Below are 57,671 nucleotides of genomic sequence, written 5' to 3'. Positions count from 1 at the left end.
CATAATTTCACTTCATTACAGCGTCACGACATTACTTCATCACCTCTTCACAACTTTACTTCATTACAACTTCACTTCGTCACTTTTTACTCATTCACCCGCTATTTGCATTAATTGATGTTGCCAACTGGTTATTACCCGAATCTTTCTATTTTAGTTGGTTTTAGTCGCGTACCGAAAACATCTGCAATTTTAATAAATCCATTTTCTTCATCCACCGAATAGATGATTTTGTAATGTTTGAAAACTAAATATCTATATGTGATTTTTCTTTCGTTGAGGAGTTCTTCCTTTGGTCCAATAAATGGATCTTTTTCTAATCTAGTAGGTTCATTAATTAAACTTTGAACCATTTCTTTTGCAACTTTATTACTAGCATTTTTTTTATAATATTCGAAAATATCGTCAAGTTGTTTCTCAGCAAAATCTGACCAAATTATTTCTAAATTCATTATTTGTATTTAGATAATAATTCTGGAGTCTTTTTAAATCGATTTTTCTTAAAGTCAGATTCAGATTGGTCAATTCGTTTATTCAATTCTTTTTTTGTCATTGGTTTAAATTCTTCTCCAACAACATTTTTTTTCTCTTTTTTAAGTAACTTTTCAAGTCGAGAAATAGCTTCCTCACTTTGAAGTTTTAAAAAATCTTGGACAAACTCTATTTTTCTTGACTGTAAATCCATTTCGACTAGCTTTTTATCAAAAATACGAATTCTAATTCAATCCTTAAATTTTCTTATGGAGTTCCGATCAGCTTGTTGCCAACATGTAATGTAGTTACGGAGTGACCATGTGACGGAGTAACGTAGTTTTATTTTTACATGTTACGAGTTTACCATTTTACGGAAAAAAATAGTTTCTTTTTGACTTCATCACTTCGTCACAACATTACTATATCACAGCGTCACTACTTCACTCCGTTACAACATTACTTCGTTACTTCATCACTTCGTCACAACATTACTATTTCACAGCGTCACTTCGTTACAACGTTACAGCTTCACTTCATCACAATTTTTTATCACATTTATCTCCTAGAACTCCTTTTACATCATAAACTACAGCATTATCAGACTTAAGATCATTAAAATCTAACTTTAAAAACTCTTTATGAGCCACCGCAAGTACAATTGAATCAAACTTTTTATTCGGTAAGGTTTTAGATGTTATCAACCCATATTCATGCTTAACCTCATTTGGATTTGCCAACGGATCATATATGATAATATTTACTCCATATTCTTTTAAATTTTTAATAACATCCACAACTTTAGTATTCCTAACATCTGGACAATTTTCTTTAAAAGTAATTCCGAGCACTAATACTTCAGCCCCCTTTACTTTAATATCATGCTGCAGCATCAATTTAACAACCTCAGAAGCCACATATTGCCCCATAGAATCATTCATCCGTCTTCCTGCAAGAATAATTTCAGGATGATAACCTACCTCTTGTGCCTTCTGTGCCAAATAATATGGATCCACTCCGATACAATGTCCACCAACCAATCCTGGTTTAAAGGGCAAAAAGTTCCATTTAGTACCGGCAGCTTCCAAAACATCGTTGGTATCTATATCTAACATGTTAAAGATCTTTGCTAGCTCATTTACAAACGCAATGTTGATATCTCTTTGAGAATTCTCTATAACTTTTGCGGCTTCCGCCACTTTGATTGTTGGAGCTAAATGGGTTCCAGCTGTAATGACAGATTTATAAAGATCATTCACTTTTTGTCCAATTTCTGCAGTTGACCCAGCAGTGACTTTTAAGATTTTATCTACGGTATGCTCTTTATCTCCTGGATTTATTCGCTCTGGAGAATAGCCTGCAAAAAAGTCCACATTATATTTTAATCCACTAAATTTTTCAAGCACAGGGATACATTCATCTTCAGTTGCACCTGGGAAAACTGTAGATTCATAAATTACAATATCTCCTTTTTTAAGTACCTTTGCTACCGTTTCACTACTCTTATATAAGGGGGTAAGATCTGGTCTATTATTTTTATCTACCGGTGTTGGTACTGTAATAATATAATAATTACAATCTTTTATGTCATCTAAATTAGTAGAGCAATAAAGCCCTATTTTATCTGATGGCTTATCTACTAGAGATGCTTCTAATATATTCTGTTCTACTTCCAAAGTAGAGTCAACTCCAGTCATGAGTTCCTTTACTCTAGCTTGATTAATGTCGAAACCAATTACAGGAAACTTTGTTGCAAATAATCTGGCAAGTGGCAATCCAACATAGCCTAAACCAATTATAGCAATTTTAATATTGTTCATTTCTTAATTTGTTAAATTTATTAGTTAAGGAGTAACCATGTGATGGAGTAACGTAGTCTCTTTTTAACTTTATTAATTCATCACTTCGTCACTGTATTACATTTTTACTTCGTTTTTTATCATAGCATCACTTCTTCACAGCGTCACTTCTTCACAGCATCACAGCACCACTTCTTCACTTCAAATTCCTCCAGTACCAATCCACCGCCTCTTTCAAGCCGCCTTCAATTTTAAACTGAGGGTCATATCCCAGCAATGTTTTAGCTTTATCTACGGAAGCTAAGGAATGCGGAATATCACCTGCCCTATTTGGGCCGTGTTTGATTTCAATTTTCGCTATTTCAGGATCGTATTTGGATAAATATTCTTTTAGCAAACCTGTAAGTTCCAATAAATTTGTTCGGTCACCCACTGCGGTATTGTACACCTGATTTACGGCTTCTTTATTTTCAGAAGTAAGCGCCAGAAGATTCATTTGAATTACGTTATCTATATAAGTAAAATCGCGGGAATACGTTCCGTCTCCATTAATCAAAGGTGATTCGTGGTTCATCAACTGAATAACGAATTTAGGAATAACCGCAGCGTACGCTCCATTAGGGTCTTGTTTTCTACCAAAAACATTGAAATATCTCAGTCCGATAGTATCCAGATCATAGGCAGATTTAAAAATATCAGCGTATAGCTCATTTACATATTTTGTTATTGCATAAGGAGAAAGTGGTTTCCCTATCACATCTTCCACCTTTGGCAGATTTTCTGAATCTCCATAAGTAGATGAGCTGGCCGCATATACAAAGCGTTTTACCTTAGCATCTCGTGCTGCTACCAACATATTTAAAAATCCTGATACATTCACCTCATTGGTGGTAATTGGATCATTTAATGAACGGGGAACCGAACCTAGTGCGGCTTCATGAAAAATATAATCAACTCCTTGAGCTGCTTTATGGCAGGTTTCAAGATTTCGAATATCTCCTTCTATTAAGGTGAAATTGGGATGTTCTATAATTGCAGAAAGATTTTCTCTTTTTCCGGTGGCGAAGTTATCCAGGCAAACCACACTCGCATCGAGTTCTATAAGCCTCTCACAAAGATTAGAACCTATAAAGCCGGCGCCACCTGTAACCAATATTTTTTTAGAACTTAATCTCGAAAATTGTTCTTTATGCATAAATCTTTTTTGAATCAATCGGCAAAGTTAAGCTTTCTATTTTAAGTCTGAAATTAGTAATCTTAAAGAATTGTGAAAAAATCCAAATAAATTCAGCTATAACAAAATGTAGTTTACATGTACTTTTTAAATTATTTCAACCTTAAAATCAAACCCATTTCATTTTTATATACTAATTCATATAAATTATTGGAACTCATATTATTTGCCCTATAATAAAGGTCATCATTAAAATTTCCTTTTTTCTCTATTAAAATAAAAGATACATTTTCAGCTCGTAAACTATTATGAATACTTTTGCTATTTATATCAAAGTGTTTAACTAAATTAATTCTCTCTCCGAAATCTTCAAAATTTTCCACGCCCCCGAATCTATATCCTCCCAGGAAAAATATTCTTTTAGATATGGCTGCTGGATAAAAATTATCTGCAGTGTTTTCAGGAGAACCTATAACACTGGTTGTAAATATCACTTCATTTTTATCAGTATTATAATTTAACCACTCAAAAAGCTTCATCCGATTATAATTAATAGGATAATAATGATTTTCACTTTTTAACTTATTGCTTATGGTAAGTCCAAAGTGTGCTATTGGGTAAAAGGAAAGAATTATTAAGGATATTGCAAGAAAAATTAAATATTTTCTTTTGCTTGTATTCCATAGAAGGCTAAGGGATAAGTGACTAGATATAATTATTGATGGGAATAAAAAATAGAGCTGATCATGTTTAAATAAAAGACTTAAAATAAAGCCTGTTAAAAGAATCGCTCCACTAAACCAAGTATTAAAATTTTTCAATTCAAAGAATAACAGAAATCTATATGAAGCCGTAGTAATAAAAAAAATGATTAATAGAACCAAGGGTTCCGTCAAACGAAAATATGCGACAATAGGCACAATTTCGATAATATCAAGATTAAATTCAATCATGGATCCATCGGATTTATTACCGGAAAAAAACATATAATAAATTAATATTCCGAAAAATATATATAAAACTCCCAGAATGCTCCAATACTTCAAAAAGCTTTTATTAAAAAACAAAACATAAAAGATGCATAATGAAAGTATCCCGGCAATCATTAAAGGCAAGGAGGAAACTTTAGTAATACATGCAACAAAAAACAATAAAAGCAAAATCGCCATATTTCTTTTTGAGTAGTTTTCAAAATGAACCACCTCCATTACTACAAAATAAAAAATAAGCAATAAAAATAATTGCCACTGAAATGAAGAGCTAAAGAAAAAACCAAAAACAAAACTCGCATTTAAAGAGCCTCCAAAGAAAAAACTACAGAAAAATGCGATAAAACTTAAAGTAAAAACTGAGATAGGAAAGATTTTGTTTTCAATACGAGTATGCCGAAGCAAAAAATTAGACACTGCTATTGAAAGAATCGAATATAAAAGTATTCCAATAATATTTAGAAAAAAGAAATAACTTAAAAATGGATTAGCACCTGTTATGTAACTAATTTTTGCTGTTAAAAAATGGGTGAACAAATGATAATTGAGAACTTGATCATAAAATTGAGGATCCCGAACAGGATAACCAAAATTAATTATAGAATTTACAATTCCCCCATGGTAAATAATATCGTGATAAATTACACCCTCAAAATTTAAAACTGAAATAAATTGATTCCAAGACCCAGCTAAAAATGTGAATGTGATACAAATAAATAAGAAAAGACATGGCACAAGTAAATATTTGAAATTCCTGAAATTTACTTGGAGGGAATCTTTATAAAAGATTTTTCTGAAAAAAATTACGAAAATTAATAAAATGTTAGGAATAAATGAAAATAAAAAAAAAATTAAACCCAGAATTCCAAATAATACAAAACAGATGAAAGAAGCTGCTTCAATGATCAAAAACCCTAGTAAAATATTTATAATTTCACTTTCGAATTTTATTTTCAAAAACTTAATTAAGTATCTTCCGCAGTATAATGTAAGACATAAATAGGCAATCCCTATAAAGATTAATTTAAATAGCTCCATGTTTTATTGATAAAATTGCTAAAAAAAATTGATTTTATATGTTAATTTTTTTATGAAATCCATTGATGTTATTTATTTAAAGGTTTAAGTTATCGGATTTAATAAACGTCCTTTTTAGTGGAGTTTATTTATTGTTAGTTTTATTTAATAGAAAGGTTAGTTCGAAACTCTATTATTGAGATGTTTTGCTCATCTGATATTAAGTAAGGAGTCACTTTAATGTTATTGTTTTTTAGGATACTGGAGGAAATAAGATTTTTGGCGTCCTCCGCATTTCTCGTAGTCACTAATAAACCATAACCATCAATAAAATAACTAAAAGAATCTAATTTATCTTTATGAAATGGAATGTGAGTAAACCAACCAAGAAATAAAATACTTTGTGATGGAAAGGTTGTAGACAAGCAGAAAGGGTTACCTAATTCCACCCTATAAGCAGCTCCGAAGGGTATTAATTTATTATTGCTAATTAAGTATTCATTTATCAATGCAGATTGCTTAATAAATGTTTTGTTTAGAATTTCATTTGAACGCTCTTTTCTATAGGAATAATGCAGGATATATGAAGAAAACCCTAGGATTAGCGCAAGTAATGTCAAATTAATGATCTCAATTCCTCTCTTTTCGTTTAAATAGATTAAAAAGAGTATTACACTGAAAAATGCCGGAAAAAAAACTCTTGGTTTAACCGATGCGTTTAAAGAGATATAAATTAATGCCGTCCCGAATAATGAAAATATTAATAATATTTTAAGTCTCTGTTTTTTATTATGGTAAAATATTAAAAATGTTATGAAAATTAAAAGTATGATGAAGTAATTATAACGATAAAACGTTATTTTGCTATTACTGAGTTTTTGCCTAAATGACCTTTTATCAATGGATTGATAAATTTTTTCTAATTTACTATAAGTAATTGCAGAAGGGTTAGTAGATGCATCTACCAGGAGTTGGAAGTCTTCTAGCAAAACATCCTCTGGTAGATCGAAATTATAACTTTTTATATTTGGATTATCATTAATTTTTCCTCGAAGCTTATTGTACTCCATAAAATTTTTCCATTCGGGATCAGTGTAATAATAAGCATAATCAGCTGCTTTACAGATAAAAGAGATTACTATGGTAAGTATTATAACTCTAAAATTTTTGTCATAAAAATAATCTTTAAGTTTTCTTGTTGGTAACAAGAATAATGGAGAAGATATAAGAAATATAAGAATCGCAGCTTCAAACCTTATTAATGTTCCAATTGTAAAAATTAAAGTTCCAATATATTTGTGTTTTGTATTGTAGATTATACTTAATCCAGCAAGAGCAAGAATCGATGCTGTCCTAGTAAATTGAAGAAGTATGGAGAGGTTAATAAATATTGATAATAAAAAAAACAGTAAAAATATTTTGAAAATAATCGAATAAGATGATTTAAATATAAAATTTGCTATTAATGAAATTGATATTGTATTTAGAAAAACAAGTGATATTGTATACCACTCTATTTCGGAAGAAAAGTAATAAAACACGTTAAGTAAGCTTCCAAAAATAAAGTTGATAAAAACTAAGTGATTATCAGGGGTATTACTATATTTTCCTGATGAAATTAACAACATTGCAACATCGTCATTTTCTTCAAATCTTATTGAAAAGAGATTGTTCAGTATTGTAAATATTATTACTAAGAAGATAAAGATTAAAACAAAAGGTAGATTCTTTCTAAGATATAAATTCATTGATTTAATTTTTTAATTGAAGCTAACAGGTAAAATAAAGACATTAAACCAAAATACCGACATTATTATATATTTTTAAAAGTATCATGAAGTTCATTTTCTGTAAAAGCAATTTTATCATTCTCCCATTCATAATAAAGGTAGTCTTACCACACAATCTGTAAATCGGTCAGAATTTACTAAATTTCTTCTATCATGTTTATCTCTATAAAACGGCTTTTTATATAAAATCAAATAGTGAAATATTGCCAATAAATCTATAGATTTTAATTTATCTATTAAATTATTTCTTTGCTCCAAATCTTTACATACCAGTTTTATTCTAAAGTAGGATTATAATAGTTATTTAAAATATATAGATAACTAATCTCACCCGATAAATATACTTTAGAGCCAACGGATATTTCGTTTTATTTTTCTGCAATTTTCAACTATTCTGATTAAACCTCTTTATATCTGAATAATCTTAAAAACAGAAAATCACTAATGAGAACCAAAACAACATTTGATACCTGAAAATAGTTTCGAGTAATCAAAATAAAAATATACGGAAAGCTTAGAATGAAATAGTGCTCAAAATTTTGTATAAAAACAGGTATAAGATTTACCACAACACTCAAAATCAAAACCGCGTCAATTTTATTATTTAAAGGTTTGATTTTTAAAAAAAATAAAAGAATGAGCAATAATGTAAAGACTTTGGAGCCTGCTAAAATACTAAACAAAGATTTTGATGAGGCCATGCCGGTTTGCCCATAACTTTTCCCATTTATATAACTTTTTCCATTTAATTGCTCCAATAAACTTAAAAATGAAACATCCTGAATAAGGACAAAATATATTAAAAACAAAAGAAGAGGCACTAAGGCACCAGATAAAAAATTAATAAAATTTTTATATTGGTACTTATGATAAATTAAAACTAACAATAAGAAAGGCAAGAAATTTAACAGCCCATACTGTTTGCTAAAGAAACCTAAAGAAAGAAATAACCCAGTCCAAAAGAAATATTTATTCATTAACAACCAAAAAGAAATAAATACAAACATCATAATATAAACCTCTAGATTTATATAGCCGCCTTCTGAGCTTAACACTGTTATAAATAGAAATAATGATAAGAAAATTGAACGCCATAAATTCACATTCAATTTTCTACATATCTGGAATAAAAAAGTTGCTGAGACTAAAGTTATAAAATATTGAAATATTAGAAAGCAATAATATACCGGATTGTCAAAAATTTTGTAAATAATTGAATTCAGGTACATCATTAAGGGAGAAAAAATGCTTTTAATATCCTTAAAGGGAACTAATCCATTAAAAATATCTCTCCAAACGGACAGATAGTAGAGGGCGTACGCACTTATAAAAGAATAATAAAGACTTAAGAACATCAAGGCCAAAAGAATGAAGACCCAAACAATATTAGTCCTTTTTAACAGCCTCATTTATACTTTGGATTATTAGATTAACTGTTTCACTCTCTAATTCATAAAAGAAAGGCAACCTTAATAAACAATCTGTAAATCGGTCGGAATTTACTAAATTTCTTCCATCGTGTTTATCCCTATAAAACGGACTATTATGTAAACTCAAATAGTGAAATACTGCCAATATATCTTTAGATTTTAATTGATCTATCAATTTATTTCTTTGCTCCAGATCCTTACATACAAGGTAAAACATATGGGCGTTATTAGTTGCGTATTCTGGAATTGAAGGAAGCTGAATTCCGTGTTTAACGGATAATACATTTAATCCTTCAATATATTTATTCCAAAGCTTACGCCTTTTTTCTTGTATATTATCAAGGTGTTCTAATTGTGACCATAAAAATGCGGCAATAACTTCTGATGGTAAAAAAGAGCTACCCATATCTACCCAACCATATTTATTAACTTCTCCTCTAAAAAATGCAGATCTGTTAGTACCTTTTTCCCAGATAATTTCTGCCCTTGCCATAAATTGGTAGTCATTTATAGCAAGCATTCCTCCTTCTCCTGAAATAATATTCTTAGTCTCATGAAATGAAAAAGCCGCTAGATGTCCAATAGATCCTAAAGCCCTTTTAACTCCATCCTTTCCAGTATAAAAACTGTCAATTGCTTGTGCAGCATCTTCAACAACAAATAAATTATGTTTATCTGCTAATTCCATAATAGCATCCATGTCACAGGCAACGCCCGCATAATGTACAGGAACAATAGCTTTTGTGTTTTCCGTAATTAATGCTTCAATTTTGTCCTCATCCATTCCTGGATGATCCTGCCGGCTGTCAACAAAAATTATTTTAGCTCCCCTTAAAATAAAAGCATTTGCGGTACTTACAAATGTATAGGAAGGCATTATCACCTCATCCCCTGACTTTATGTTAATTAGAATAGCCGCCATTTCTAAAGCATCCGTACACGAAGTGGTCAAAAGACATTTTCCGAAGCCGTATCTCTGCTTTAAATAATCTTGACAAAGCTTAGTATATTTGCCGTTACCGGAAATTTTTCCAGTATTTACAGCATCATTAATATATTGTGTTTCTTTCCCAGTTAGATGGGGCTTATTGAATGGTATCATAAATTCCAGAAATGATAAATATTTGTAACATTTTTAAAGCTAAAATTATTTTTAAGGTATAATTTTTTTGCTGGTTGATTTTCATATTGAGTGGCAACTTCAATTTCTGAAAAATTTAGCTCAACAGATGCGGATTCACATTTTTCAATAAGCTCAGAACCTATATTTCTACCTTGAAAATTAGGGTCAACAGCGACTAAACCAATTTGGGTAACATCAGCATTATTTTTTTTAAAAGTTATAAAACCTGCTATTTTAGAATCTATAATTTTAATAAATAATTTAATCGCCAATTGTCCCTCTATACTTTTATCCAACCATTCCTTATACATTTTTAGAAATTCATTATTTGTGAAATTAGTATCAATTTTGAACCTGGAAGAAATTCCACTTAAATAAGCTAAATCTAACAAATTATCATAAGAATGTATTGATGAATCAAATTCTATTATGTCTTCCGAATTTTTAGGTTTTGATATTTTTTTTGAAAAAACAACTTTTTTATCAACTAAGTTCAAACCTTTAATATTGTTGATTTCTAAGTCGCAAAAAACATAAACCAATTTAAATCTTTTTGATTCAAGATAAAAATTTTGCACATCAAATTCTTCTACAGATTTAAGTTTTATAATTCCTACTGGGTAGCCAAAAAAGTTTGAATCCCACTTAGCTTCTTCAATCATTAATTTTTTTATTTATTATATAAATTGGTCTCTTTTTAACTCCTTCAAAAGTTTTACCTACATATAATCCAATAATTCCTAAAGTTGAAATAATTACGCCTGATAGTAGCCAAATTGAAATTATTAAACTGGTGTAGCCTATAATTAATACATCTCCACGCATCCATTTCAGGAAATATATAAATGCAATAATAACAGATACTAAAGAAATTATTAATCCTGATTTTATTAAAAGTCGGATAGGTTTATCTGAATATGCTAAAATTATATCTAGAGCTAAATTGATTAAACTTTTGATATTATAACTAGACGTGCCATCCATACGATCGTTATGCTCCACATTTATCTTAGTTGTTTTAAATCCAACCCATTTCACCATTGTTGGAAAATAGCGAATTGATTCCCGCATCGAAATCACAGCTGAAATGACACTTTTACTATATATCCCAAAATTAGCTATTGTTTCATCTTGCTCTGAACCGGTCAAATAACCCAAGGTTCTATAAAATATTTTTGAAAAAATTCGTTTGAAAAAATGATCTTGACGCTCAAATCTCCTGGCCAAAACTACATCATAGCCTTCCTTGGCTTTATTATAAAGCTTTTCAATTTCTTCTGGTCGATCCTGTAAATCACAATCCATAACTACAATCCAATCTCCGGAGGCATGATCCAATCCAGCTGTAATTGCGTAATGCTGTCCAAAGTTCCTGCTTAACTTTATTCCAACAACATTTGGATTACTTTTAGCAATATCTTCAATTACTCCCCAGGAATTATCCGGCCCACAATCCTCCACCAGTATAATTTCATATTTATCGGTGATCTCCCGAATACTGCTTTCAATCCTTTCAACCAATACAGGTACTATTTTTTCGGCATTATAAACAGGACTAATAATGGAAAGATGTGGCATATGTTTAAAATTTAACAGTTACTATGGTTCCTATAATAATTAAAAATAATCCTATTACTTTACCCCAAGTAAAAGTTTCTCCCAGTAAAAAAACACCAATAAAAAAAACCAAGGCAGGAGCCAAACTCATAAAAGGATAAGCTACTGTAATTTCAAATTTGGTCATCGCAGCCATCCAAAATATTGAAGCCACGAATGCACTTAAAAAACCCGAAATTATATATATATCCATTAGGGCATCAATTAAAAAAGATATTTTACCTGAAAAAGATTCCGGTAAACTTCCAAATTGATTGAGACGCCACTTTAGTATAATTTGACCATAAATAGTAAAAAATATGGTGCCAAAAATATAGATATAATTCATTATTTTAAGGATCTTAAATACTCACCATATTTACTTTTACCATACTTTGCTGTTGCAAGCTTAATTTCGTCTTTCCCGATGAATTTATGTATATAAGCTACTTCCTCAATACAACCAATCATCGCACTTTGCCTATTTTGAATTACCCTGATGAATTCAGTTGCATCGTCTAGAGATTCTACGGTTCCCGTATCGAACCAAGCCATTCCTCGAGTCATCACCCCAACTTCTAAATTTCCCGCATCCAAATACATTTGATTGATAGTGGAAATCTCCTTTTCGCCACGATCCGATGGTTTAACATTTTTTGCATATTCCACCACATTATTATCATAAAAATATAATCCAGGAACTGCAAATTTAGATTTTGGATTAGCAGGCTTCTCTTCAATGCTTAGAGCCTTATTATCTTCATCAAATTCTACAACCCCATAACGTTCAGGATCTTTTACAGGGTATGCAAAAATCGCAGCTCCTTCAATATTTGCTTTACTCCTCAATAAAGTTCCAAGTCCATTTCCGTAAAAAATATTATCACCTAATACAAGGGCTACTTTTTCCTTTCCAATAAAATCCTCTCCTATTATAAAAGCCTCGGCTAGTCCATTTGGCTCTTCTTGTACTGCAAACTCAAAATTACAACCAACTTGAGATCCATCTCCCAGTAATTTTTTAAAAGATTCCTGATCATGTGGAGTGGTTATAAATAGAATATCTCTTATTCCTGCTAGCATTAATACCGAGAGTGGATAATAGATCATGGGTTTATCATATACGGGCAACAATTGTTTACTTACAGCTATTGTTATGGGATATAGTCTTGACCCAGATCCTCCTGCTAAAATAATTCCTTTCATATATTATTGTTAAGTTGTCTTGTTGTAAAGTTGCCAAAAATGTAAAGTTGTTAAGCTGTCAAATTGTTAAGATGTTTGGTCTGCCTTTAAGGTTTTATATAATGCATTCAACTGATTTGTAATATGCTCTGCTTTTTTTCTTAAATCAAGATATTTATCTTCTTTAATGAATTCTAAATCTGAACTTAGAATAAGTAGATTTATTACTTCCCATGCCGAACTATAGGCAATATTTATAAACCTTGCTTTTTCAGTTTTTGTTTTTCTTGAGAAACCTTCTGCAATATTTGTTGTAATACTTACAGTTGCTCTTCTTATTTGACTTGTTAATCCGAATTTCTCTGAATTTGGAAATGACTCTGTTGTTAAATAAATATCTTTTACAAAACTACGTGCATTCTTCCAGACCTCTAACTTTTCAAAATAAAATTCATACATGATTGAAATTTATTAAATCTTTAAACAAGTTCACTCCATTCTCTTTTTACAACTTCACAGCTTTACAGCTTCACTTTTTATATTGATTATTATAATATTCCTGATATTTCCCTGAAGTCACATTTTTCAACCAATCCTCATTATTTAAATACCAATCTATTGTCTTTTCTAATCCTTCTTCAAAAGTAACAGATGGTTTCCAACCTAATTCTTTATTTATTTTAGATGCATCTATAGCATATCTTTTATCGTGTCCTGGACGATCCTTGATATAAGTAATCAAACCTTCTGAAGTACCTTGCACACGATCTAATTTCTCATCCATTATTTTACATAACAATTTTACTAAATCTATATTCTGCCATTCATTAAATCCACCAATATTATAGGTGCTTTTTGTTTTGCCTTGATGAAATGCCAAGTCTATTGCAATAGCGTGATCTATAACATATAACCAGTCTCTAGTGTACTTTCCATCTCCGTAGACAGGAAGTTGTTTGTTCTGGATTATATTATTAATGAAAAGTGGAATCAATTTTTCAGGAAATTGATTGGGTCCATAATTATTAGAACAATTAGAAATAATATAAGGTAAGCCATAAGTTTCCCCATAAGCTCTTACAAAATGATCTGAACTTGCTTTTGAAGCTGAGTATGGCGAATTTGGATCGTATGAAGTGGTTTCGGTAAACAATCCCGTCTCACCAAGAGTTCCATAAACTTCATCGGTACTGATATGATAAAATAATTTATCTTTAAAATTATCTTTCCATAAGGCCTTTGCGGCATTTAGTAAGTTCATAGTCCCAATCACGTTAGTACGTACAAATGCGAGAGGATCGGCAATTGAACGGTCAACGTGAGATTCCGCAGCTAGATGAATCACTTTATCAAAATTATATTTTTCAAACAGATTGTTAATTTCTACTGCATTATTAATATCAGCCTTTAAAAAAGTATAATTATCGGCAGCCTCTATATCTTCAAGATTTTCAAGATTCCCAGCATATGTCAAGGCATCCAAATTATATATCTCATATTCGGGATATTTGTTCACAAATAAACGTATAACATGAGAACCAATAAAACCTGCGCCACCGGTTAGCAATATTTTTAAAGATTCTGATTTATGGAATTGGTCCTGCATTTAGGATGAGTATTTTGGTTAACAATCGGCAAATATAAGGTTTTTGTATTGAGATTGGAGTTAGGTAATCTTAAATAAATGTGGAAAGGCTCAGAGTTGACTACAAAGGAGTGAATTGATTGTAAATTAACGGATAAATCCTATTAATTATGATACATCACAATGGGATTTCTATAACATTTCTATTCTTTAGCTTTGAAAGCTATTAACAATAAAAACCTTAGAATTATTTTTTTTCTACAATTTTCATCAAAATATTTTCCATATTCATTTTTTCTTAATGGGGTTGCCAGTTCCCGCAACTGTTCTCTGGAAATATATTTTTTTGTCGAAAGCAATTTCTTCAGTACAGGCAATTTTAAGGCCCTGACGCTTTTCAATGGTGTGAATAAAATTGGAGGATGTGAATTAAAATTTATGAAATTACATTCGGCATTATCTTAATACAAATTATTTATTGAATCATTTAACATCTCTGCAAATTTAAAAGCTCCTTTCTTATTAAGGTGACCATGATCGTAGAAATCCTCTGATTTAAATAATTGAGAATTCATAAAATTCCAATATGGTATATTATGTTTTTCGGAAATCCTATCAAAATCTGATTCGTTTCCATTCAAAAAACTAGTTTTTAAATATTTGTTATACTCTACAAATGTTGGTGTAGTAAATAAAATAGGAACAATATCCCTATTGATCAATATTTGTAATAAACCATTTAAATCTTCCTCAATCTCAAGTTTTTCTTTTGAACTCTCAACTTTTTGATTCCAACTTTTAGCACTCCCTTGAAAATTGTTTTCATTAAACGCAACAACATCTTTACCTTCATAGCCAATAAAACCCTTCTTAATTGTGTCTTTTAGATTTACTCCTTTTTGTACGGGAAAATCAACGACTATGTTTTCTGTGCTTAGGTGTTTGATTATTTCCCTTTTGAATAATGAAAGTATTATTTTTGGAGTATAACCAAATAGAGTATGGGAAAAATCTTCAAATAAATAATTTTTATTTTTATAACGCACTCCTGTATCATAATATGACCAAACATCCCTAATACCCTGACTTGAAAAATACAGGGAATGAAAATCAGCACTAATTAATACGTATTTTAAATTTTTGTATTCATCCAAATGAGAGAGTAAAATTCTTTTATCGAAATAAATGCTTTGGTTTACATTTGCGAGATTATATGCGTATTTATCAAATGCATTGGGATCAACCCCAAAATTCGCGTGGGAATTACCTAAAATTATTATTTCAATTTTTTCCTTATCCCGTATTGCTCCTTGAATTTTTTCTTTATACAAGGAATTTTTATTCCTTAAAAACCCTTCCGTCATTATAATTACAATGATTGGTAGAACCATAAAAACAAAGAGTCGTTTTAAAAATAACACCATATTTTAAAATTGAAAATAAATAAATTGTTGATCCACATTTTCACTTGCAAACCAATAAATTAAAATAACTAAAGAATAATAAAACAAATATCTAAATGGCCTAAATCTAATTTTTACAGTTTCAATTGCAAATTCTCTTTTCCTTCCCGTCCACTCTATAGTTATAAAAATCAATAATAATGGAAGTAAAACTTTTAAAAAATTCACACCCTCATATGAGGGAATACGAAACAAAGATCTTGAAAATATTTCGCTAAAATAACTCCAAGCATGCCCAATATTATCTGCTCTAAAAAATATCCAAGCAAACACTGTCAAACTAAAGGTTAAAGACATCTGGCCAATTTCTTTTATACTTGGAAAATACGAATCACCGGCAACAACTTCCATATTCTGTCTATTTTTTTTGGTCAGTAATAGCGGAAGAAAATAAAGCGCATTCAAAGCTCCCCAAATGACAAACGTCCAGTTGGCACCATGCCAAAACCCACTTACTATAAATATTATAAAAGTATTCCTTACCTTCATCCAGGTTCCTCCCCGGCTTCCTCCTAAAGGAATATAAAGATAATCCCTGAACCAGGTAGAAAGTGAAATATGCCAGCGCCTCCAAAATTCTGCAATATCCCTAGAGAAATATGGAAAAGCAAAGTTTTGCATTAAGTTAAAACCGAAAAGCCTGGAAGTACCAATTGCAATGTCAGAATAACCCGAGAAATCCCCGTAGATCTGAAAAGTAAAAAAGATTGCTCCCAGAACTAAGGTACTACCGGAATAGTCTGCGGAATTATTGAAAATAAGATTGGCATAAGTAGCACAATTATCTGCAATCACAATTTTTTTAAACAAACCCCAAAGAATTTGTCGTAGGCCTTCTACTGCCTCATTATATTGAAATTTTCTTTTGGATAATATTTGCGTTAATAGGTTAGTTGCCCTTTCAATTGGTCCAGCAACTAGTTGCGGAAAGAAACTGACAAATGCCGCGAAGGAGATAAAATCTTTAGTTGGCTCTAGCCGTTTTTTGTATACATCTATAGTATAACTCAAGGTTTGAAACGTATAAAAACTGATCCCTACAGGAAGAATAATATTAAGGGAATTAGCATTTATTTCATTCCCGAAAAATGTAAACGCCGATTTAAAATTATCCAAGAAAAAATTATAATATTTAAAGAAGCCTAAAAACCCTAGGTTTACCAATATGCTTATCCAAAGCAATATTTTTCGCTTGTTTAAATTTTGTTCCTTCCCCAAGCTAACCCCAATTACATAATCAACGAGGGTACTAAATAGAATCAATGCCAAAAACCTCCAATCCCACCAACCATAGAAGACATAGCTAGCTAGCGCAATAAGAATATTCTGATGTTTTAAATTCTTGTTGAAAACAAACCAATAGAGTATAAAAACTATCGGTAAAAATATCGCCAAATCTAGGGAGTTAAAAAGCATTTAATTTTGATGTAAGAAAGTTAGCTTTTAGCGCTGATAAAATAATTGGCGAATTTAGTTTTTTAACTTTGAAATAATGTGCATTAGAAATTATTTTTGAATATAACATCCCTTATACCACTCTATAAACTCCCTCACACCTTTTTCAATACTCGTATTTGGCTCATATGCAAAATCTTTTTTTAGATCACTTACATCTGCCCAGGTTCTCTCTACATCACCTGCTTGCATAGGAAGCATTTCTTTTTCTGCAATTATGTTCAGTTGCTTTTCTATTTCATCTATAAAATCTAAAAGCTTTACAGGTTTGCTGTTTCCTATATTATAAAGACTATAATTTGATTTTTGATCTTTATCACTCGTAACGATCTTTATAACCCCATCTACAATGTCATCTATAAAAGTAAAATCGCGTTCTAAATTTCCGTTATTGAATACCTTTATCGGCTTTCCTTTTATAATAGCATCTGTAAACAAGAACATGGCCATATCTGGCCTTCCCCAAGGTCCATAAACGGTAAAGAATCTGAGTCCCGTGGTTTTAAAATTAAATAAGTGGCTATAAGTATATGCCATTAATTCGTTGCTCTTTTTTGTAGCTGCGTACAAACTAATGGGATGATCCACATTATCCTTTACCGAGAAAGGAATTTTTTTGTTCTGGCCATACACGCTTGAACTGGTTGCATAAACCAGATGTTCAATATTATAATTTCTGCAACATTCCAATATATTCAAAAAACCAACCACGTTACTATCTATATAAGCTTGCGGGTTTTTCAGACTGTATCTAACCCCGGCCTGTGCTGCGAGATTACAAACAATTTTAAATTTATGCTGTTTAAAAAGTTCTGGCAATTGCTCTCTGTCTTCTAAGTTTAACTTGATAAACTGAAATTTAGGATAGCTATCACTTTCCAGTATTTCATTGTAAGATATTATCTCCTTTTCAATTCCTAGTTCTTTAAGTCTTGCCAACTTTAAGTTGACATCATAATAATCATTTAAATTATCTAAACCTACCACCTCAAAGCCTAAGTCTAATAACTGTTTTGCTAAATGAAACCCAATAAATCCTGCAGCTCCGGTAACTAAAATCTTGTTTTTAAGTTCTTCTTGCATATATTTAAATTGCCAAGTATTTTGGGTAATCTGAGATCACCCTTTTAAAATTCTTAGTTTTTACAAAAGTATCAATTTCAATTTTATAACTTTATTGTTTATACAATTCAATTCTATGTTTCAAGAAATAAATAGTACCAACTATCCCCCAGAAAATTCAACGCTTGTATGGGATGGCGAATGTAAATTTTGCAAATGGTGGAAAGATCGCTGGGAACATAAGATTAAGGGCAAAGTGCAATTCCGTACCTATCAAGATGTTCATCTTGAATTTCCTGACATTCCAAAAAAAGAATTTCAGAAAGCTAGCAGACTTATAGACACCAATGGAAATGTGTATTCCGGTCCAGACTCGGCTTACAAGCTCTACTATTACTTAGGCAAACCCAAATGGCATTTATGGTATAAAAGACAAAAATGGTTTAAGGTTTTTAGTAATAATGCATATAATCATATCGCAAAAAACAGGAGTTTCTATTATAAGGTAACTATACTTTTATTTGGAAACGATCCTACAAAACCAAAGATCTATTGGTTTTACTATGTGCTACTTATAATATTACTCCTAATATCTATATGAAGTTTTTAAAATCTTATTGGATCTATATAGTGGCTGCTATTATTACAATTTTCGGACTAATAACAGGCTGGTACCTCTTCATTTTCTTTGCTATTCCTTTTGCCCTATTCCGCCGCTGATTGTCCGCTTTTATTCTAGTGAGTAGTTTTCAACCAATTTATACTAGAAAGTAACCGTCATCCTGTCACTACGTTTGGGAGTTTCAGCACCTCATTTATTTGGAGTTGCGACCCTGAACCAGGTTACCATTGACGAATTATAACAAGTCGGACAACACTCCTTTTAGTCGGTAATGATCTGTTTAATTTTTATGATTGTTCATTTTTTTTGCTATGCTTTCCTCTCGCTTCACTCGTCGGAAGCAATCAACACGAACCAAAAAAAGGACACTTTTTTGTAGGTGTTTCCAATTATGCTTCCGCATAATTGGAACCGTACTTCCACGGCTAAATTTTCTCCAAGGCTTCGAAAATTTTACGCCGTGGAAGCACTACACTTGCAAAAAAGAAGTGCTTAAGACGATAAATCTACTAGGAACCATATGTCAATTCCCTCCTCTAGATCTTTTTTTTTATCAATGGTCTTATGGTGACGTGACCATTTCAAAAAGAATAATTGGTTATTGGATTCAAAACGGATATACAAATTCGGCAATAAATATTCCGACAAATAATATATAAGCTGAGTTAAATTTATACTAAACATTAAAAGCAATTTGCTTTTAGAAATCCATGGCAGTAACTTTCCTTATAAATCTAAAATAAAATTGAAAATGAAGGACTACGGGACACTTTCTCAGGCTATAAATATATTGAAATTGGAAGAAGGATATGAATTCGATTTTAATTTAATGGATGAAAAAATCGAATTAAAAGCTGAATCAAAATCTTATCATCCAGACGATTTTGAAGTAGATAAAGTATTGAGATTTGAAGGAATGAGCAATCCAGATGATAATGCTATTCTATACTGCATTCATACTAAAGATGGCAAAAAAGGGACTTTGGTAGACGGATACGGAATTTCTGGCGGGCAAATATCTAAAGAATTAATGGCCAGACTTGATCTTAAATCGGGTAGAGAAACAAAATAAGGCTCCCGTTAAAGTTGTATTAAACCCAATTTCAAAATTGGATAGCATCACTTACTATCATATTTTTGTATGATAAATTAACAATCAATAAATAAAAACTATGAACTATTTAGGATTAGACGATAAAAAAACTGCCAAAACTGTTGAGGAACTTAATATACTATTGGCAGATTACCATTTGTATTATCAAAAACTTAGAAATTTTCACTGGAATGTAATCGGGAAAAATTTCTTCGATCTTCATGAAAAATTTGAAGAACTTTATGAAGATGCTAAATTAAAAGTAGATGAAATTGCTGAAAGAATTCTAACCCTTCGCTATCAGCCGGTTAGTAATTTAAGTGATTACCTTAAATCTTCTGATGTAAAAGAATCAAAATCTGATCTTTCTGATTCTCAAATGATAAAAACATTGCTGGAAGATCATGGTACTATTCTAAAGCAATTAAGAAAAGTTGCTGATTTAGCAGATAAAGGTGGTGATGAAGGGACTATAGATCTTATTGGAGGATATATTGGAGAGCTGGAAAAAACTAGCTGGATGCTAGATGCATGGAAAATGAAAACCAACGACACTCATAAAACACTATAATTTATAAATCAATAGATGTCCAAAGATTTCAGTTTAAATGAGTCTATTAGAGGTATTTGGGATAAAATGGCTTCATGGCTAGATTCCTTAATTCTCAACCTCCCAAATTTTATATTAGCTTCAATAATTTTCGTGATATTTATATTTATCGCAAAGTATGCCGCAAAGCTATTAGATAAAATACTCAAGAGAAAAGGATCTCAAGATTCTATAAGGCACATTTCAACGAAAGTTGCAAAGGTTTTTATAATACTACTAGGGTTCTTTGTCGCCTTAGGACTTTTAAATTTAGATACAATTTTAACTTCTGTACTTGCCGGTGCTGGGGTGATTGGTCTTGCCATTGGACTTGCTCTTCAAGGTACACTTAGCAATACCTTTAGTGGAGTTATCTTAAGTTTTTTACCAGAATTGCAAATTGGCGACTGGGTGGAAACTAACGGATATGCAGGAGAAGTTATAGAAATTAATTTAAGGAATATCGTTGTTAAGGAATCGGACAATAACTATGTGATGATCCCCAATTCTAAGATAATAGAAGAGCCGTTCAAGAATTTCACTAGAACTGCAAGATCTCGAGTTATGGTTAATTGTGGTGTGAGTTATAGTAGCGATCTTGAATTCGTTCAGAAACTAACTACTGAAACTATGCAAGCTCTTTTCGCGCAAAGGGGAAATGAAGAGGTAGAGTTCATGTATGGAGAATTTGGAGATAGCTCTATTAATTTTGTGGTTCGTTTCTGGACAGATGTTACTAGGAATCGTGATGTATTGACGGCAAAGAATAAAGCTATCATAGCAATTAAGAAAGCTTATGATCAAAACGGAATTAACATCCCGTTCCCTATCAGAACTATAGATTTCACTAATAAGTTATCTATTAATGAGCCTAAAAAAGAGGAGTAAATCTAAGATATTTTTCAATTAAAAAAAGCCCTTGCGAAATTCGCAAGGGCTTTTTTTAATTCTATATGCATATCCAATTTGCGTTCTAATGGATATTCTAAACTTAAAAACGCAAAATTTTTGTTTCCCCCGACCTTAAAGGGAGCAAAATTTTAGAATTATTCAAAATTTCGAGAATATGACCAGCCTTTAGGGCTGGGGCAAAGACATATTCGGCTATGGCATATTAAAATTAACTTTTTGTACTGTTTGCGGATATAAGTAAATTCAACTAATAGCGCTTAAAACTTAAATCCGAATCCGAAAGTAAACCTCATATCTTCTTCACTACCAAAGAGACTGAACTTAGCACTCAATGCTTCAGCGCTATTAATCCAAAGTCCTCCTCCATAGCTGTCATGCCATATTTTGCTTTCACCCGCTTCTGTCCAAACCCTTCCAAAATCGAATCCTCCATATATTCCAATTTGGAATGGTAAGAAAGAGGTCTTAAATTGATTAAAGCTATAACGCAAGTCTGCTCCAGTCGCAAAGGCTGTTTTACCAGAAAAACGTTGTTGTCTAAAACCTCTTAATCCTGAATCATCACCTAATGAAGCGGCTTGGTAAAACTCGTAGTTTTCTCCAATATTAAAATGTGCTTGTACCTGAGATTTTAAAACTAGTTTTCTGTTCTTTGAAAGGGAATTATAAAAGCCCAGATAAGGTTTTATATATCCAAAATGTCTCTCAAGATCTTCAAGATTTAATTTTCCTCCTCCATTCAATTCAAATTTCATTCCTCGTGTAGGATTCAAATTATTATCATAACTCTCGTATCTATAAGTTGCATCTAAACCACCAAAGAATTTTCTTTCAAAAAAATCTGGATCATTAGGCATAAATTCTTCAGAAATAAATCTACCCTCAGTATCATCAACCTTGATTCCTTCAAAATTTGCCATATATCCAAAATAACTTCCGAAGGGTGATTTTCTAGCGAAGCCAAATTTAATTCCGGCTCTTCCTATTTTTGTCCTATTATAGTCGTAATCCAGATCATCAACAAAATTTGAAGTTTCATTTCCGAAGCCAAAGAAATTATTTGAGGCATTAGGACTAGAAAAATTAGCACCAATCAATAAATTAAAATTCCCTAAAATTTGAGCAAATTCACCTTCATAGCTTGCATCAAAACCATTAGTGGCAAAATAATAACCTAGACTATAAGTATTTCTTGTGGTGAATGGATTTCTCTTAAAACCATTCACAGTAGAAACAACCTTCAAGCCAATTTTAATTCCTTCGTCTGGGTTGTAGCCAAAGCCTGGTAATAAAGATCCAGATTTAAACGTCTTCTTATCTTTATCAAATGTATTCTGATTGTAGTTATCTCTAAACCGGATTTTTGCTTTCCCTTTGGACTCTACAGTACTAGGTTTACTTAAATAATCGTAGATCTTAACCTTTCTACCGCTATTCTCTTCAACATTATAAATATCATTGTTCTGCCCTCCAATAACTCGTACAAAGATCAAATTTTCATCTACTTCTCCTGTTATATTTATTACATCATCATCATCTAAGGCATATAACCAAATTTCATCTGTATCTGCTTTATTATAAGTCTTATCACTTACCAGATCTGCTTTTTTCCCATCTTTGATCCTAGAGATAGTTATTCGAGTTTTACCTTGGTCTAAACGCTCAATTTCTACAAAATCATCTTTATCTGTTCCCGTAACTATGGCCAATTTCGCCATATAATCGTAATATCTTTTAGCGATATCTACAATATTCCCTCTTCTTCCCTTCAGGCTTTTTACAATAAATTCAGTCGTTTCGTTTCTTGTTATCTCTGGTAATTCTAAAAACGCCTCATCAATTATTTCGTCGGTTAAATTCTTCTGAATAAATTCAGCTTGTTCTATCCACTCTTCTCTTCCTACATTCTGAATTAGTGTTCTGTCCATTCCCGTAGCTGCGGTATTGAACCATTTTACATCTTTAATATCATCACCATACACAGCGAATTGATTTGCAAATCCAGATAGACCTCTTAAGGTTCCAAAAAATGCGCCATCAAAATTCGAAAAAGCTTGATCGCGATCTCTAGGAATAGGTAAAAATCGTTTATCCCCTTCAGCCGTTTCTACTTCAGCCCATTTCCATTGATCTTGATGTCTATCCCAATCGCCAATGAGCATATCAAAAATTCTAGCCTTGATATATGCTTTTTCGTCCAGGAAATATTTCTCGTCCTTCCTCAACTTTTCTAACATATCTGAAGTACTTAGAATATCTTCCGTTTCCTCTCCAAAAGACTTCATATTAGTCCAATCATCTTCTGGTCTTTCTACGATCATATACAATTCATCTCCAAAATCTGAATTATATTCTTCTAAGGCTTTTTGCTTAGGCACATAGAATAATTTAGGATTTGTATGGAACAATCCAATGGCATCTGATAGTTTTGGAACTGCGAGAAATGCGTAAGGATGTGCAGCTGTATAAAAATCCTGAATCACATTCTCTGCAATTGTATTCTCTAACTGGTCTTGTACTGGAGTGTCCTTAAATGCTACAGCTTGTAAGAATTGTACAGCACTCTTTTTAAGACGGCGCATATTATAATCTCTACCTAAACTATCTTCTAATCTAACTGATATTGTTTGGTGCCCACCTCCTTTAATTACAGGTTTTAAACCACCATATAATGTATCTAAATTCGCGACTTTTACAGATATTGGAGTTCCATATAGATCTCTGTATCGCTGCCCCCAAACACTTTCGTATAATCCAGTTTTTTCTGTTTCCTCTTCATTATAAATTGAAGTAATAATAGTTTCAGGGAATTCTGTTGGTAAGTGAGAAACATCATAGGGTCTTGGAGCAGAAAAAACTTCTTTCTGATACAATAATTTAGCCTTGTTATTTTCATTCCCATAAAAACTAACCCATGAAGAGCCATCTTCAAAAACATCATAAACAGCAAAACCTTGATCTGGATATGCAAAATAACCGTCGTTACTTAAAACAGCATAAGATCCTTTAGAGCCAGATCCAGATACAATCTGTTTCACACTGTCATGCTCTATATATTGTAAAGAATGCTCATGCCCTGAGACAAATATTAGTCTTTCTGAACCTTGTGCAATCGTTTCCAATCTTTTTACAAGGGATTTATACCTTTCATTTTGCGCATCTTGAATAGAGACTCCCCCACTGGTTCTTATTAAAGCAGCTAAGGATCCAAGTATAGGAATAGGGATTTTCTTTTGTGAAGGATAAATGTGTCTAGTAAACTCGTACTGTCCGCCATGAACTCCATTAGTATATAATGGATGATGCAATGCGACTATAATTGTTTTATTCTGATTTTTTTGTAATTCTGAAGCAAGTTCCAAAAACAAAGCTTCTCTAGTTTTTATCTGGGCACAATCGTCGTTAATAGTTGGGTGCCTATCCCAATCCTCCAAGTACCATTGGGAATCTAAAGTTATAAGCTGAATATTTTCTGAAATCTCGATTACATCCATACCGCATCCGGTATTTGGAGCCCAGATCAAATTATCTTTCAATTTAGATTTCAAATAATCTCTCTCACGCTCTAGTCCTTTTATGTCCTCGTTATACCAATCATGGTTACCAGGAATAACAACTACCTTCCCTTCATATTTTTCGAATGCATCTAATTGAGCATCCAATCTATACTCGGCATCCTCGCGCAACGGGCTATCCTTTGGTGGCATCCCCACGGGGTAAATATTATCTCCTAAAATAATAGTATAGTTATCTGTTACTTTAACAGAATCCATATAACTTTTAAGGGCAATCAATCCTTCAGAACTTCCTCCTGGAGGTGAGTACCCAGCATCTCCCAAAAGATAAAAAGATTTCTCAATTTTCTTGTCTTTAGGATAATCAAAATTTTCCGTTGGTTCTCCCACTCTATATTTCGGATCGTAGGTAACACATCCAAAAAATAACAAACTGGCGACTAAAGTTAGAAATATGTTATTTTTTTTCATAAAAATTTAAAAGGCATTTTTTTTTGGTAATTTGGCTCCATATTAAATAACTATTTCCATGACAGAATTGGTAAAAAAGGCAGATAAATTTGTCCTAGATTTATTTAAGGAAAAACTTCCAAATACATATATATATCATAATTATAGCCACACAAAGCGGGTGGTTAAAAGTACTAAAGAATTAATTGAGAATTCGGAAATAAATGTTAAAGAAGAAGGGGTATTGCTCTTATCTGCTTGGCTTCATGACACTGGATATACTGTAAAATTTGAAGGTCACGAGGAAGAAAGTGTGAAAATTGCTACTCAATTTTTAGAGGAAAATAATGCCGATCAAGAGACCATAGATGAAGTAGCAAAATGCATTATGGCAACCAAATTTGAAACTGTTCCAGAAACTAAATTGGAAAAAATTATTAGAGATGCAGACTGTTCTCATATAGCTAAAGATTATTTTGATGAAACCAGTGAGCTGTTAAGGCAGGAATTACAACTTTTAAACATACATAATTATTCCACTGAAGAATGGTTAGCCGAGAATGTTACTTTGTTTACAGATAAGCATCAATACTTTACCGAGTATGCTTCAGTGGAATGGAAAGAAGGTAAAGACAATAATCTTTCAGAAATATTAGAAAAACAGACAAAAAAGGTTCAAAAGCTAAAGAAAGAAGAAACTAAAGCACGTCTTAAAGCAGAATATAAGAACAATAATCCAGAGAGAAGTATTCAGAGTTTATTTAGGGTAACACTTCGAAACCATATAAAGCTAAGTGATATCGCAGATACAAAAGCAAACATTTTGCTTTCTGTAAATGCCATTATCATTTCACTTGCCTTAGCGAATATCATCCCAAAATTAGATGCAGTTACCAATAAGCATTTATTGATCCCAACCTTGATCTTGGTAATCTTTAGTGTAGCTTCTATTATTTTATCTATTATGTCTACCAGACCAAATGTAACCACAGGGGAGTTCACTAAAGAACAAGTAGAAAGTAGAGATGTGAATCTATTATTTTTTGGGAATTTTCATAAAATGCCCTTCGAACAGTTTAAATGGGGAATTAACGAAATAATTAAGGACAAGGATTATGTATATGAATCTCTTATGCTAGACCTGTTTCTTTTAGGAAAAGTATTGCATAGAAAATACATGCTTCTAAGACTTACTTATACCGTATTTATGGTAGGAATTATAGCTTCTGTATTAAGCTTTGTTGTCGCTTTTTATCTTAAATGATCTATAAGGCCATCATAATTGATCGCTTTCTCAAAAGCATTATCATCCGGGTGATATAAGATATTTACCCGGATCGCTTTTAAACCGATTACTCCTTGCACATCCTCTAATTCCAATAATTCCACTTCATCCCCAAGATATTGCTTTATCTGAAGGTATTTAATATACCTTAAATATTCTCGCTCATCACTGCTTTGAGAATATACAATAGAGATCTTCCCTTTTTGAGTAATTCGCTCTTCGGTGTTTTTAATAAAAGCCTTATCTATTCGTTTTTTTATGATCTCATAACGTGCATTATAAGTGCCGTCCACATCAAATTTCTTCTCATCCATTCTATATCTAATGGACAAAGTACTGTTAAACACCAATATTAAAGAAGCAGCATCTAATTGAATTGGGGTGTTTGATTGTAGCTGATAGAATTTGTTTTCCATCTCACACATCGTGGCGAGTTGCCATAATCTAAGATTGTATAAATACACCTCATTAAAAGGCTTATTATTGGTTAAGGAGGCTCCAATATAAATATTATGGTCTACTCCATCGGTCTTATAACGTTCAAAATAGTGTGGATATATTTTCTGAGCCTCTACTTGTTTTTTATCAAGTAATCTGGCCATTGTCCTGTTGATTCGCTGCACTGTATCATCATAATTTTTACGATGATTGTAGATGATTCCAGTTTCAGGATTTAATTGTTTTTGGTAATTATCTACTAATTTTTTCAATTCACCCGACTGGCTACTTAAATGTTCCATCAACGGATTAACTTCTTTCTGAAGCAAATTAAAAACCCTTTGTTCGCTTGAAGCATTTAAAGTATCCTTAAGATCATCTTTAAAGTCAGTAATTCTAAATCTTACCTGATCGTAAATTGGCATGTTTTCTATTTGATACGCCATATCTATAATATGCTCTATCTCTTCCAGCTGATGCATCAGATCGTCCTGGATCGCAGAATTTCTAGCATCAGAAGAACCAACAATATCTATTTGACCATAGAGCGGATACACATCTTTAAAGGCTATATCCTTAATGGAAGCTAAGCCATCTTTATTTAGATCTTTAATAAATTGTTTTGCTTCTCTATCAAATATCCATAATACGCTTGGGTGTATAGAAGTACACTCACTCTGGATAACCGCTTTTACTTTATTTTCGAACTCACTTCTATTCCTTTCTACAGAGGTAACTATATACGGTAATATATCGTCCAGTTTAATTGCATTGATACTGTTCAATTCGTTCTTTCTATAAGAAACCAATTCCAAAATACCCCATACCTTGTTTTCTACAGCAATAGGAGCCAGAATACAGCTCATCACATTATTCTTCAGAAGATTTTTTGACAACAAATTGTTATTCGATTCCTTTGCATAACGTTCTACATTGGTAATTGCAAAATATGTTTGTTCTTCTATTATTTTTTTAAAAGTTTCATTGCAAACACTCGTTTTACATTCGCTTTCAAGTTTATCATTAAGTATAAAACTAAAAGAATCTTGGTTATCCATTCGTTCAAAGACCATCCTGTCTTTATTGAATACTGTAAAACCAACCCGGATGTCTGGAAGTCTATAAATGGATTGAAAGATTTCTTGAAATTTCAATAATTCTTCTTCATTTGAAGATTCTTTGTGAAGCAGTGTTGTTTTTAGATCAGAGATCGCATCGTCTACAGTTACATCGGTTAAATTAACTATAACGAAACCTTTGAAGATCCAACTTAAAGGCGGAAATTTCTTTTTCCAAAACTCTACGTCATCAATATTTTGGATTAAAAGATCTACATCATCTTCAGAGATATCTATTGCATTTTCCCCTTTTTCAATATCAATAAAATCCGCATTTAAAGCGATCTTATAATGCTTTAAAATTCCTGTTTCATCTGGAATATCATAATATAAAGGCCTAGAAAAATCTATCTTATAACCGTAATGATGATTAAGAATAAGGATACAACCATATATATAGTACATATCTTCATCCAGATTCCGCATGGAAAGCTCATAATCGTCCCCTGCTTTTTCAAGAATTTTTTTAAATCGCGCAGAGGTATTAAAGATCAAATTATGAAATGGCAAAGAAGCTGCCTTGATCTCATTTTTTGATAAAATCTTCGGAAAAAGTTCATCTAACAAGATCTTGATTACATCCTTAAATTTATTCAAGTCGTTAGGGTCATCGATTCCCTCTTCCAGTTTAGGAAAGGAAGAAACATAATCTAAAACTTTTACCATATATTCTTTAGAAATACTACTTTGCTCCTCATCTAAAAGGTTCCTGTATTCTTCTATAATCTTATGGAAACTTATTTTTATATCTAAAGGAAAATCCTGAAGCTGATTTTTCATAATCTTGTTTGAAGCTTAAAATTACTATTTCTTTTAGCGCGCTACTTATCTGCCCTTGAAATTAACATTTTTTTACAAACTTATATAAACTATCCAAGGTGAGTTATGTATTTTTGCTTAAAATATACTTAAATGAAAAGACTTTTAGCAGCTATAGCAGTACTTAGCATTCTTGGATGCAACAAGGAAAAAGAAGGATATTCCATCTCGGGGGATATCAAAAATGTTGAAGACGGAAAAATGATTTATCTATCGGAATTAGATGCAAATAATCAGCCTACAAAAATAGATTCTGTTGCAGTAAAAGATGAAAAATTTACATTAGATCTGCCAGAGGTTACAAATTCTAATTTAAACTTTTTAAATGTTGACGGAGCTAAAGGAGGTGTTTTATTTATTTCAGAAAATGAACCTATAGAATTCCAAGTATATAAAGACAGTCTTCCAACATCCACCGTTAAAGGTGGAAAAGAAAACAAGATTTTATATGATTATTTAGGCCATATTAAAGAGCTAAATACAAAGGTGATGAGAATTAGAACCGACCTTCGTGCTCAAGCTACAACCAGTCGGGATTCCTCTGCAATTGCTAATCTAAAAAAGGAAGAAGAAGGACTTAGAAATAGCGACCTTGCTTACAAGAAAAAGATAGCAAAGGAAAATTCTGAAAATTTTGTGGCGCTTTTAGTTCTTTCAGATATGATCAATGTAGGAGCTCCTGCAAGTGAGGTAAAAGAACTTTATGAAGGGCTTTCTGAAAATTTAAAGCAAACTTCAATTGCTAAAATGTTAAAAGAAAACTTAGATAAACGAAGCATTACCGAAATAGGTAGTAAAGCTCCTGAGTTTACCGCTCCAAATCCACAAGGTGAAGAAATTGCACTTAAAGATGTTTTAGGTAAAGTTACTTTAATTGACTTTTGGGCTGCTTGGTGTAAGCCATGTAGAGTAGAAAATCCTAATGTAGTAAAAGTGTACAATAAATATCACGATAAAGGCTTCAATATCATAGGGGTTTCTTTAGACAGAGAAGGCCAGAAAGACAAATGGATAAAGGCTATAGAAGAGGATAATCTAACTTGGAACCAGGTTTCTAATTTAAAATTCTGGAATGATCCGGTTGCACAATTATATAATGTAAGAGCCATTCCTGCAGCATTCTTGTTGGATGAAAATGGGGTTATTGTAGCTACAAATCTTAGAGGCGATGCATTAGAAGCTAAGGTGAAAGAGTTAATAGAGAAATAATTGTAATTCTCGAATCTTAACAAGCACATTTTAGTCTGAGCATGTTGAAGACTCAATGAGACAAAACTAATGTCAGTCTGAGCCTGACGAAGACTCAATGTGACAAAACTAATGTCAAACTGAGATCCATAATAAAAAAAAACTAGCGTAGGAAATTGACGATTGAAAGATGCTGAAACTCCCGAAGCGTCGGGACAGCATGACGGCAATTAAAAAAGTATCGTCACCCTGAACTAGTTTCAGGGTCTCTTATCTGGGGCAATGAAAAATACGGCAATGGTAGTGTAAGCTTATTTCCATTTGAAAAGCACATTTTAGTCTGAGCATGTTGAATACTCAATGTGACAATTACAAAAAATGTCATTCCATCCTGAAAGCTTTCTGGAGAGAAATCTCTATAGAGTCTAGAGATTCTTCACTCCATTGCATTTCGTTCAGAATGACAATATCAAAATTGAAAAGCACATTTTAGTCTGAGCATGTTGAAGACTCAATGTGACAATTACAAAAAATGTCATTCCATCCTGAAAGCTTTCTGGAGAGAAATCTCTATAGAGTCTAGAGATTCTTCACTCCATTGCATTTCGTTCAGAATGACAATATCAAAATTGAAAAGCACATTTTAGTCTGAGCATGTTGAAGACTCAATGAAACAAAACTAATGTCAGTCTGAGCCTGACGAAGACTCAATGTGACAAAACTAATGTCAAACTGAGATCCATAATAAAAAAAATCTAGCGTAGTAAATTGACGTATGATGGTTCTCAGCAGATTTATTGTTTTAAGAACTTCTTTTTTGCAGTGTAGTGCTTCCCCAGCGTAAAATTTTCGAAGCCCTGCCCGTCCGCTCAGGCGGGTTTTTGGTTCGTTTTGATTGCTTCCGACGAGTGAAGCGAGAGGAAAGCATAGCGAAAAAAATGAACAATCTCAAATATTAAACAAATCATTACCGACCAAAGGGAGTGTAATCCAGATTCTTGGAATTACGTCAATGGTAGCATGTCGAATACTCAATGTGAAAGAACTAAATGTCCAGCTGAGACCCGTGATAAAAAATCATCTAGTGTAGGAAATTGACGTATGAAAGATGCTGAAACGAGTTCAGCATGACGGCAATTAAAAAAGTATCGTCACCCTGAATTAGTTTCAGGGTCTCTTATCTGGGGCAATGAAAAATACGGCAATGGTAGTGTTAGCTTATTTCCATTTGAAAAGCACATTTTAGTCTGAGCATGTCGAAGACTCAATGTGACAATTACAAAAAATGTCATTCCATCCTGAAAGCTTTCTGGAGAGGAATCTCTTTAGGGTCTAGAGATTCTTCACTCCATTGCATTTCGTTCAGAATGACAATATCAAAATTGAAAAGCACATTTTAGTCTGAGCATGTCGAAGACTCAATGTGACAGAATCAAATTTTAAAAAACCAATCTCGATCTGTCGCAGTAATTATCAGGATTAATGAAAGTGCAAAGACACAATAAAAAAGGCTTCTGAAAAATCAGAAGCCTTTTTACTTTTATCTCAAAAAAACAAGAATTATTTCAATTCAAACGCCACTGTAACTTGTGCGTTTATTTCCATTTCTCCCGGCGCAATAGTTTCTTGTTCTGCAGAATCTGAGCTCATTTTCATTTCGTTCATTCTATACATAGGCGGAAAATTATTGGTTTGAACTTCACTAATGCTAATAGCCTTCCCTATAGATTGATCTAGAGCTGAAGCATATTCTGAAGCTTTATTTTTAGCATTTAAAACTGCCTTTTTTCTAGCTTCAGTCATATATTTCTCCATTTCAGAAGATTTGAACTGTACCCCATCAATCCTGTTTAAACCAGCTTTTAGCAAGCCACTCATGATCTTCTCGTAATTCTTTAAATTATCTAGTTTAATAGAAATAGCCTGATTTGCTACGTAACTATAGGTCTTATTGTCGTAATTATAGTTTTTGTTCAAATTCACATAATCGGTTTGAATGTTTTTTTCCGGCACCCCTTCAGATTTCAAATATTTGATAACCGCATCTACCACAGCATCATTTTGTTTTTTTACCTCTTGAGGGTTATCACCATCATGCTCTATTCGAGATTTTATAACCACCTCATCTGGAATTACTTTCACTATCCCTTCACCATTAACTGTAACAGCTGGAGTAATGTTATTGATCTGTTGTGCCTGAACCGCAAAGGTTCCCAAGGCAGCAAATAATATTAAAATTGATTTCATATTTTTAAAGCTTTAGATTTCTATAGACATTACAAGAAGAATACCACATTATATCTTTCCTGCTTTTTGAAGAACGAACAAAATTAAAATAGGGATTGCAAGAAGAATTACCATTAGTAAATGTTGCTCAAAGATCCACGGAGCAAGCACCAAGGTTAATACAAAACCTCCTACTGCACCACCAAAATGAGCATCGTGCCCAATATTACCAAGTCGCTTTTTCATCCCGTAAATAGTATATAGCAGGTAACCTATCCCGAAAACATAAGCTGGAACCGGGATAATAAAAAATAAACCTAACATCATATTTGGCCTTAAGAGAATTGCCGAATACAGGATTCCCATTACCGCGCCACTAGCACCTACAGCCGTATAATTGAGATCATTTTTATGGAAGAAATAACTAAGTAGATTTCCTAAGATCAAACTTGCCAAATACACAATTATAAAACCAATGGACCCAAGATAATTAATCACCACATTAGCAAAAAAATAAAGGGTAAGCATATTCACAAATAAATGAGAGGTATCTACATGTAAAAATCCAGAACTAAAGATCTGGTATTTCGCTCCGGCTTTAATATCGCCAACATTAAATTTATATTTTTCAAAAAAGGCTCGGTCTTTAAAACCTTTAAATGAAATTAAAACATTTACCGCAATGATAAAAATAGTTATCAAGCTTAAATCTCCCATAGATACTTACGTTTAGTGCCAAATATACCATATATTTGCCTAAATTTTTTGTTGATGCAGCGATTAGTTTTTTGGTTAGTCTACCCTTTTCTTTGGATAATTTCTAAATTCCCATTCTGGCTTTTTTATAAGGTTTCAGACCTCGTATTTTTTATCGTTTTTTATTTAGTTGGTTACAGAAGAAAAACTGTGATCAGTAATTTGAAACTGGCCTTACCTAATAGATCTAAAAAAGAGTATAAAGAGATTAGTAAAGGATCTTTCAAGCATATGTGTGATATGTTCCTTGAGATGGTAAAAAGTATTTCTATTCCAAATAATGAGTTAAAAAGGCGGTATACCTTTACGAATATTGATGAGATCCGGAGAATACGAGATCTAAATAAAAGTATCATCCTTATATGTGGGCATTATGCAAGTTACGAATGGGTAAATGCGTTACAACTTTATGGATTAGACTATAGAGGATATGGAATCTATAAAAAGGTGCAAAATCCATATTTCGACAAGATGGCTAAAGATATTCGCCAACGTTTTGATGGGGAACTAATCACATCTTCTCAAGCTAGCAAAACTATAAAAAGCAATCAGGACAAAGGAATTTTAGGAGTTTACGCCATAGTAGCCGATCAATCTCCAAAACTGGGACAAGCAAAAACTTGGACTAAATTTATGGACGTCACTGTTCCTATTTATATGGGATCGGAAAAATTAGCTTCAAATTTAGATATGGCGGTAATGTATCTTCATGTGGAAAAGAAAAAAAGAGGATTTTATGAAGCTACCTTTATTCCAATAACCGATAAAGCCGGACAAGAACCTCCCTTTAAGATCACCAATAAATTTCTAACAGAACTGGAAAAACAAATTAAAGAAAAGCCAGAACATTATCTTTGGACACATAAAAGATGGAAACATAAAGATGCTCCCATCCCAGATGGTGCCACAATTTTTCCTAGAAACTAAGCCACTAACGCTTTAATTTCTTCTATCATTTTTTGTGCTAGAGAATCTGCTTCAGCCTGAGATTTTGCTTCAGTATAAATTCTAATTATTGGTTCAGTATTAGATTTTCTTAGATGTACCCAATTTTCAGCAAAATCTATTTTCACACCATCTACCGTAGAAATTTCTTCAGATGAATGGTTGTTTTTTACACTTTCAAGAATAGCATCTACATCCAATTCTGGAGTTAACTCAATTTTATTCTTACTCATGTAATACATCGGGTAGCTTTTCTTTATTTCAGAAACAGTCATTTTCTTTTCTGCTAAATAAGTTAAGAACAAAGCAACTCCAACTAAACTATCACGCCCATAATGAGATTCGGGGTAGATGATTCCGCCATTACCTTCACCTCCAATTACGGCATCGCTCTCTTTCATTAACTCCACAACATTCACTTCTCCAACTGCACTTGCTCTATAGGTATTCCCGTGTTTATTGGTGAGATCCCTAAGAGCTCGAGAGGAAGATAAATTACTCACCGTATCACCAGGAGTTTTACCGAGAACATAATCTGCGCAGGCAACCAAGGTGTATTCTTCACCAAACATTTCCCCTTTTTCGTCTATAAAGGCCAATCTATCTACATCTGGATCTACTACGACCCCCAGATCTGCCTTTTCTTTTGCAACTAACTTACAAATATCTCCCAAGTGTTCCTTTAAAGGTTCCGGATTATGAGGAAAATGCCCGTTAGGCTCACAATATAGTTCTATTACCTCTACTCCCATTTTTTTGAGAAGAGCAGGAATAGCAATACCTCCAGTAGAATTCACTGCATCCACAACTACTTTAAATTTAGCTTTCTTTACGAGCTCAGCATCCACAAGCTTCAGTTTAAGAACCTCTTCAATATGTCTATCTATATAATCGTCTACAATCGTAATCGTTCCTAGATCATCTACCTCCGAAAACACGAAATCTTCTTTATCGGCGTAATTTAAAATCTTAATTCCTTCTGCTCCGTTCAAAAACTCCCCTTTATTATTCAGGAGCTTTAAAGCGTTCCATTGTTTAGGATTATGACTTGCAGTAAGAATAATCCCGCCATCTGCCTTTTCTAAAGGAACAGCTATCTCCAAGGTAGGTGTAGTAGAAAGACCGAGATCTATAACATCTATTCCCAAGCCTACCAACGTATTCATCACCAGCTGCTGGATCATAGATCCCGAAATTCGTGCATCACGGCCAATTACAACCTTTAATTTTGGTTTTGTATTTTCATTTTTAAGCCAGGTACCATAAGCGGCTGCAAATTTTACTGCATCTAAAGGAGTTAGATTTTCTGATGGCTTCCCTCCTATTGTTCCTCTAATTCCTGAAATTGATTTTATTAAACTCATATTATTTTTTATTAAGTGTCTTCTGAAGTAACCTCTTAGTAGGTTATTTTATTTGAAAAGTAAATTTTAGCAAATATACATGGCTAGATAGGTCTTCCCCAAATGTTAACATAAATTAAACAGGAATTCGCTTTAATCCCTCATTGAGGGTTTAACCCGCCTGACCGGCTGGGCAGATTCCCCGTCCCGATAATTATTGGGGTACCTCGAAATATTTTATAGAATTTTCCTTTATATATCTTGTGGGCTTGCCCCAAGATTCTTGATTTACTACCTTGTGGTGATGAATTATCTCGCACATATTTACCTTTCGCAGGAGATCAAAGAATTAACAATAGGAAACTTTATTGCAGACTCTATTAAAGGAAATAAATTTCAGCATTTCCCTGAAAAAATAAAAGATGGAATTATTTTGCATCGGGCATTAGATACTTTTACAGATAAGCATCCAACCGTAAGAAAAAGTACGCATAGATTATTTGACGCCTATGGGCATTACAGTGCGGTAATTATTGATATTTTATACGATCATTTTTTGGCAAAGAACTGGGAAGACTATTCTGAAGTTCCACTATTTGATTACACTCAAAATTTTTATAATTTACTGAAAGATAATTATGAAATCTTACCATTAAGAGTGCAGCAGTTCTTGCCATATATGATCCAAGATAATTGGTTATATAATTATGCAACAATAGAAGGAATTGGGAAAATTCTTTATCAAATGGATCAGCGAACAAAAAATAGATCAAAAATGCAATTTGCGACTAAAGAATTGCAAATATATTATCCTCTTTTTGAAGCTGAATTCACTGCCTTTTTCAATGAAATAATAAAATATTCTTCTGCTGAAATTCAGAAATTAAATTACACCTAAACCTATGAGAAAATCCATTTTACTTATCATATTCAGTTTGTTCTTGGCTTGCAAATCTGCTCCGCCAACTATTTCTGAAAACATTTCAGCGCCTGAAGTTGGATTGATAACAGAGAATGCAATGGTTGTATCGGCAAGAGCTGAAGCTTCTCAAATTGCTTCAGATATCATGAAGCAGGGAGGAAATGCTTTTGATGCGATGGTTGCTACAGAAATGGCACTTGCTGTAAGCTATCCCTTTGCCGGAAGTTTAGGTGGCGGCGGATTTATGGTTTATAGAAAAGCTAATGGAGAAATAGGAAGTCTGGATTTTCGAGAAAAAGCACCGCTTGCGGCTTCTAAGGATATGTATTTAGATGAAAACGGAAATGCAATTTCAGAAAAAAGTCAGTTAGGTAGTTTAGCTATAGGAGTTCCAGGTACAGTTGCGGGAATTTTCTCTGTTCACGAAAAACTAGGTTCCCTTCCAATAGAAACCATTTTAGCTCCTGTTATCGCACTGGCAAAAAAAGGATATGTAGTATCTGAAGGCCAGGCGAAAAGTTTTAATAGCCATCAAGAACTTTTTGGACAGGTTAATAAGACATCGACTTTATATACCCAAAGCTTCAAAGCAGGTGATACTGTTAAAAATTTAGCACTCGCAAAAACGCTTCAGAAGTTAGCAGATAATGGGAGAAGTGAATATTATGGAGGAGAGACCGGGGAAATACTAGTCGATTTTATTCAGGATAATGGTGGGATTATCACTTTAGAAGATTTAAAATCTTACGAAACTGTTTGGAGAAAGCCAATCACTTTTAATTATAAGAATTTAAGAGTTATTTCTATGGCTCCACCTTCCAGTGGAGGGGTTGCATTGGCACAGATCCTAAAAACTTTAGAAAAATTCCCCCTTCAAGAATTTGGTCATAATAGTTTAAAAACAATTCAAGTTATTACAGAAGCCGAAAGACGGGCTTATGCAGATAGAAGTTATTATTTGGGTGATCCAGATTTTTATGATGTTCCAGTTGAGAAGTTGACGAGTGATAGCTATCTGGATGTACGTATGGAAAATTTCAGTTTTGATAAAGCAACACCTTCAAATAGTTTAAAACACGGTACGATTCCAGGCTACGAAAGTTTAGAAACCACCCATTACTCTATTGTAGATCAATTTGGAAATGCGATCGCTGTTACTTCAACTTTAAATGGAGCTTATGGCTCTAAACTATATGTAGAGGAATTAGGATTTTTTCTGAATAACGAAATGGACGATTTTAGTGCAAAGGCTGGAGTACCCAATATGTTCGGACTTATTGGTGCTGAAGCAAATTCTATTGCTCCAGAAAAAAGAATGTTAAGCTCTATGACTCCAACAATAGTAGAAAAAGACGGCAAATTTTGGATGAGTGTTGGAACGCCAGGAGGTTCAACAATTATCACTTCAGTTTTACAAACTATTTTAAATGTATCAGAATTTGGAATGAATATGCAAGAGGCAGTAAATGCTCCAAGATTTCACCATCAATGGCTGCCTGATGAAATTAGGTTTGAACCAAACTCTTTCAATAAAGAAATGCTTCAAACTTTAGAAGAAAAGGGATACATAATAAATGAGAAAGATTCACATATTTTGGGTAAAGTAGATGCTATATTGAAGTTGCCAAATGGAAAACTGGAAGGCGGGGCGGATAAAAGGGGGGATGATACGGCAATAGGGTTTTAGGCTTCAAATAATCCTAAAGACAAGCCCTAACATTTTTTTTACTTCAAGAAAATTACTGCCATATTGAAATAAACCAAAAGGAAATAAGAAGGTGAAGAAATAAACGGGGGTAATATTTATATGCTTCAATTAGATAAAAAAATTAATCAGAACATAAATAAAATGGATTAGTATCCTCATTAGAAAGAAAAACAAAGCCAAATTCAATTGCATACTCCCTCCTAAAACAAAGTGCTTCTAATGGAATGTAATGTTCTACACCTTCTCTAATCGTAAATTCTATGAGTAAAGAATTACTTACTAAATTATAATACTGCATGGCATTTTCTTCCTCACCTCTTTTGGGAGCCATTAAAATTATCTTGGAATCTTTACCTCTATTATAGTAACTGCTAAATATTCCAAGGTGTAATTCCCAACAGGTAATAACAATTTATGACCATTAGAAGTATTCCATGTATCTATGAACTCGTCATTATTAGTATCCAATCCCAAAGGATCTATTTCTACCTCATGAACCAGTTTTGCTATTTCCACAAAAACAATGAGGGTAAACGGGGGTTATCTTTAGATTTATTTCATATTAGTTTACACGAGTCCTTATTTAATTTATACTCAATTTTAGGTATTAAAAAACCCGAAACTAGAAGTTTCGGGTTTTAAATAAGTATATTTCTGAATTTAATTCACATTGTACCAAGTACCGTCAATCAATTCTACTTCTTGCCAGCCTCCTCTATCTTTTTTGTATAACCATTTATCTTTTTTTCTTAAAACAGTTAAACCAGCAATAGTATAATATTCACCATTGATATAGGTTGGCTCTGGGTTTGTAGGTTCAGGATTAGTTGGCTCCGGTTCTGTTGGGGTTGGTTCTGGTTCTGTTGGTGGTGGAGATACAGTACCACCTCCGCCAGTTTCTCCTGGATACATACTGTCAATTCCCGCCTTATCATCCGTAGAAAGTCCGCTTCTTTGAGCTGAATAAGTACTACCATCTAGTTTAACAATAGTTGACTGCCCATTGTTGGAAAAAGAATAAGAACTATACATCATTATAGAACCAAAATCTAGAGTTGATGTAAATTCATCTCCATCGTAACCACTTTCTTCATAAGTTCGGAAATTGTGTTCTGCTCCTGATGCAATATTTTCAAAATTGATAGTTACATAACTATCTCTATCTACTCTGCTCTGCTCGTGCCATAGCCCCACAGCATGACCTATCTCGTGAATAGTATTACCCGTAGAACAACCACTTGCAAGCGTAATATTTTGTCTTCCTCCTACCATTCCTACACAAGAAGAACATCCAGAACCTGGTGTGAAATAAACATAATTAGATTCTCCAGAACGTTGCACAAATTTAACTGCGGTATTGGCTTCCCAATGTGAAATTGCATCTGTAACTCTAGCCTGATCTGGCAACAAGGCATCTATCTCATAAAAAACGATATTATCTGGCCAATAACTTGAAGTTCTTCCAACACTCTTTTGCTGTGATGGTTGTTCTCCTTTATTATAAACTAATTTTATTGGATTATCTGTAATCATATCATTAAAGAATATAATATCTCCTTGATACACTAGACTTCCATTAATGTTTTGTATAGGAATTTTCTTACCTGCGAATAGACATTATCTACTTTCCCTGATTCGCCAGGAAATGCCAATTCAATATTATCAAATGAGATCTGAGAATTATCGCTTTCCGTTTCTATTTCAAGCTCATTGATTGGCTCGTCACTGCAAGACATTGATAAAACTGCAGGCAGTAAATAAATTAAATTACGTTTTTTAATGGGGTATATTTTCAATTAAAAACTATACAAAACTTATGGGGAGATGCTGTAGTAGTTATCTCTCAATTTTATTAATCGAAAAAAATAAGGGTGTAATAGAAAAGGCTGTGAATTGTTATTCGAGTTGATTTTAATGTGAGAAGTTATTCTACAGTTGGTAAACACTTCTACACAGGTGGTTAAAAACTGATACCCGAAAACTAAAAGTTCTCAGGCATCAATTTTAATTTAGGCATAAAACCAATAACCATTAGAAAGTCTCACGGCTATCCACCCGTAAGTTGTATAGTAATACCACGAGTCACTATATCTTAATACAGTAACGCCGCTAATAGTATAATACTCTCCATTAATATAGTTTGGTTCGGTAGTTCCTCCATTATCTCCACTAGGATACATGGCGTTTATACCGGTTTTATCTCCAGAAGAAAGCGCGTTTCTCTGTGTACTATAAGTACTCCCATCTAATTTTACAATAGTCGGTTGTCCATTATTAGAGAACGAATAAGAACTGTATAACATTATAGATCCAAAGTCTAAATTTGAAGTAAACTCAGCTCCATCATATCCACTCTCTTCGTAAGTATTAAAATTATGTTCTCTCCCACTTTGAATATTAGAATAATTGATCTTGATATGATTACTACGATCTACTCTACTCTGCTCATGCCATAAACCTACAGCATGTCCAATCTCATGAATAGTATTCCCTGTAGAACATCCACTGGCAAGAGTAATATTTTGCCTACCACCTATCATTCCTATATAAGAAGAACATCCAGAACCTGGTGTAAAGTAAATATAATTGGATTGTGAAGTTCTTTGAACAAACTTAAGGGAGGTATTGGCTTCCCAGTGTTTAATAGCATCTATAGCCCTATTCATATCTGGAAGATTACTATCTATGGAATAATATACTGTATTATCAGGCCATCTGGCTGATGTTCTGCCTACACTTTTTTGTTGAGAAGGCACTTCTCCTTTTTCGTAAACTAATTTTACATCTTGTGATGTAATCATATCATTTGAGAAGATAATATCTCCTTCGTAAACATAATCACCATCTATTTCTTCTACCGTAATTTTCTGGCCGGCAAAATAAACTTCAGATAGCATACCAAAGTCCTCTGGATATGCCATTTCAACGTTTGCAGATAATTCTTTAATTTCATTTAATTGCTTTTCTGTGTTTGGGGTGATTTCATCTTTACTACAAGACAGAATAGCTAAAGCCGGCAGTAAATACAATAAATTTGATCTCTTCATAAATCGGGGTTTTAAAATTTAAATGAACAAGTTCTTTTTATTAAATAATTCTTGTTCTGGTTATTAACAAATTATTATGAGTTTGTATTTATTCAAAGTTCGTTCCAAAAAAAACATCATCACTTCATAAATATTTAAACATCAGATATTTATAATTACAAATAATTTTATTATTTATATCTCTTAATGATATTAATTATTTATTTCCAACAAATTTTAGTAAAAATTTATGGATTCAATTTCTTTTTTAGAATCGAACACCAAATAACAACTCATGAGGGGGGAGATATGAGTGTTTCTTATTAACAATCGCTAAAATACATAAAAAGACGTTAAACGGTATTTTATTTTTAACTTTTTTTTAACTTTAACATTTGAAACAAAAGAAAAGCTGCCCGAAATAAATCGGACAGCCTCTTCTATTAACACCTCTAATTATTATTAAAACAACTATTGGTGATCAATAAAACTAACTCAGCGAAATCGTCATCCCCCCGGTTGACAAACCCACTAGAGCTAATTTTTACAATTATCTAGCACATACATTTACCTTAATTCTAATAGAATAAGTTGCTGCCGGATCAAAATCGAATGCAGTTGTTTGAATTCCGGAGTTACCACCGTCGGGTGCAGATAATCCTTCCGCGCACTTCGTTACACTAGTAGATACTCCCTCAGGTTGCAACTCTATTTCATAATCACTGATATATAAATTTAGGCCCGGGCTAACACTCACGTTAACTTTTCCATCAACAACTATTATAGATCCTTGACCAATAGTTGCATCTCCTGCCAAAATATCAATAAAATCACCTACTGAAACATCCGATAAAGTGCCATCTGTAGCTCCCATTGTACAACCGCTTCGTGCAGAAATAGTACATGCGTTAGATGATTCTCCACAATTAGGGTCTGGATTAAATTTACAGCCAGCATTTTCATCGCCATCAAGAATATCATCATTATCGTCATCAGGATCACATGAATCTCCTAAACCATCGTTATCAAAATCTGCCTGATTTGGATTTGAAGTACTTGGACAATTATCCACTCCATTTAAAACCCCATCATTGTCGCAATCGTCATCAGGATTTGCAGGATCACATTCATTTCCACCATTTCCTCCACCAGGAATAGTACCATCACCATCAAGAGCACCCTCACATTCACCAACTTTTAAGTGTAAATATTCGTTAGTTGTTCCATCATCATTTAATAGTTCATTAACCATATTCCAAGATAAAGCAACTGGTACTGGTGTATTATCTATATCACCATAACTGTTAGTCCAATCTTGTGGATAAATAACTAAGTACAAATAAGGATCATCATTATCTAAGTTTGCTGGAGGACCAGGAATAACTAAACATAGTGGATCTGCAAAATACTCATCATTAGTAACCCCAGTTGTTGCCATTGCATTAGGATTAGTGTTACTGTATAACTGAATGCCGTCAGCATCAGTTCCAAAATAAAGATCGATTGCATAGTCTGCTACCCAGTGTCTTCCATCCTCGTTACAATAATTAACAAATAAACACAACGGATAGATTGTTTTAGGAACAATGTCAAAGAATACATATCCATATTCATTTACCACTCTTCTATCAAAACATAATACTTCAATGTCAAAATATGGTTTTGTGCCTGGGAATACTTCAAATAGTTTAGGCAAAGCATCGTCTACATAGCCATCAAATTCAGCATCATCTCCCTTAGGAGCTATCCATATTAAATTTCCATTAACCGCGCTGTAAAAAGCATCACTAGCAACAGAAGTATCTCCATCGTATACCATAAAGCTAGTTACGGTAACCACTGTAGAACCATCAGACGCAACAGGAATTTTTAAATCTTCAGAGTATTCTGTAAAATAACCAGAAGCATCTGATAAGATATCTACTGTGGTTGAGTAATCTGAACCTCCATAAGAAAATTCAATAACGGCAACCGCAGGTTCTGCATCTGCACATATAGGAACTTGAGCAAAATGTCCTTTTTGCATGGATCTATTAGCAAGATCATTAAGCAGTGCACCAAAAGTTATAGTAGTAAATTGAGAATTTGTATCGTCAAGAGGACCTTCTACTTTCTCTGTACTACAACTGGCAAACAGTAGCATTATAATCGCTACCATCGCGTATATATTCGTATATTTTTTCATCTTTAAAATTTTAAATTAATGTGTTGAGTAATATTTCAATTAAATAAACCACTCGATTAAGATTAACCGAGTGGTTATTTATTAAAACTTTTTATTAGTCATTTCCACCATCTTTACAAGCTTCGTCGCCATGGATTACAATGTAGAAATCGTCATCACCATCCCAATCGAAAGTAAAAGAATCTCCATCATTTACTTCAACATCACGATTGTTATTATAACTACCCGGTGCTTGTAATGTTCCTTCTCCTGGTACAGTCTCAGAAATATTTACGTGAAGAGTACCAAGATCATTGTTAGCATTTTCAAAGTCAAATGTAACCGTAATCTCATCAGTTAACTGATTGTAAGTAATGGTTACATCACCAATATCAGTATTGCTATTAAGGTTATACTGAGTGCTTGCTCCTGCGTAAATATCAAGAGTTTTAGTAGTCACATCACCTGTTGCAATAAAATTGTAGATGAATCCCCAACGGGTTGGACCATTTTGCAACTCATTAAACTGAATTGCATTAACGTCTGTAGCACTACCCACAAAAACAGTTTCGTCACAATCATCTCCGTTGCCATTATCACATCCATCACCAACGCCGTTTATACAGTCATCAATGTCATCACAAACACCATCTCCGTCTAAATCTCCTCCATTATCGGTACAATCGTCTCCACCGCCTGGACATCCATCACCAACACCGTTTATGCAATCATCAATGTCATCACAAACACCATCTCCGTCAATATCACCTCCGTTAGAAGCACAATCGTCTCCACCACCTGGGGTATCATCACATCCTATAAATACATGGATATATTCATTTGTTTCTCCATCTGTATTCAATAATGCGTTTACATCATTCCAACTTAAACCTTCTTCGGCTAATGGAGTGTTATTTACATCTCCGTAATTTCCAGTCCAATCTTTTGGTGTAATCACGTAAAATAAATAATCTTGAGAATCTAAGAAACCTTCTGGCTTATCTGGTACTACTACACATAATGGGTTAGCAAAATAGTTTCCGTTTGCGAGGCCTGTAGTTGGCATTGCATTAGCATCACCGCTAGTATATAATTGGATTCTACCTGTACCATCGTCGTAATAAAGATCTAAAGTATAATCCCCAACAAAGTGTCTTTCTCCTACACATAAGTTAGCAAAGAAACAAAGTGGGTAAATTTTACCTGGTACCAGATCAAAGAATGGATAACCATATTCATTTACATCTCTTCTATCAAAACATAAAACTTCTACATCTATATATGGCTTAGTTCCTGCATACACATCAACATCAAATGGTAGTGGCTTAGTTATATACCCTGCAAAATCTCCTGGTGCTATTGGTGCTACCCAGATTAAATTGTCACTTGAATCGTAAACTCTAAATCCCTTTAAAGTGACTTTTGTAAATTCTGTACCTTGAGCAACAGGAATTTTCAATAGCTCATTATATTCGGTGAAATAACCATCAGAATCTTCTGAAATTCCAACTTCCACAACTTTATCTCCACCACTTCCAGGATAAGAAAAAGTTACCATAGCCATATCAGGCTCAGCATCTGAACAAGTTGGTACTTGACTAAAATGATCTTTGTTCATTGACCTATTTGCCAAATTATCTAGCAATGCTCCAAATGTGAGCTCTGCAGAATTTTTAGCATCTGGTGATGTATCTACAGCAGTTTCTTCTGTGGTACATGAAGTAAAGAGCAAAGCGACAAACGCAAAAATGCTCCAATAATAATTGATAGTTTTCATAATTAAATAGTTTAGATTAATAATATATTTAGAATGGTTAATAAAATTCAAGAAAGAAAAAAGCCAGTATTATTAGATAATACTGACTTAATTAATTTTAAAGAGATCCAGAAGAATCTACTTCACTACAGGCAGCTGGCGTAGTTATGCTATAAGAACCATTTACCACAATTCCATGTGCCACAATAACCATTTGCTCTAATGGAGTTATATTCTCCAATTGTGCAGCAGTTAAGTTAAATGTTCTGCTATAGAAATAACTACCACTGGCATCAGCAGTTGGGAAATCACCAGAACCTTCTAAGGTAAGGGCTAATTGTACACCTCCATAAAATGGTAATCCATCTTCAAGACTTATTATACCGTCAGCGCCACCAGCAGAGCTAGGAGGACATACTGCATTTTGTCCTGCATCAGCTCCTGTAAAACCATGGATATGTTGTGGGTGCATTTCACCCGCTTTGAACCCAGTACCTAAAACAACTACACTTAATGCATTACCTTCTAAACTTAAGGAAGCAATTGCGATTGCACCAGAATTATTCAAAGGTCTTAAACATGCGAAGTAAGAATCTGATCCTGGTTCATCAAAAATATCATTTTCATCACAACCCACGAAGAAATGTGCATATTCTTGAGTAGCCATATCACTATTAAAGAATGCTCTTACTCCAGTATCTGTTATGGTCAAAGTTTTAACCACAGTACCTACTTTACCTGAATCATAGTCACCACCATCTAGGAGAGTTATTTCAACATAATAAGTGTCTGTTTCATCCAAGTCATCTGGTAATACTAAACATAATGGTGATGCAGATAAATCGCTTGAATCATAATTATTTACTACTCCATCGTATAATTGTGTTCCTTTAGATCCGTCATCGTTCAACAACCACACGTCGGTGCTAAAACTAGCCACATAGTGTCTTCCTGAAGGAGTACAGAAATTTCCAAAAAGACAAAGCTCGATTAATTCTTTTTCTTCAATATCAAAGAAAATATAACCATATTCATTTACTAGTCTTCTATCAAAACATAGAACTTCTATATCTATATATGGTTTTGTACCTGCATAGACATCAACATCAAAAGGAAGTGGTTTATCCACATAGCCTGCGAAGTTTCCTGGAGCAACGGGGGCTATCCAAATTAAATTATCAGCAGAATCATAAACTTTAAATCCCTTTAAAGTAACTTTTGTAAAATCTGTTCCTTGTACAATTGGAATTTTTAATAGTTCGTCATATTCTGTAAAATATCCACTGGCATCTTGAGAGATACCTACTTCGACAACTATATCCCCAGCACTTCCTGGATATGAGAAAGTAACTTCAGCCATATCAGGCTCCGCAGCTGAACAGTCTGGCACCTGAGCAAAATGTCCTTTATTCATTGCCCTGTTTGCCAAATTATCTAGCATTGCCCCAAATGTAAGCACTGCAGATTCCGTGGCTGTATCATCTATAGTAGATGATGTTTCCTCCTTGCTACAGGAGGTGAAAAGCATTGCAATTATTGCAATGAAACTTAAAGAGTAATTTAACTTTTTCATGATTTAATAGTTTAGATTAATAATATATTTAGAATGGTTAATAAAAAATTTTACACTACTCTACATAGAGTAGTACGTATACTTTATTTTCAGATATTACAGGAGTAAAATGAACAAGCAAGAAAGGCGCAGTTGGGGGTGACATTCTTGACGAAAGTAAAGATATAGGGATATCTAGGTTTGTACCTATGGGGAATTTCCCCCATATTTGGACACTATAGTTTATACCTTATTATGCTGTAAATCGATTAAATTATGATTTATAGCGTATATGATACTTTCCAATATCGTATCAGAATTTGTACGCTTAACGATATTTGCCCTATGCTTCTCTATGGTCTTAGGCGATATAAACAAGGTGTCAGAAATTTCCTTCGTCTTATAACCTTTACACAATAATTGAATAATTTCTTTTTCTCTTTTTGTAAAGCTAAATTCTGCTAGATTGGAATTTTCTTCGAAACAATTCTCAACATTTTGAGAACAACTACCAACTTTTTCTTTTATCATAGGAGCTTCATCAAAAAAGTGGATCATCATAATAAATTGGCCATGTAGCATTCTATCAAGTTTGCTAAAGCTAATTTTAGCATTACGTGTTTTATTATTTTTCAACTGTAAGGAAGTTCTAGTTACAGCCTTCATATGCTTTCCTCTGGCAAAATTCCTTAAACTAGCCCTTACTTTTGTTTTGTTTTCACAATCCACAAAATCTGTTAGTTTTAAATCTTCAATATCCTGCTCATCGAATTTAAATGTTTCTTTAAAAGAATCATTCATAGCAATTATAGTATCCTGCTGCAATAAAACTACAGGATTTACTAATAAATTAAATAAGCCTAGAAAAGAGTCTTTCCAATAATTTGTGATAGAAAATTTTGAATGTACCTGCTGTAAAATTCTACTATAAAGAATTGATTCCGTGCAGGAGTTATAAATCACTTCATTAACTTCATTTTTATGTATCTGTTCGATAATGCTCCTGGAATCTTCATCGGCATACATTACTAACCAGCACTTATTAAGGAAATGTGTTGATTTGAAATTTGAAATATTCTTTAAACTCTTTGAACTCAAAGAAGTTTGATCTACCAAAATAATATCTGGAAGTAGATCTAAGGCTATGTTGTAGCCGGTATGAAGTGAATTCACCGAACTTATTTCACAATGAACACTTAGTTTTTCTTTAATTTGTGTAATAAACTTAAGTTGATTACTAATAATTAATAGTAGTTTTTTTTCCGTCTTCATTCCTCTTATTTTGTATTAATATATAAATCACGTAGGTAAAAAATGAGATTTTGGGCAATTCGAGATCATACCGATAGTTCGATTGGATTTCTAGGGGGAATGGGATAATAGGGTTGTAAAAAAAATGGGGTATTCTACATAATAAATAGTGGGGGGAATCTAATATTAAATATAAGGGAATACCCCAATATAAAATAAAATAAATAGGTACTATTACGCTTACATTCATTGATTTAAACTATCGTCAAAAAGCAACTTTTAAAGTTGAAATCCGTTTTATTGGCAAAAAATTATGTGATTCATATATATAACTTAAGCTAATGTTAATTTTGATTATTTCTCAAAAGAAGGCTAATTTGAGTCTAATCCAGGAATTTATCTCTCAGTTTTACCTTTAAATTAACATCCCTAAATTGATGCTTACTTTTTAGTTTGCAACAGTTTAAGTACCTTTGCCAACTTGACAAAAAATATGGCTAAAGCTGAAGAAAACATTGAAGTATTAGGGGCTCGCGTTCATAATTTAAAGAATATAGATGTTACGATTCCCCGCGAAAAATTAGTAGTTATAACCGGTCTCTCCGGATCTGGAAAATCATCCTTAGCATTTGATACCATTTATGCTGAAGGACAGCGCCGTTATATTGAAACTTTTTCATCTTACGCAAGGCAATTCCTAGGCGGAATGGAGCGCCCAGATGTAGATAAAATTGAGGGCTTATCTCCCGTTATCGCTATAGAGCAAAAAACAACCAGTAAAAATCCTCGAAGTACTGTTGGTACTATTACCGAAATATATGATTTCCTAAGGCTGCTATTTGCCAGAACCGGGGATGCGTTTAGTTACAATACCGGAGAAAAAATGGTGAGTTATAATGATGAGCAAATCAAAGAGCTTATCATTAAAAATTTCATCGGTAAAAAAATAAATATTCTAGCCCCAGTTGTACGATCCAGAAAAGGACATTATAGAGAATTATTTGAGCAAATAGCAAAACAAGGCTTTGTAAAAGTAAGAACCGATGGAGAAGTTCGGGATCTTATTAAGGGAATGAAACTCGATAGATACAAGATCCACGAAGTGGAAATTGTTATTGATAGGCTTCAAATAGACGAAAATGCAGAATCTGATAAGCGCCTAGAAGAAAGTATAAAAACGGCCATGTATCATGGTGATGACGTACTAATGGTCTTAGAGCAAGATTCTAATGAAATTAGATATTTTAGTAGAAATCTAATGTGTCCTACTTCTGGAATCTCCTATCCTAATCCAGAACCAAATAATTTCTCATTCAACTCCCCAAAAGGAGCATGTCCTAATTGCAACGGAATTGGAACTCTGCATAAAATTAATGTAGACAAGGTTATTCCGAAGAAAAACCTTTCCATTAAAAATGGAGCTTTGGCGCCACATGGTCCGCAAAAAAAGAACTGGATTTTCTCTCAACTGGAACTTATTGCTGAACGATTTGAATTTAAATTAAGTGATCCTATAGAGAAAATACCAGAAGCTGCGTTGGAAATGATCCTTTTTGGAGGTAAAGAAAAATTTTCTAAGCAATCTAATACTTTAGGTATCACCCGCGATTTTAAAATCGATTTTGAAGGAGTTGCAACATTTATAGAGAACACTTATATTAATAACGAATCTACCTCTCTAAGACGTTGGGCAAAAGAATATATGGATAAAATAGACTGTCCAGTATGTCACGGCAGTAGATTGCGTCAAGAATCGCTATATTTTAAGATCAATAATAAGAATATTGCAGAATTAGCTAATAAAGATATTACTGATCTTGCCAGCTGGTTTGCGAATTTAGAATCAAGCCTTTCAGAAAAACAATTACAAATAGCTTCCGAAGTTATAAAAGAGATCCGGACTCGTCTACAATTCTTGATAGATGTTGGGCTTACCTATTTATCGCTGAATAGAAGTTCCAAATCCCTTTCTGGAGGAGAAGCTCAAAGAATTAGGCTGGCCACACAAATTGGATCTCAGTTGGTTGGAGTACTTTATATTCTAGATGAACCTAGTATTGGCCTACACCAACGTGACAATGATAAGCTGATTAATTCCTTAGAAGCGCTTAGAGATATTGGAAACTCTGTAATTGTTGTAGAGCATGATAAGGATATGATAGAGCGAGCAGATCATGTAATAGATATTGGTCCTAAAGCCGGAAAACATGGGGGAGAAATTATAAGCCAAGGGACTCCTGCACAAATAAAAGAGAGCAACACCATTACCGCTGCCTATCTTAATGGTACTATGGAGATCGAAGTTCCAAAAAAGCGAAGAAAAGGAAATGGGAAAAATATTACACTTAGCGGGGCTACAGGTAATAACTTAAAGGATGTCACTGTAAAGATACCTTTAGGTAAAATGATTGCAGTTACAGGGGTTTCAGGAAGTGGAAAATCTACTTTGATCAACGAAACCTTGTACCCTATCATGAATGCCTTTTACTTTAATGGCGTTAAGGTTCCTATGCCTTATAAAAGCATTAAAGGTCTAGACCATATAGATAAAGTAATAGATATTAACCAATCTCCTATTGGAAGAACACCTCGATCTAACCCTGCAACCTATACCGGATTATTTTCTGAAGTGAGAAATCTATTTGCTAAAACCCCGGAAGCACTAATAAGAGGCTACAAACCTGGAAGATTCAGTTTTAATGTAAAAGGGGGAAGATGTGAAACTTGCAGAGGTGGAGGCCTTCGAGTAATAGAGATGAATTTTCTACCAGATGTTTATGTAGAATGTGAAACCTGCCAAGGAAAAAGATTCAATAGAGAAACCTTGGAAATTCGTTACAAAGGGAAATCTATTTCAGATGTATTGGAAATGACCATTGAAGAGGCTACAGATTTCTTTGAGTTAATCCCGAAGATATACAGAAAATTAAAAACGATGAGAGACGTTGGTTTAGGTTATATTACACTTGGCCAACAAAGTACTACGCTCTCTGGTGGGGAAGCTCAACGAATTAAACTATCGACAGAACTTTCTAAGCGAGATACCGGGAATACTTTTTATATATTAGACGAACCTACCACAGGGTTACATTTTGAAGACGTTCGAGTACTAATGGACGTTCTTAATAAATTAGCAAACAAAGGAAATACGGTTCTTATCATTGAACACAATCTGGATGTTATTAAATTAGCTGACCATATTATTGATATAGGCTACGAAGGTGGAAAAAATGGAGGTGAAGTAATTGTTACAGGAACTCCAGAAGTAGTTGCAAAACATAAGACAAGTTATACTGCACACTATTTAAAAAAGGAATTGAAAATTAAATAAGATTTTGAACGATACAGAAATGAGAGCTAAGCAAGGTAATAAAGCATGGAACGGAATTAAAACAAACGATTCTTGGGCTATTTTTAAAATAATGGGTGAATTCGTAAAAGGATATGAAAAACTCAGTCAAATTGGACCTTGCGTCTCTATTTTTGGATCTGCACGTACAAAACCAGATCAGAAATATTATAAATTAACAGAAAGGATCGCTCAAAAAATTGTAGATCATGGCTATGGTGTAATTACCGGGGGTGGTCCTGGAATTATGGAAGCTGGTAATAAAGGAGCACATCTTGCCGGAGGAACTTCTGTAGGTTTGAATATTGAATTGCCTTTTGAACAACATGACAATCCTTATATAGATCATGATAAAAGTTTAGATTTCGATTATTTCTTTGTTAGAAAAGTGATGTTCGTAAAATATTCTCAAGGTTTTGTAGTTATGCCTGGGGGTTTCGGAACTTTAGATGAGCTTTTTGAAGCGATCACTTTAATACAAACCAATAAGATAGATAAATTCCCAATTATACTAGTTGGAACAGAATACTGGGGAGGATTAATTGATTGGATAAAGTCTACTTTATTGTCTGGATTTCAGAATATTAGTGATGGTGATATAGATTTAGTTCAAGTTGTAGATACTGAAGATGAAGTAATAGCAATCCTTGATGATTTCTATGATGAATATAACCTGAGCCCTAACTTTTAGGTTTAGGGAACTTAGAAATTCTTGTATTAATTTTTTAATTTATGTTGACCCTTGAAAATTAAATTAATTTCCTTTTTTATTATTGGTTTGTGCATAACTCAATTTAGTTTTGGGCAAACCAATATGGATATTATTGCGGTGTTGAATGATTCTACCCGTACTTTTAATATTCAACATAAAATTGAATATGAGAACTCTAGTCCAGACACTTTAACTTCAATTTATTTAAATGATTGGGCCAATAGTTATAAGGATAAGTCTACTCCTTTAGCAAAACGTTTTGCTGAAGATTATATAAGAAGGTTTCATTTTGCTAAGACGGAAGAACGCGGTAACACTAGAATGTATAGCGCGTCTGATGCAAACCAAATGCCTTATAATTGGGAAAGGCCTGTTGATGCAGCAGATATTATAAGAATATATTTAGACAAGCCTTTATTACCTGGAGAACAACAAATTATAAATCTTTTATACTCGGTAAAAGTACCTTCAGATAAATTCACCAGATATGGGTATGATGATGAAGGTAACTTCAAATTAAATTATTGGTATGTAACTCCTGCAGTTTACAAAAAGGGATGGCAAATATACAGCGATAAAAACCTGGGAAATCAATATACTCCTCCTGTAAACATTTCAATTAAGCTGTCTACCCGGCCATATTTATATGTAGCATCTCCATTGAAAACAGACAGATTAGTAACAGAAGCCCTCTATAAGACCACCTATTTATCCGGAACAAATAGTGTTTCTTCTCAACTTTACTTAACCAAATCTTACAGGTTTGAATCTATACAAGCCAATAAAACAGAAATTGTTTCAAATTTAGATGATGAAGGTTTAAGTAAGGAGATTAAAGCCACGCTTCTCTCCAGAATTATGAAGTTCTTGGAAAATAGACTAGGAGAATATCCTCAAAGTTCTCTAATGGTTACAAGGGATGAATATTTAAATAACCCTGTTTATGGTCTCAACCAACTTCCAAGTTTTTTAAGACCTTTTCCTGATGGTTTTCAATATGACATTAAGCAGTTAAAAACTATAACCAATCAATTCGTAAAGAATACCATCCTTGTGAACCCTAGAAATGAACAATGGGTTTATGATGCATTGGTGGTCTCGCTAATGATGGATTATGTAGACGAATATTATCCTAACACGAAACTGCTAGGGAGTTTAAGTGATTTTCTTATTATTGAATGGTTTCACGCTTCAGATCTTGAATTCAATGATCAATATCCATTTATGTATTTACATATGGCTAGGAAGAATATAGATCAGTCATTATCTACAGCTCAAGATTCTCTGGTAAAATTCAACAAGAATATTGGTAATGCATACAAGGCTGGAGCCGGATTAAAATACCTGGATGAATATCTTCACTCTAATACCGTAAAAAAATCGATTTCAGAATACTATAAAAATTATGTTCTAAAACCATCTAGCGAGGAGGATTTCCTTAATATTCTTCAAAAGAACACAGAAAAAGATATTTCTTGGTTTAAGCAAGATTATGTTCGGACTAATGAAAAGATAGACTTTACGATAAGCAAGCTAAAGAAAACTCCAGATTCTTTAAGGGTCACCATTAAAAATAAGAGAGATAATAATATGCCTATTTCTCTTTATGGCCTAAATGATGGGAAAATTGTTTATAAAACTTGGGTGGGAAATATCCAAGAAAGTAAGCAAGTAACCATTCCAAGAGATAGTATAGATAGACTTGCATTAAATTACGAAGGAGTTGTCCCAGAAGTTAATCAAAGAAATAATTATAGAAGGGTAACTACCCTACTTAATAAACCGGTACAATTTAGATTGTTTCAGGACATTGAAGATCCTAGATATAACCAATTCTTCTTTATGCCAGAATTTAATTATAACCTATATGATGGGATTTCTATTGGTCCTAAACTGTATAACAAAACCTTTTTGGATAAAAATTTTGAGTGGAAAATTTCTCCAAAATATGGTTTTAACAGCCAGACAATTGTTGGATCTGTCTCGGCGAATTACACGAATTATCTGGATGATGAAAACCTATTTGCTATGAAATTTGGGTTTGGAGGAAATCGTTTTTCTTATGGCTACAACTTGTTCTACCAAAAATTTACTCCTTTTGTGGGGCTTTATTTTAGAAATTCATACCTAAGAGATAATCAGCGGCAATCATTAACTTTTAGAAATGTTAATGTAAAACAAGATATAAATCCCCTTGATCCAGTAGAGCAACCTAAATATAATGTGGTTAATTTGAATTATAATTTTAGCGACACCAACCTAATAGACTATTTTAGAGGAGGTGTAGATTATCAGATAGCCAAAAATTTCAGCAAGGTTTCTTTAACTCTGGAATACAGAAAGTTATTTAAAAACAATCAGCAATTGAATCTTAGGTTTTTTGCAGGAACCTTTTTATTTAATGACGAAACAGATAATGACTACTTTAGTTTCGCATTAGATAGACCCTCAGATTATTTATTTGATTATAACTACTACGGAAGAAGTCAAGATAGCGGATTATTCAGTCAGCAAATAATTGTTGCAGAAGGAGGTTTTAAATCTCAGTTAGAACCAGAATTTGCAAACCAATGGATCACTACTGCCAACGCTAGTACAAATCTTTGGAAATGGATCTATGCTTACGGTGATGTTGGTCTTGTGAAAAATGAAGGTTTTAAACCGAAATTTGTTTACGACTCGGGAATTCGAATGAGTTTTGTAGCCGATTATTTTGAGGTTTTCTTACCCGTTTATTCTAATCTTGGCTGGGAAATAGGACAAAAAGATTATGACCAAAAAATAAGGTTTATTGTAACTTTAGATATAAATACCCTTATTAGATTATTTACAAGAGAATGGTACTAAGGCAATAATTGAAAAAATAATTTCAATTATATTTTAAAGAACAAATAGAACACAGATTATTAGATTCATAATTAATCTTTAATTACAACTTAATAATTATCAATAGTTTAACTAATTCAATATTTTCTGCATTTTTATATTAATTATGCCAATTTCATTGAATTGTTTTTACCCCTAGTTTTAGCTATATTTGTAACAATTCAAACTTTATTTCATGCAAAGCGAAACACAATCCAAAGAATCTATATCCTTCGAAGATTTTAAAACTCAGGTTTTAGAAGATTATAAAATTGCCGTTACTAGTAGAGAATGTAGTCTATTGGGAAGAAGGGAAGTTTTAACAGGAAAAGCAAAATTCGGGATCTTTGGGGATGGAAAGGAGATTCCGCAACTTGCAATGGCTAAAGTTTTCAAAAATGGGGATTTCCGCTCTGGTTATTATAGAGATCAAACCTTTATGATGGCTATTGGCGAACTTAATATAGAGCAGTTCTTTGCAGGATTGTATGGAAATACCAATATTGAGGACGAGCCAATGTCTGCAGGTAGACAAATGGGAGGACATTTTGCAACACACAGTTTGGAAGTAGATGGAAGCTGGAAAAACTTAATGCAACAAAAGAATTCCAGTGCAGATATCTCTCCTACTGCGGGACAAATGCCAAGACTTCTTGGATTGGCTCAAGCTTCTAAAATATATAGAAATGTTGAAGGAATAGATGCCGAAAAATTTTCGGATAACGGAAATGAAATAGCTTGGGGAACCATAGGAAATGCAAGTACCAGTGAAGGTCATTTTTGGGAAACTATAAATGCAGCCGGAGTTTTGCAAGTGCCAATGGTAATGAGTGTTTGGGATGATGAATATGGAATATCTGTTCACGCCAAACATCAAACTACTAAAGAGAACATCTCAGAGATCCTTAAAGGTTTCCAAAGAGATGAAGAGAAAAAAGGATACGAAATTATTGTAGTGAATGGTTGGAATTACGTAGCGCTTGTAGAAGCTTATGATAGAGCTTCAAAAATAGCAAGAACTACCCACTCCCCTGTTCTTATTCATGTAAACGAACTTACACAACCACAAGGTCACTCTACATCCGGTTCTCACGAGCGTTATAAAGATGAAGATAGATTGGCTTGGGAAAGAGAGTTCGATTGTAATGTAAAGTTCAAAGAATGGATTCTAGAGAATAATTTTTCTACTGAAGAAGAATTAGATAGCATAGATAAGGACATCAAAAAACAGGTAAGAGATGGTAAAAAAGCGGCTTGGACTGCTTATAGCCAACCCGTGAAAGATAAATTTTCAGATCTGCTGCCTTTTCTAGAAAATGCAGCTTCTCACAGTGAAAATAAGGATGCTATCGAATCTTTGATAAAAGAACTTTCCGAAATAAAAGATCCTCTCAAAAAAGATCTTCTGGTAGTTGCTAGAAAGAGTTTACGATATATGATTGGGCTAGAAAATACAGCGAAATCTGATCTAATAGAATGGATTGAAACTTATACTTCTACTTCTCAACCAGAATATAGCAGTCATCTATATAGTGACTCTGCAAATAATGCACTTTCTATTCAGGAAGTTGAAGCAACCTATGATGAGGATGCTAAAGATGTAGATGCCAGAATTATTTTAAGAGATAACTTCGATAAGATCTTCGCTAATAAACCTGAGACACTGATCTTTGGAGAAGATAGTGGAGCCATTGGAGATGTTAATCAGGGTCTGGAAGGACTTCAGGAAAAATATGGAGAGCTAAGGGTTGCAGATGTTGGAATTCGAGAAGCAACCATCTTAGGCCAAGGTTTAGGAATGGCTATGAGAGGCTTACGCCCAATTGCTGAAATTCAATATTTAGATTATATTCTCTATGCCTTGCAAATAATGAGTGATGACCTGGCAACATTACAATACAGAACCAAGGGAAAACAAAAAGCACCGCTAATTGTTAGAACCAGAGGTCATAGATTAGAAGGAATCTGGCATAGTGGATCCCCTATGGGAGCATTAGTACATTTACTAAGAGGTATTCATATTTTGGTACCTAGAAACATGACCAAAGCTGCTGGATTTTACAACACTTTATTAGAAGCAGATGAACCTGCATTGGTAGTAGAATGCTTAAACGGATACAGACTTAAAGAGAAACTACCAAACAATTTTGGCGAGTTTAGAACTCCGTTAGGCGTTGTAGAAACAATCAAAGAAGGAAAAGATATCACCTTGGTTTCTTATGGCTCTACCTTAAGATTGGTGGAAGAAGCCGCGAAAGAATTAGAATTGGTTGGAATAAATGCTGAAGTAATTGATGTCCAATCGCTTTTACCATTTGATTTAAATAAAGATATCGTAAAAAGTGTGGCTAAAACCAACAGGCTTTTAGTTATAGATGAAGATGTTCCTGGTGGAGCTTCTGCATACATTATGCAGGAAATTCTTGAGAATCAGAATGCATATATACATTTGGATAGTAAACCTCAAACATTGGCTGCTAAAGAACATAGACCTGCTTACGGAACTGATGGTGATTATTTCTCTAAACCTTCTACTGAAGATATTTATGAAAAAGTTTATGAGATCATGAACGAAGCGAATCCTTCTAAGTTTCCAAAACTGAGATAGACATTAAAATCATTCTTATAAAATCCCCGTTCTAAAATTTAGACAGGGGATTTTTCATTTTTAAGAGTTTTCCAGTTTTTGTACCCCTAAGCGGAGTCGAAGGGTCTAAAATTAACATCTCGACTGCGCTCGATATGACATTTATTTGAAAACAAGCTTGGTAAGAAGACGGATATAAATAATTAGAAACATAATTCCTCAAGCTGTCTAATAAATATAAGTATAGTTTAAATTTCCAAATTGAATTTGATGACTACTTAAAAAATCAATTGTATCACGAAATTACCCCAAGCCTACATCCAGCTTCGTGAATTTGATTC

At 33.2% G+C, this 57,671-nt stretch carries 44 protein-coding genes (1 of these 44 running past the window's edge); 13 read left to right on the top strand and 31 right to left on the bottom strand.

Annotation, left to right across the window (positions count from 1 at the left end; all coding sequences use genetic code 11):
• Positions 1-134 precede the first annotated feature (134 nt).
• From H033_RS0109310 to H033_RS0109225, 17 genes are all read right to left on the bottom strand, one after another.
• Positions 135-452, bottom strand: a complete 318-nt coding sequence (locus H033_RS0109310) for a type II toxin-antitoxin system RelE/ParE family toxin (RefSeq protein WP_026838079.1) — start codon at positions 450-452, stop codon at positions 135-137.
• Positions 452-685: a hypothetical protein gene (locus H033_RS0109305; RefSeq protein WP_026838078.1), complete on the bottom strand. Its 234-nt coding sequence runs from the start codon at positions 683-685 to the stop codon at positions 452-454. Before H033_RS0109305 ends, H033_RS0109310 begins: the two co-directional genes overlap by 1 nt.
• A 325-nt stretch (positions 686-1,010) precedes the next feature.
• Positions 1,011-2,291, bottom strand: coding sequence for a nucleotide sugar dehydrogenase (locus tag H033_RS0109300; protein ID WP_026838077.1), 1,281 nt, complete (start codon positions 2,289-2,291; stop codon positions 1,011-1,013).
• A 175-nt stretch (positions 2,292-2,466) separates the two neighbouring features.
• Entirely contained in the window at positions 2,467-3,465 is a 999-nt protein-coding gene (locus H033_RS0109295; protein ID WP_026838076.1) for an SDR family oxidoreductase, read from the bottom strand.
• A 131-nt stretch (positions 3,466-3,596) separates the two neighbouring features.
• Positions 3,597-5,471: a hypothetical protein gene (locus H033_RS0109290; protein ID WP_026838075.1), complete on the bottom strand. Its 1,875-nt coding sequence runs from the start codon at positions 5,469-5,471 to the stop codon at positions 3,597-3,599.
• A gap of 140 nt (positions 5,472-5,611) precedes the next feature.
• Complete coding sequence (locus tag H033_RS0109285; RefSeq protein ID WP_026838074.1) at positions 5,612-7,198, bottom strand: hypothetical protein; 1,587 nt, start codon at positions 7,196-7,198, stop codon at positions 5,612-5,614.
• Positions 7,199-7,638: 440 nt separating this feature from the next.
• Positions 7,639-8,343, bottom strand: a complete 705-nt coding sequence (locus H033_RS0109280) for a hypothetical protein (protein WP_155827763.1) — start codon at positions 8,341-8,343, stop codon at positions 7,639-7,641.
• Positions 8,344-8,626: 283 nt separating this feature from the next.
• Entirely contained in the window at positions 8,627-9,772 is a 1,146-nt protein-coding gene (rffA, locus tag H033_RS0109275) for a dTDP-4-amino-4,6-dideoxygalactose transaminase (protein ID WP_026838072.1), read from the bottom strand.
• Positions 9,769-10,455 (bottom strand): GNAT family N-acetyltransferase, encoded by a 687-nt coding sequence (locus H033_RS0109270; RefSeq protein WP_026838071.1) that lies wholly within the window; start codon positions 10,453-10,455, stop codon positions 9,769-9,771. The genes rffA and H033_RS0109270 overlap by 4 nt, the downstream gene beginning before the upstream one ends.
• Positions 10,448-11,371: a glycosyltransferase family 2 protein gene (locus H033_RS0109265; RefSeq protein ID WP_026838070.1), complete on the bottom strand. Its 924-nt coding sequence runs from the start codon at positions 11,369-11,371 to the stop codon at positions 10,448-10,450. The genes H033_RS0109270 and H033_RS0109265 overlap by 8 nt, the downstream gene beginning before the upstream one ends.
• A gap of 4 nt (positions 11,372-11,375) precedes the next feature.
• Positions 11,376-11,738, bottom strand: coding sequence for an EamA family transporter (locus tag H033_RS0109260; RefSeq protein WP_026838069.1), 363 nt, complete (start codon positions 11,736-11,738; stop codon positions 11,376-11,378).
• Positions 11,738-12,595, bottom strand: a complete 858-nt coding sequence (gene rfbA / locus H033_RS0109255) for a glucose-1-phosphate thymidylyltransferase RfbA (RefSeq protein WP_026838068.1) — start codon at positions 12,593-12,595, stop codon at positions 11,738-11,740. Before rfbA ends, H033_RS0109260 begins: the two co-directional genes overlap by 1 nt.
• Before the next feature lie 66 nt (positions 12,596-12,661).
• Positions 12,662-13,033, bottom strand: a complete 372-nt coding sequence (locus H033_RS0109250) for a four helix bundle protein (protein WP_026838067.1) — start codon at positions 13,031-13,033, stop codon at positions 12,662-12,664.
• 70 nt (positions 13,034-13,103) lie between these two features.
• Positions 13,104-14,180, bottom strand: a complete 1,077-nt coding sequence (rfbB, locus tag H033_RS0109245; RefSeq protein ID WP_034886176.1) for a dTDP-glucose 4,6-dehydratase — start codon at positions 14,178-14,180, stop codon at positions 13,104-13,106.
• Positions 14,181-14,620: 440 nt separating this feature from the next.
• Positions 14,621-15,583: a hypothetical protein gene (locus tag H033_RS0109235; protein ID WP_155827761.1), complete on the bottom strand. Its 963-nt coding sequence runs from the start codon at positions 15,581-15,583 to the stop codon at positions 14,621-14,623.
• A gap of 3 nt (positions 15,584-15,586) precedes the next feature.
• A complete protein-coding gene (locus tag H033_RS0109230; protein WP_026838063.1) occupies positions 15,587-17,038 on the bottom strand; it encodes an MBOAT family O-acyltransferase in 1,452 nt (483 codons plus the stop codon).
• 90 nt (positions 17,039-17,128) lie between these two features.
• Positions 17,129-18,160, bottom strand: a complete 1,032-nt coding sequence (locus H033_RS0109225; RefSeq protein ID WP_026838062.1) for an NAD-dependent epimerase — start codon at positions 18,158-18,160, stop codon at positions 17,129-17,131.
• Between the two features lie 115 nt (positions 18,161-18,275).
• Here H033_RS0109225 and H033_RS0109220 point away from each other — a divergent pair, with 115 nt between their 5' ends.
• From H033_RS0109220 to H033_RS0109205, 4 genes are all read left to right on the top strand, one after another.
• Entirely contained in the window at positions 18,276-18,740 is a 465-nt protein-coding gene (locus tag H033_RS0109220; RefSeq protein ID WP_026838061.1) for a thiol-disulfide oxidoreductase DCC family protein, read from the top strand.
• A gap of 772 nt (positions 18,741-19,512) precedes the next feature.
• Positions 19,513-19,833 (top strand): hypothetical protein, encoded by a 321-nt coding sequence (locus H033_RS0109215; protein ID WP_026838060.1) that lies wholly within the window; start codon positions 19,513-19,515, stop codon positions 19,831-19,833.
• Between the two features lie 100 nt (positions 19,834-19,933).
• Entirely contained in the window at positions 19,934-20,425 is a 492-nt protein-coding gene (locus H033_RS0109210) for a Dps family protein (RefSeq protein ID WP_026838059.1), read from the top strand.
• A 15-nt stretch (positions 20,426-20,440) separates the two neighbouring features.
• The gene (locus tag H033_RS0109205) at positions 20,441-21,331 is read left to right on the top strand and encodes a mechanosensitive ion channel family protein (RefSeq protein WP_026838058.1); all 891 of its coding nucleotides are present in this window, start codon (positions 20,441-20,443) and stop codon (positions 21,329-21,331) included.
• 281 nt (positions 21,332-21,612) lie between these two features.
• Here H033_RS0109205 and H033_RS0109200 read toward each other — a convergent pair whose 3' ends face one another.
• On the bottom strand, positions 21,613-25,341 hold the full coding sequence (locus tag H033_RS0109200) for a metallophosphoesterase (RefSeq protein ID WP_026838057.1): 3,729 nt from the start codon (positions 25,339-25,341) through the stop codon (positions 21,613-21,615).
• 58 nt (positions 25,342-25,399) lie between these two features.
• On the opposite strand from H033_RS0109200, the gene H033_RS0109195 reads away from it, so the two are divergent.
• Positions 25,400-26,584, top strand: coding sequence for a Pycsar system effector family protein (locus H033_RS0109195; protein WP_026838056.1), 1,185 nt, complete (start codon positions 25,400-25,402; stop codon positions 26,582-26,584).
• Here H033_RS0109195 and H033_RS0109190 read toward each other — a convergent pair.
• Positions 26,572-28,941, bottom strand: a complete 2,370-nt coding sequence (locus H033_RS0109190; protein ID WP_026838055.1) for a hypothetical protein — start codon at positions 28,939-28,941, stop codon at positions 26,572-26,574. The genes H033_RS0109195 and H033_RS0109190 overlap by 13 nt on opposite strands.
• 132 nt (positions 28,942-29,073) lie before the next feature.
• Here H033_RS0109190 and H033_RS0109185 point away from each other — a divergent pair, with 132 nt between their 5' ends.
• Positions 29,074-30,189 carry a TlpA disulfide reductase family protein gene (locus H033_RS0109185; RefSeq protein WP_026838054.1) on the top strand — a complete coding sequence of 372 codons (1,116 nt, stop codon included), beginning with the start codon at positions 29,074-29,076 and terminating at the stop codon, positions 30,187-30,189.
• A 1,539-nt stretch (positions 30,190-31,728) separates the two neighbouring features.
• On the opposite strand, the gene H033_RS0109175 is transcribed toward H033_RS0109185, so the two are convergent.
• On the bottom strand, positions 31,729-32,415 hold the full coding sequence (locus H033_RS0109175; protein ID WP_026838052.1) for an SIMPL domain-containing protein: 687 nt from the start codon (positions 32,413-32,415) through the stop codon (positions 31,729-31,731).
• Positions 32,416-32,463: 48 nt separating this feature from the next.
• Positions 32,464-33,111: a rhomboid family intramembrane serine protease gene (locus H033_RS0109170; protein ID WP_026838051.1), complete on the bottom strand. Its 648-nt coding sequence runs from the start codon at positions 33,109-33,111 to the stop codon at positions 32,464-32,466.
• A 54-nt stretch (positions 33,112-33,165) separates the two neighbouring features.
• On the opposite strand from H033_RS0109170, the gene H033_RS0109165 reads away from it, so the two are divergent.
• The gene (locus H033_RS0109165; protein ID WP_026838050.1) at positions 33,166-34,077 is read left to right on the top strand and encodes a lysophospholipid acyltransferase family protein; all 912 of its coding nucleotides are present in this window, start codon (positions 33,166-33,168) and stop codon (positions 34,075-34,077) included.
• Here the strand turns inward: H033_RS0109165 and glmM are convergent.
• Positions 34,074-35,459, bottom strand: a complete 1,386-nt coding sequence (gene glmM, locus H033_RS0109160) for a phosphoglucosamine mutase (RefSeq protein WP_026838049.1) — start codon at positions 35,457-35,459, stop codon at positions 34,074-34,076. The two genes, H033_RS0109165 and glmM, sit on opposite strands and share 4 nt — an antisense overlap.
• A gap of 283 nt (positions 35,460-35,742) precedes the next feature.
• Here glmM and H033_RS0109155 point away from each other — a divergent pair, with 283 nt between their 5' ends.
• Complete coding sequence (locus H033_RS0109155) at positions 35,743-36,336, top strand: ACP phosphodiesterase (RefSeq protein WP_026838048.1); 594 nt, start codon at positions 35,743-35,745, stop codon at positions 36,334-36,336.
• A gap of 4 nt (positions 36,337-36,340) precedes the next feature.
• The gene (gene ggt, locus H033_RS0109150; RefSeq protein WP_026838047.1) at positions 36,341-38,047 is read left to right on the top strand and encodes a gamma-glutamyltransferase; all 1,707 of its coding nucleotides are present in this window, start codon (positions 36,341-36,343) and stop codon (positions 38,045-38,047) included.
• Between the two features lie 142 nt (positions 38,048-38,189).
• Here the strand turns inward: ggt and H033_RS0109145 are convergent, their stop codons facing one another.
• From H033_RS0109145 to H033_RS0109110, 8 genes are all read right to left on the bottom strand, one after another.
• A complete protein-coding gene (locus H033_RS0109145; protein WP_026838046.1) occupies positions 38,190-38,399 on the bottom strand; it encodes a hypothetical protein in 210 nt (69 codons plus the stop codon).
• 5 nt (positions 38,400-38,404) lie between these two features.
• Positions 38,405-38,584 (bottom strand): hypothetical protein, encoded by a 180-nt coding sequence (locus H033_RS0109140; RefSeq protein ID WP_026838045.1) that lies wholly within the window; start codon positions 38,582-38,584, stop codon positions 38,405-38,407.
• A gap of 144 nt (positions 38,585-38,728) precedes the next feature.
• Complete coding sequence (locus H033_RS19885; RefSeq protein ID WP_231367583.1) at positions 38,729-39,634, bottom strand: M12 family metallopeptidase; 906 nt, start codon at positions 39,632-39,634, stop codon at positions 38,729-38,731.
• Between the two features lie 443 nt (positions 39,635-40,077).
• Complete coding sequence (locus tag H033_RS0109130; RefSeq protein ID WP_026838044.1) at positions 40,078-41,115, bottom strand: M12 family metallopeptidase; 1,038 nt, start codon at positions 41,113-41,115, stop codon at positions 40,078-40,080.
• Positions 41,116-41,644: 529 nt separating this feature from the next.
• Positions 41,645-43,279 (bottom strand): thrombospondin type 3 repeat-containing protein, encoded by a 1,635-nt coding sequence (locus tag H033_RS0109125; protein ID WP_155827759.1) that lies wholly within the window; start codon positions 43,277-43,279, stop codon positions 41,645-41,647.
• Positions 43,280-43,373: 94 nt separating this feature from the next.
• Positions 43,374-45,035 (bottom strand): hypothetical protein, encoded by a 1,662-nt coding sequence (locus H033_RS0109120; protein ID WP_026838042.1) that lies wholly within the window; start codon positions 45,033-45,035, stop codon positions 43,374-43,376.
• A gap of 97 nt (positions 45,036-45,132) precedes the next feature.
• Positions 45,133-46,587: a hypothetical protein gene (locus H033_RS20945; protein WP_051227852.1), complete on the bottom strand. Its 1,455-nt coding sequence runs from the start codon at positions 46,585-46,587 to the stop codon at positions 45,133-45,135.
• A gap of 222 nt (positions 46,588-46,809) precedes the next feature.
• On the bottom strand, positions 46,810-47,838 hold the full coding sequence (locus H033_RS0109110; RefSeq protein WP_026838041.1) for a response regulator transcription factor: 1,029 nt from the start codon (positions 47,836-47,838) through the stop codon (positions 46,810-46,812).
• A 472-nt stretch (positions 47,839-48,310) separates the two neighbouring features.
• On the opposite strand from H033_RS0109110, the gene uvrA reads away from it, so the two are divergent.
• The 4 genes from uvrA to H033_RS0109090 all read left to right on the top strand — a co-directional run bounded on the left by uvrA (position 48,311) and on the right by H033_RS0109090 (position 57,351).
• On the top strand, positions 48,311-51,148 hold the full coding sequence (gene uvrA / locus H033_RS0109105) for an excinuclease ABC subunit UvrA (protein ID WP_026838040.1): 2,838 nt from the start codon (positions 48,311-48,313) through the stop codon (positions 51,146-51,148).
• A gap of 19 nt (positions 51,149-51,167) precedes the next feature.
• On the top strand, positions 51,168-51,857 hold the full coding sequence (locus H033_RS0109100) for a TIGR00730 family Rossman fold protein (RefSeq protein WP_026838039.1): 690 nt from the start codon (positions 51,168-51,170) through the stop codon (positions 51,855-51,857).
• Positions 51,858-51,980: 123 nt separating this feature from the next.
• Entirely contained in the window at positions 51,981-54,725 is a 2,745-nt protein-coding gene (locus tag H033_RS0109095) for a metalloprotease (RefSeq protein WP_231367582.1), read from the top strand.
• Positions 54,726-54,939: 214 nt separating this feature from the next.
• Positions 54,940-57,351 carry a thiamine pyrophosphate-dependent enzyme gene (locus H033_RS0109090; protein ID WP_026838037.1) on the top strand — a complete coding sequence of 804 codons (2,412 nt, stop codon included), beginning with the start codon at positions 54,940-54,942 and terminating at the stop codon, positions 57,349-57,351.
• Between the two features lie 293 nt (positions 57,352-57,644).
• On the opposite strand, the gene H033_RS0109085 is transcribed toward H033_RS0109090, so the two are convergent.
• Positions 57,645-57,671, bottom strand: partial view of a PH domain-containing protein gene (locus H033_RS0109085; protein ID WP_026838036.1) — the end only. Its footprint extends 1,482 nt past the window's final position; the window shows 27 of its 1,509 coding nt (coding positions 1,483-1,509); the start codon falls outside the window, past its right edge; its stop codon occupies positions 57,645-57,647.

The sequence above is a fragment of the Gillisia sp. JM1 genome (assembly GCF_000424645.1).
Lineage (GTDB): Bacteria > Bacteroidota > Bacteroidia > Flavobacteriales > Flavobacteriaceae > Gillisia.
This window is presented reverse-complemented; position numbering and strand designations above follow the sequence as displayed.

Excerpts from the sequence above, each read along its gene's own strand:
- H033_RS0109310 (WP_026838079.1), bottom strand. The coding sequence starts at position 452 with ATGAATTTAGAAATAATTTGGTCAGATTTTGCTGAGAAACAACTTGAC.
- H033_RS0109305 (WP_026838078.1), bottom strand. The coding sequence starts at position 685 with ATGGATTTACAGTCAAGAAAAATAGAGTTTGTCCAAGATTTTTTAAAA.
- H033_RS0109300 (WP_026838077.1), bottom strand. The coding sequence starts at position 2,291 with ATGAACAATATTAAAATTGCTATAATTGGTTTAGGCTATGTTGGATTG.
- H033_RS0109295 (WP_026838076.1), bottom strand. The coding sequence starts at position 3,465 with ATGCATAAAGAACAATTTTCGAGATTAAGTTCTAAAAAAATATTGGTT.
- H033_RS0109290 (WP_026838075.1), bottom strand. The coding sequence starts at position 5,471 with ATGGAGCTATTTAAATTAATCTTTATAGGGATTGCCTATTTATGTCTT.
- H033_RS0109285 (WP_026838074.1), bottom strand. The coding sequence starts at position 7,198 with ATGAATTTATATCTTAGAAAGAATCTACCTTTTGTTTTAATCTTTATC.
- rffA (WP_026838072.1), bottom strand. The coding sequence starts at position 9,772 with ATGATACCATTCAATAAGCCCCATCTAACTGGGAAAGAAACACAATAT.
- H033_RS0109270 (WP_026838071.1), bottom strand. The coding sequence starts at position 10,455 with ATGATTGAAGAAGCTAAGTGGGATTCAAACTTTTTTGGCTACCCAGTA.
- H033_RS0109265 (WP_026838070.1), bottom strand. The coding sequence starts at position 11,371 with ATGCCACATCTTTCCATTATTAGTCCTGTTTATAATGCCGAAAAAATA.
- H033_RS0109260 (WP_026838069.1), bottom strand. The coding sequence starts at position 11,738 with ATGAATTATATCTATATTTTTGGCACCATATTTTTTACTATTTATGGT.
- rfbA (WP_026838068.1), bottom strand. The coding sequence starts at position 12,595 with ATGAAAGGAATTATTTTAGCAGGAGGATCTGGGTCAAGACTATATCCC.
- H033_RS0109250 (WP_026838067.1), bottom strand. The coding sequence starts at position 13,033 with ATGTATGAATTTTATTTTGAAAAGTTAGAGGTCTGGAAGAATGCACGT.
- rfbB (WP_034886176.1), bottom strand. The coding sequence starts at position 14,180 with ATGCAGGACCAATTCCATAAATCAGAATCTTTAAAAATATTGCTAACC.
- H033_RS0109235 (WP_155827761.1), bottom strand. The coding sequence starts at position 15,583 with ATGGTGTTATTTTTAAAACGACTCTTTGTTTTTATGGTTCTACCAATC.
- H033_RS0109230 (WP_026838063.1), bottom strand. The coding sequence starts at position 17,038 with ATGCTTTTTAACTCCCTAGATTTGGCGATATTTTTACCGATAGTTTTT.
- H033_RS0109225 (WP_026838062.1), bottom strand. The coding sequence starts at position 18,160 with ATGCAAGAAGAACTTAAAAACAAGATTTTAGTTACCGGAGCTGCAGGA.
- H033_RS0109220 (WP_026838061.1), top strand. The coding sequence starts at position 18,276 with ATGTTTCAAGAAATAAATAGTACCAACTATCCCCCAGAAAATTCAACG.
- H033_RS0109215 (WP_026838060.1), top strand. The coding sequence starts at position 19,513 with ATGAAGGACTACGGGACACTTTCTCAGGCTATAAATATATTGAAATTG.
- H033_RS0109210 (WP_026838059.1), top strand. The coding sequence starts at position 19,934 with ATGAACTATTTAGGATTAGACGATAAAAAAACTGCCAAAACTGTTGAG.
- H033_RS0109205 (WP_026838058.1), top strand. The coding sequence starts at position 20,441 with ATGTCCAAAGATTTCAGTTTAAATGAGTCTATTAGAGGTATTTGGGAT.
- H033_RS0109200 (WP_026838057.1), bottom strand. The coding sequence starts at position 25,341 with ATGAAAAAAAATAACATATTTCTAACTTTAGTCGCCAGTTTGTTATTT.
- H033_RS0109195 (WP_026838056.1), top strand. The coding sequence starts at position 25,400 with ATGACAGAATTGGTAAAAAAGGCAGATAAATTTGTCCTAGATTTATTT.
- H033_RS0109190 (WP_026838055.1), bottom strand. The coding sequence starts at position 28,941 with ATGAAAAATCAGCTTCAGGATTTTCCTTTAGATATAAAAATAAGTTTC.
- H033_RS0109185 (WP_026838054.1), top strand. The coding sequence starts at position 29,074 with ATGAAAAGACTTTTAGCAGCTATAGCAGTACTTAGCATTCTTGGATGC.
- H033_RS0109175 (WP_026838052.1), bottom strand. The coding sequence starts at position 32,415 with ATGAAATCAATTTTAATATTATTTGCTGCCTTGGGAACCTTTGCGGTT.
- H033_RS0109170 (WP_026838051.1), bottom strand. The coding sequence starts at position 33,111 with ATGGGAGATTTAAGCTTGATAACTATTTTTATCATTGCGGTAAATGTT.
- H033_RS0109165 (WP_026838050.1), top strand. The coding sequence starts at position 33,166 with ATGCAGCGATTAGTTTTTTGGTTAGTCTACCCTTTTCTTTGGATAATT.
- glmM (WP_026838049.1), bottom strand. The coding sequence starts at position 35,459 with ATGAGTTTAATAAAATCAATTTCAGGAATTAGAGGAACAATAGGAGGG.
- H033_RS0109155 (WP_026838048.1), top strand. The coding sequence starts at position 35,743 with ATGAATTATCTCGCACATATTTACCTTTCGCAGGAGATCAAAGAATTA.
- ggt (WP_026838047.1), top strand. The coding sequence starts at position 36,341 with ATGAGAAAATCCATTTTACTTATCATATTCAGTTTGTTCTTGGCTTGC.
- H033_RS0109145 (WP_026838046.1), bottom strand. The coding sequence starts at position 38,399 with ATGGCTCCCAAAAGAGGTGAGGAAGAAAATGCCATGCAGTATTATAAT.
- H033_RS0109130 (WP_026838044.1), bottom strand. The coding sequence starts at position 41,115 with ATGAAGAGATCAAATTTATTGTATTTACTGCCGGCTTTAGCTATTCTG.
- H033_RS0109125 (WP_155827759.1), bottom strand. The coding sequence starts at position 43,279 with ATGAAAAAATATACGAATATATACGCGATGGTAGCGATTATAATGCTA.
- H033_RS0109120 (WP_026838042.1), bottom strand. The coding sequence starts at position 45,035 with ATGAAAACTATCAATTATTATTGGAGCATTTTTGCGTTTGTCGCTTTG.
- H033_RS20945 (WP_051227852.1), bottom strand. The coding sequence starts at position 46,587 with ATGAAAAAGTTAAATTACTCTTTAAGTTTCATTGCAATAATTGCAATG.
- H033_RS0109110 (WP_026838041.1), bottom strand. The coding sequence starts at position 47,838 with ATGAAGACGGAAAAAAAACTACTATTAATTATTAGTAATCAACTTAAG.
- uvrA (WP_026838040.1), top strand. The coding sequence starts at position 48,311 with ATGGCTAAAGCTGAAGAAAACATTGAAGTATTAGGGGCTCGCGTTCAT.
- H033_RS0109100 (WP_026838039.1), top strand. The coding sequence starts at position 51,168 with ATGAGAGCTAAGCAAGGTAATAAAGCATGGAACGGAATTAAAACAAAC.
- H033_RS0109095 (WP_231367582.1), top strand. The coding sequence starts at position 51,981 with ATGGATATTATTGCGGTGTTGAATGATTCTACCCGTACTTTTAATATT.
- H033_RS0109090 (WP_026838037.1), top strand. The coding sequence starts at position 54,940 with ATGCAAAGCGAAACACAATCCAAAGAATCTATATCCTTCGAAGATTTT.